The 57,671-nt window shown below is 68.2% G+C and carries 54 protein-coding genes and 1 riboswitch (2 of these 55 cut by a window edge); of the genes, 8 read left to right on the top strand and 46 right to left on the bottom strand.

All coding sequences use genetic code 11. From position 1 onward, the window contains the following. Positions 1-822 carry the 5' portion of a 23S rRNA (adenine(2503)-C(2))-methyltransferase RlmN gene (gene rlmN, locus OG405_RS04845; protein ID WP_327150431.1) on the bottom strand. 288 nt of this gene lie to the left of the window's left edge, so the window shows 822 of its 1,110 coding nt (coding positions 1-822); its start codon is at positions 820-822; its stop codon lies beyond the left edge, outside the window. 134 nt (positions 823-956) lie between these two features. Here rlmN and OG405_RS04840 point away from each other — a divergent pair, with 134 nt between their 5' ends. Beyond that, entirely contained in the window at positions 957-1,349 is a 393-nt protein-coding gene (locus tag OG405_RS04840; RefSeq protein ID WP_327150430.1) for a LapA family protein, read from the top strand. A gap of 2 nt (positions 1,350-1,351) precedes the next feature. On the opposite strand, the gene OG405_RS04835 is transcribed toward OG405_RS04840, so the two are convergent. The 6 genes from OG405_RS04835 to OG405_RS04810 all read right to left on the bottom strand — a co-directional run bounded on the left by OG405_RS04835 (position 1,352) and on the right by OG405_RS04810 (position 7,652). Continuing rightward, the gene (locus OG405_RS04835) at positions 1,352-2,362 is read right to left on the bottom strand and encodes a phosphatidate cytidylyltransferase (protein WP_327150429.1); all 1,011 of its coding nucleotides are present in this window, start codon (positions 2,360-2,362) and stop codon (positions 1,352-1,354) included. Positions 2,363-2,554: 192 nt separating this feature from the next. Then, positions 2,555-3,112, bottom strand: coding sequence for a ribosome recycling factor (gene frr, locus OG405_RS04830; protein WP_327150428.1), 558 nt, complete (start codon positions 3,110-3,112; stop codon positions 2,555-2,557). Between the two features lie 51 nt (positions 3,113-3,163). Next, positions 3,164-3,892 (bottom strand): UMP kinase, encoded by a 729-nt coding sequence (gene pyrH / locus OG405_RS04825; RefSeq protein WP_062996251.1) that lies wholly within the window; start codon positions 3,890-3,892, stop codon positions 3,164-3,166. 295 nt (positions 3,893-4,187) lie between these two features. Continuing rightward, complete coding sequence (gene tsf, locus OG405_RS04820) at positions 4,188-5,012, bottom strand: translation elongation factor Ts (RefSeq protein ID WP_327150427.1); 825 nt, start codon at positions 5,010-5,012, stop codon at positions 4,188-4,190. 149 nt (positions 5,013-5,161) lie between these two features. Then, positions 5,162-6,037 carry a 30S ribosomal protein S2 gene (rpsB, locus tag OG405_RS04815; RefSeq protein ID WP_327150426.1) on the bottom strand — a complete coding sequence of 292 codons (876 nt, stop codon included), beginning with the start codon at positions 6,035-6,037 and terminating at the stop codon, positions 5,162-5,164. A 1,069-nt stretch (positions 6,038-7,106) separates the two neighbouring features. Then, positions 7,107-7,652: a hypothetical protein gene (locus OG405_RS04810; RefSeq protein ID WP_327150425.1), complete on the bottom strand. Its 546-nt coding sequence runs from the start codon at positions 7,650-7,652 to the stop codon at positions 7,107-7,109. A gap of 197 nt (positions 7,653-7,849) precedes the next feature. Here OG405_RS04810 and OG405_RS04805 point away from each other — a divergent pair, with 197 nt between their 5' ends. Beyond that, complete coding sequence (locus tag OG405_RS04805) at positions 7,850-8,350, top strand: M23 family metallopeptidase (RefSeq protein WP_442790722.1); 501 nt, start codon at positions 7,850-7,852, stop codon at positions 8,348-8,350. 17 nt (positions 8,351-8,367) lie between these two features. Here the strand turns inward: OG405_RS04805 and OG405_RS04800 are convergent, their stop codons facing one another. From OG405_RS04800 to OG405_RS04735, 14 genes are all read right to left on the bottom strand, one after another. Further along, complete coding sequence (locus OG405_RS04800; protein WP_327150424.1) at positions 8,368-8,739, bottom strand: hypothetical protein; 372 nt, start codon at positions 8,737-8,739, stop codon at positions 8,368-8,370. Positions 8,740-8,786: 47 nt separating this feature from the next. Continuing rightward, positions 8,787-9,110 carry a DUF202 domain-containing protein gene (locus tag OG405_RS04795; protein WP_327150423.1) on the bottom strand — a complete coding sequence of 108 codons (324 nt, stop codon included), beginning with the start codon at positions 9,108-9,110 and terminating at the stop codon, positions 8,787-8,789. Between the two features lie 10 nt (positions 9,111-9,120). Next, positions 9,121-9,474, bottom strand: coding sequence for a YidH family protein (locus tag OG405_RS04790; RefSeq protein ID WP_327150422.1), 354 nt, complete (start codon positions 9,472-9,474; stop codon positions 9,121-9,123). 444 nt (positions 9,475-9,918) lie between these two features. Beyond that, on the bottom strand, positions 9,919-10,842 hold the full coding sequence (locus OG405_RS04785; RefSeq protein WP_327150421.1) for a tyrosine recombinase XerC: 924 nt from the start codon (positions 10,840-10,842) through the stop codon (positions 9,919-9,921). A 197-nt stretch (positions 10,843-11,039) separates the two neighbouring features. Beyond that, complete coding sequence (gene dprA / locus OG405_RS04780) at positions 11,040-12,230, bottom strand: DNA-processing protein DprA (RefSeq protein ID WP_442790660.1); 1,191 nt, start codon at positions 12,228-12,230, stop codon at positions 11,040-11,042. After that, complete coding sequence (locus tag OG405_RS04775; protein WP_327150420.1) at positions 12,227-13,738, bottom strand: YifB family Mg chelatase-like AAA ATPase; 1,512 nt, start codon at positions 13,736-13,738, stop codon at positions 12,227-12,229. The genes dprA and OG405_RS04775 overlap by 4 nt, the downstream gene beginning before the upstream one ends. Next, positions 13,738-14,094 (bottom strand): YraN family protein, encoded by a 357-nt coding sequence (locus OG405_RS04770; RefSeq protein WP_327150419.1) that lies wholly within the window; start codon positions 14,092-14,094, stop codon positions 13,738-13,740. The genes OG405_RS04775 and OG405_RS04770 overlap by 1 nt, the downstream gene beginning before the upstream one ends. A 128-nt stretch (positions 14,095-14,222) precedes the next feature. After that, positions 14,223-14,528: a DUF2469 domain-containing protein gene (locus OG405_RS04765; protein ID WP_011210678.1), complete on the bottom strand. Its 306-nt coding sequence runs from the start codon at positions 14,526-14,528 to the stop codon at positions 14,223-14,225. 138 nt (positions 14,529-14,666) lie between these two features. Next, a complete protein-coding gene (locus OG405_RS04760; RefSeq protein WP_327150418.1) occupies positions 14,667-15,410 on the bottom strand; it encodes a ribonuclease HII in 744 nt (247 codons plus the stop codon). Between the two features lie 149 nt (positions 15,411-15,559). Continuing rightward, positions 15,560-16,342 (bottom strand): signal peptidase I, encoded by a 783-nt coding sequence (gene lepB / locus OG405_RS04755; protein ID WP_327150417.1) that lies wholly within the window; start codon positions 16,340-16,342, stop codon positions 15,560-15,562. Positions 16,343-16,455: 113 nt separating this feature from the next. Beyond that, complete coding sequence (gene rplS / locus OG405_RS04750; RefSeq protein WP_030521783.1) at positions 16,456-16,797, bottom strand: 50S ribosomal protein L19; 342 nt, start codon at positions 16,795-16,797, stop codon at positions 16,456-16,458. A 122-nt stretch (positions 16,798-16,919) separates the two neighbouring features. Further along, positions 16,920-17,852, bottom strand: coding sequence for a hypothetical protein (locus OG405_RS04745; RefSeq protein WP_327150416.1), 933 nt, complete (start codon positions 17,850-17,852; stop codon positions 16,920-16,922). 24 nt (positions 17,853-17,876) lie between these two features. Continuing rightward, positions 17,877-20,411, bottom strand: coding sequence for a Tex family protein (locus OG405_RS04740; RefSeq protein ID WP_327152207.1), 2,535 nt, complete (start codon positions 20,409-20,411; stop codon positions 17,877-17,879). Between the two features lie 121 nt (positions 20,412-20,532). Then, the gene (locus OG405_RS04735; RefSeq protein ID WP_327150415.1) at positions 20,533-22,158 is read right to left on the bottom strand and encodes an AMP-binding protein; all 1,626 of its coding nucleotides are present in this window, start codon (positions 22,156-22,158) and stop codon (positions 20,533-20,535) included. An 89-nt stretch (positions 22,159-22,247) separates the two neighbouring features. On the opposite strand from OG405_RS04735, the gene OG405_RS04730 reads away from it, so the two are divergent. Together OG405_RS04730 and OG405_RS04725 are read left to right on the top strand one after the other, a co-directional pair. Then, complete coding sequence (locus OG405_RS04730) at positions 22,248-23,102, top strand: helix-turn-helix transcriptional regulator (RefSeq protein ID WP_327150414.1); 855 nt, start codon at positions 22,248-22,250, stop codon at positions 23,100-23,102. Positions 23,103-23,125: 23 nt separating this feature from the next. Next, positions 23,126-23,278, top strand: coding sequence for a hypothetical protein (locus tag OG405_RS04725; RefSeq protein WP_327150413.1), 153 nt, complete (start codon positions 23,126-23,128; stop codon positions 23,276-23,278). Here the strand turns inward: OG405_RS04725 and trmD are convergent. Genes trmD through rpsP form a run of 4 tightly spaced genes read right to left on the bottom strand, consistent with a single transcriptional unit; the run spans position 23,275 to position 25,197 of the window. Then, the gene (trmD, locus tag OG405_RS04720) at positions 23,275-23,967 is read right to left on the bottom strand and encodes a tRNA (guanosine(37)-N1)-methyltransferase TrmD (RefSeq protein WP_327150412.1); all 693 of its coding nucleotides are present in this window, start codon (positions 23,965-23,967) and stop codon (positions 23,275-23,277) included. The genes OG405_RS04725 and trmD overlap by 4 nt on opposite strands. Positions 23,968-23,980: 13 nt before the next feature. Next, positions 23,981-24,511, bottom strand: coding sequence for a ribosome maturation factor RimM (gene rimM / locus OG405_RS04715; protein ID WP_327150411.1), 531 nt, complete (start codon positions 24,509-24,511; stop codon positions 23,981-23,983). Further along, positions 24,512-24,754, bottom strand: a complete 243-nt coding sequence (locus OG405_RS04710; RefSeq protein ID WP_327150410.1) for an RNA-binding protein — start codon at positions 24,752-24,754, stop codon at positions 24,512-24,514. It abuts the gene before it with no gap. Further along, complete coding sequence (gene rpsP / locus OG405_RS04705; protein WP_327150409.1) at positions 24,754-25,197, bottom strand: 30S ribosomal protein S16; 444 nt, start codon at positions 25,195-25,197, stop codon at positions 24,754-24,756. The genes OG405_RS04710 and rpsP overlap by 1 nt, the downstream gene beginning before the upstream one ends. Before the next feature lie 459 nt (positions 25,198-25,656). On the opposite strand from rpsP, the gene OG405_RS04700 reads away from it, so the two are divergent. Continuing rightward, positions 25,657-27,522 carry a vWA domain-containing protein gene (locus OG405_RS04700; RefSeq protein ID WP_327150408.1) on the top strand — a complete coding sequence of 622 codons (1,866 nt, stop codon included), beginning with the start codon at positions 25,657-25,659 and terminating at the stop codon, positions 27,520-27,522. Positions 27,523-27,633: 111 nt separating this feature from the next. Here the strand turns inward: OG405_RS04700 and ffh are convergent, their stop codons facing one another. From ffh to ftsY, 6 genes are all read right to left on the bottom strand, one after another. Further along, on the bottom strand, positions 27,634-29,193 hold the full coding sequence (ffh, locus tag OG405_RS04695; protein ID WP_327150407.1) for a signal recognition particle protein: 1,560 nt from the start codon (positions 29,191-29,193) through the stop codon (positions 27,634-27,636). A gap of 456 nt (positions 29,194-29,649) precedes the next feature. Next, the gene (locus OG405_RS04690) at positions 29,650-29,982 is read right to left on the bottom strand and encodes a hypothetical protein (RefSeq protein WP_327150406.1); all 333 of its coding nucleotides are present in this window, start codon (positions 29,980-29,982) and stop codon (positions 29,650-29,652) included. 126 nt (positions 29,983-30,108) lie between these two features. Beyond that, positions 30,109-32,502 (bottom strand): [protein-PII] uridylyltransferase, encoded by a 2,394-nt coding sequence (locus OG405_RS04685; RefSeq protein WP_327152206.1) that lies wholly within the window; start codon positions 32,500-32,502, stop codon positions 30,109-30,111. A 178-nt stretch (positions 32,503-32,680) separates the two neighbouring features. Further along, complete coding sequence (locus OG405_RS04680) at positions 32,681-33,019, bottom strand: P-II family nitrogen regulator (RefSeq protein WP_327152205.1); 339 nt, start codon at positions 33,017-33,019, stop codon at positions 32,681-32,683. A gap of 5 nt (positions 33,020-33,024) precedes the next feature. Then, positions 33,025-34,314: an ammonium transporter gene (locus OG405_RS04675; RefSeq protein WP_327152204.1), complete on the bottom strand. Its 1,290-nt coding sequence runs from the start codon at positions 34,312-34,314 to the stop codon at positions 33,025-33,027. Between the two features lie 211 nt (positions 34,315-34,525). Then, positions 34,526-36,106, bottom strand: a complete 1,581-nt coding sequence (gene ftsY, locus OG405_RS04670) for a signal recognition particle-docking protein FtsY (protein ID WP_327150405.1) — start codon at positions 36,104-36,106, stop codon at positions 34,526-34,528. 176 nt (positions 36,107-36,282) lie between these two features. On the opposite strand from ftsY, the gene OG405_RS04665 reads away from it, so the two are divergent. Continuing rightward, the gene (locus tag OG405_RS04665) at positions 36,283-36,672 is read left to right on the top strand and encodes a DUF2237 family protein (protein ID WP_327150404.1); all 390 of its coding nucleotides are present in this window, start codon (positions 36,283-36,285) and stop codon (positions 36,670-36,672) included. Positions 36,673-36,735: 63 nt separating this feature from the next. On the opposite strand, the gene smc is transcribed toward OG405_RS04665, so the two are convergent. From smc to OG405_RS04610, 11 genes are all read right to left on the bottom strand, one after another. Beyond that, positions 36,736-40,359: a chromosome segregation protein SMC gene (smc, locus tag OG405_RS04660; protein WP_327150403.1), complete on the bottom strand. Its 3,624-nt coding sequence runs from the start codon at positions 40,357-40,359 to the stop codon at positions 36,736-36,738. Between the two features lie 181 nt (positions 40,360-40,540). After that, positions 40,541-40,960, bottom strand: coding sequence for a DUF1707 SHOCT-like domain-containing protein (locus OG405_RS04655; RefSeq protein WP_327150402.1), 420 nt, complete (start codon positions 40,958-40,960; stop codon positions 40,541-40,543). Positions 40,961-41,075: 115 nt separating this feature from the next. Next, complete coding sequence (locus OG405_RS04650; RefSeq protein WP_327150401.1) at positions 41,076-41,369, bottom strand: acylphosphatase; 294 nt, start codon at positions 41,367-41,369, stop codon at positions 41,076-41,078. Positions 41,370-41,371: 2 nt separating this feature from the next. Beyond that, the gene (locus OG405_RS04645; RefSeq protein ID WP_327150400.1) at positions 41,372-41,857 is read right to left on the bottom strand and encodes an OsmC family protein; all 486 of its coding nucleotides are present in this window, start codon (positions 41,855-41,857) and stop codon (positions 41,372-41,374) included. A gap of 174 nt (positions 41,858-42,031) precedes the next feature. After that, a complete protein-coding gene (locus OG405_RS04640) occupies positions 42,032-43,138 on the bottom strand; it encodes a PHP domain-containing protein (protein WP_327150399.1) in 1,107 nt (368 codons plus the stop codon). Between the two features lie 3 nt (positions 43,139-43,141). Next, positions 43,142-43,723: a dihydrofolate reductase family protein gene (locus OG405_RS04635; RefSeq protein WP_327150398.1), complete on the bottom strand. Its 582-nt coding sequence runs from the start codon at positions 43,721-43,723 to the stop codon at positions 43,142-43,144. Between the two features lie 81 nt (positions 43,724-43,804). Continuing rightward, entirely contained in the window at positions 43,805-44,692 is an 888-nt protein-coding gene (gene mutM, locus OG405_RS04630) for a bifunctional DNA-formamidopyrimidine glycosylase/DNA-(apurinic or apyrimidinic site) lyase (protein ID WP_327150397.1), read from the bottom strand. Position 44,693: 1 nt separating this feature from the next. Beyond that, complete coding sequence (rnc, locus tag OG405_RS04625; protein ID WP_327152203.1) at positions 44,694-45,416, bottom strand: ribonuclease III; 723 nt, start codon at positions 45,414-45,416, stop codon at positions 44,694-44,696. Positions 45,417-45,430: 14 nt separating this feature from the next. Beyond that, on the bottom strand, positions 45,431-45,613 hold the full coding sequence (rpmF, locus tag OG405_RS04620) for a 50S ribosomal protein L32 (protein ID WP_083884195.1): 183 nt from the start codon (positions 45,611-45,613) through the stop codon (positions 45,431-45,433). Positions 45,614-45,615: 2 nt separating this feature from the next. Next, on the bottom strand, positions 45,616-46,275 hold the full coding sequence (locus OG405_RS04615; protein ID WP_327150396.1) for a YceD family protein: 660 nt from the start codon (positions 46,273-46,275) through the stop codon (positions 45,616-45,618). Positions 46,276-47,150: 875 nt separating this feature from the next. Further along, positions 47,151-47,897: a DivIVA domain-containing protein gene (locus OG405_RS04610; RefSeq protein WP_327152202.1), complete on the bottom strand. Its 747-nt coding sequence runs from the start codon at positions 47,895-47,897 to the stop codon at positions 47,151-47,153. 227 nt (positions 47,898-48,124) lie between these two features. Between OG405_RS04610 and OG405_RS04605 the strand changes: the two genes are divergently transcribed. Continuing rightward, positions 48,125-48,703: a GtrA family protein gene (locus OG405_RS04605; RefSeq protein WP_327150395.1), complete on the top strand. Its 579-nt coding sequence runs from the start codon at positions 48,125-48,127 to the stop codon at positions 48,701-48,703. On the opposite strand, the gene coaD is transcribed toward OG405_RS04605, so the two are convergent. The 3 genes from coaD to OG405_RS04590 are packed head-to-tail and all read right to left on the bottom strand — an operon-like array spanning position 48,671 to position 53,148. After that, positions 48,671-49,156, bottom strand: a complete 486-nt coding sequence (gene coaD / locus OG405_RS04600; RefSeq protein WP_327150394.1) for a pantetheine-phosphate adenylyltransferase — start codon at positions 49,154-49,156, stop codon at positions 48,671-48,673. The genes OG405_RS04605 and coaD overlap by 33 nt on opposite strands. Positions 49,157-49,159: 3 nt before the next feature. After that, positions 49,160-49,753: a 16S rRNA (guanine(966)-N(2))-methyltransferase RsmD gene (gene rsmD, locus OG405_RS04595; protein WP_327150393.1), complete on the bottom strand. Its 594-nt coding sequence runs from the start codon at positions 49,751-49,753 to the stop codon at positions 49,160-49,162. Beyond that, positions 49,750-53,148 (bottom strand): pyruvate carboxylase, encoded by a 3,399-nt coding sequence (locus tag OG405_RS04590; RefSeq protein WP_327150392.1) that lies wholly within the window; start codon positions 53,146-53,148, stop codon positions 49,750-49,752. The genes rsmD and OG405_RS04590 overlap by 4 nt, the downstream gene beginning before the upstream one ends. Before the next feature lie 309 nt (positions 53,149-53,457). Next, positions 53,458-53,661, top strand: a riboswitch (cobalamin riboswitch). A 149-nt stretch (positions 53,662-53,810) separates the two neighbouring features. Between OG405_RS04590 and metE the strand changes: the two genes are divergently transcribed. Continuing rightward, positions 53,811-56,078: a 5-methyltetrahydropteroyltriglutamate--homocysteine S-methyltransferase gene (gene metE, locus OG405_RS04585; RefSeq protein ID WP_327150391.1), complete on the top strand. Its 2,268-nt coding sequence runs from the start codon at positions 53,811-53,813 to the stop codon at positions 56,076-56,078. Between the two features lie 366 nt (positions 56,079-56,444). Here the strand turns inward: metE and recG are convergent, their stop codons facing one another. Further along, on the bottom strand, positions 56,445-57,671 hold the 3' portion of the coding sequence (gene recG, locus OG405_RS04580) for an ATP-dependent DNA helicase RecG (protein WP_327150390.1). The gene runs 1,038 nt beyond the window's last position; the window shows 1,227 of its 2,265 coding nt (coding positions 1,039-2,265); the start codon falls outside the window, past its right edge; its stop codon occupies positions 56,445-56,447.

The raw sequence follows: 57,671 nt of genomic DNA, 5'->3' as shown, positions 1-57,671 counted from the left end.
CTTGTCGGCGTAGTACCGGGCGGCATCGAGGACCTCGGCCACCGGCCAGCGGTTGTTCACCGGGACCAGGGTGTCCCGGAGTTCGTCGTCGGGGGTGTGCAGGGACACCGCCAGAGTCACCGAGAGATCCTCGTCGGCGAGTTTGCGGATCGCGGGAGCCAAGCCCACGGTCGAGACCACCACATTGCGCTGGGAGATCCCGAGACCGTCCGGAGCGGGCGCGGTGATGCGGCGTACCGCGTTCACCACCCGTTTGTAGTTCGCCAGCGGCTCACCCATCCCCATGAACACGATATTCGACAGGCGCCCGGGACCGCCGGAGACAGCACCGTCGCGCAGATCGGCCGCGGCGGAGCGGACCTGGTCGACGATCTCGGCGGTGGAGAGGTTGCGGTTGAGTCCGCCCTGCCCGGTCGCGCAGAACGGGCAGGCCATGCCGCAGCCGGCCTGACTGGAAATGCACAGCGTGGCTCGGTCGGGGTAGCGCATCAGCACGCTTTCCAGCAAAGTCCCGTCACCGGCTCGCCACAACGTCTTGCGAGTCTCCCCGGCATCGCAGGCGATCTGCCGGACCGGGGTGAGCAGCGGCGGAAACAGCGCCTCCGCCACTTTCTCACGGACCGCGGCCGGGAGATCGGTCATCTGCTCGGCATCGGCCTGCAGCCGCCCGTAGTACTGCCGCGCGACCTGATCGGCGCGGAACTTCGGCAGGCCGAGCTCGGCCATCGCGGCCCGGAGGCCGTCGGCGTCGAGGTCGGCCAGATGACGGGGCGGCATACCACGGCGCGGCGCGTCGAAAACCAGGGGCAAGGAGACGGTCATAGTTCTACCAGTGTGTCATCTCGGTGAATGTGATCCGTGCCGAGCCGCCTCACAGGGCGAGCGACCCCGGACCGATACCGACCGGCGGGCCCGAAATCCGTGCGCAGCCGATAGCTGTCGGCAATCATCGACATATGGCGACCTCTGACGACCGAACACCCGAGACCCGCGCGCTGCCGAAGGATCCCCCGTCCACCGGACCCCTGGGCGCACCCGGTGAGCACGAACCGGCACCCGATCTCACCGGCGGAAAGCCCACGGGCAAGACCCGGCGGCGCAAGGGGGTGGAGAAGTCCCGCGTCGGCAACGCCTGGATCGCACTGATCGTGGCGGCGCTGCTCGGTATCGTCCTGCTGATCTTCATCTTGCAGAACTCCGAGAGCGCCGACGTCGAAATGCTGTTCTGGAACTTCTCGCTACCGCTCGGGGTGACGATCCTGCTGTCGGTGATAGCCGGCGCACTGGTGATGGCCCTGGTAGGCGGGGTCCGCATCGTCCAGCTGCGGCGTGCCGCGCACCGCGGCTGACCTCAGATCAGGGTGCTGAGCACCAGCCAGGACACGAAGGCCGAGGGCAGCATCGAATCGAGCCGGTCCATGATGCCGCCGTGCCCGGGCAGCATGGTGCCCATATCCTTGATGCCCAGCTCACGTTTGATCTGCGATTCGACCAGGTCACCGAGGGTAGCAACCACCACCAGGCCGATCCCGAGGACGACGCCGATCATCGAATTGGCGTCGAGCAGCAGCGTGACGGTGAGCAACCCGCCGATGATCGCGAAAACCAGCGAACCCCCGAAGCCCTCCCAGGATTTCTTCGGGCTGATCGAGGGCACCATCGGATGACGGCCGAACAGCACTCCGGCGACATAGCCGCCGACGTCCGAACACACCACCAGGATCATGAAGGTGAGCACCCGTAGATTGCCGTCGGGTTCTTCCAGCAGGAGCAGGACCGCGAACGACGCGAGCAGTGGAATCCAGGCCAGGGTGAACACGGTGATGGCGGTATCGCGCAAGAAATTGCGCGGGGCAGTACTCAGGCCGTGGTCGAACAACCGCCACACCATGCAGACCAGCGCCGTCGCCGCGAACGCACCGGTGACACCGCCCGGGCCGAGCGGCCAGCCCAGCCAGAACACCGCCTGACCACCGACGATCAACGGGGTACGGGGTACCAGCACATCGGCTTCACGCAGCCGCTTGGCGACCTCCCAGGTGGCGATACCGATCGCGACGCCCGCGACGCCGATGAACACCTTCGGTACGAAGATCAGGACGGCGATGCACAACATCCCGAGCGTCAGTCCGACCGCCAGGGCCGCGGGTAAGTTCCGGCCCGCGCGTGAGCGCCTGGGCTCGGCGCCCGCAGACGCGCCGGTCGATGCCGGTGTCGGTTCGGATATGCCCTCGGCCGGCGGCTGCGGTCGGGCCGCACCGGTCGCGGCGGCTTTCTCGGCCACGATTGTCCCGTCGCTCAACTCGTCGTCGTTCCGTTCGTTCCCACCCGAAGCGGGCGTCGCTCGCTCCGCTGTTCCCATTGTGCGGCAGTCCACCGGCCAGGGTGCCGGGTCGACCGCCGATCCGATGCCCGCTCACTACGGACACCGCGTTCCGCGCGACACCTACCGCTCGCGCCGCTCTCGGACGATCCTGTGCGCCGGGCGCGCGCCCGGCACGCCTGCGCAAGGTACCACCGCGAATCCGGCGGGCCGATAGGCCCGTCTCCTCGCTCAGACCTCTAGCAGTTCGGATTCCTTGTGCTTCACCAGTTCGTCGATCTGGCCGACATATTTGGCGGTGGTCTTGTCCAGTTCCTTCTCGGCGCGCCCGACCTCGTCCTCGCCGGCTTCGCCGTCCTTCTGGATCCGACCGAGCTCTTCCATGGACTTACGGCGCACGTTGCGGATCGCGACCTTGGCGTCCTCGCCCTTCTGCTTGGCCTGTTTGGCCAGTTCCCGGCGCCGTTCCTCGGTGAGCTGCGGAATACTGATCCGCAGGATGTCACCGTTGTTGGTCGGGTTCACACCGAGGTCGGAGTTACGGATCGCGGTTTCGATCGGACCCAGCTGCGCCTGTTCATAGGGTTTGACCACCACCATCCGCGGTTCCGGCACGGTGATACTCGACATCTGGGTGATCGGGGTCGGCGATCCGTAGTAGTCGACCACGACCCGGGAGAACATGCCCGGATTCGCGCGCCCGGTACGGATTCTGCCGAGATCGTCCTTCGCCACCGAGACGGCCTTCTCCATCTTCTCCTCGGCGTCGAAGAGCGCTTCTTCAATCACGACCGTTTCCTCCACTGCGTCGTCATCGTCATGACCCGCGGGCCCGCGGTATCAGGATCGAACCAATGTGCCGATCTTCTCACCGGCCACCGCTCGGGCGATATTGCCCTTGGTCAACAAATTGAACACCAGCATCGGCATCTGGTTGTCCATACACAAACTGAACGCCGTCGCGTCGGCGACCTTCAGATCGCGTTCGATCACTTCCTTGTGCGTGATCTCGTGGTACATGGTGGCATCGGGATCCAGCCGCGGATCAGCGTTGAACACACCGTCGACCGCCTTGGCCATGAGCACCACCTCGGCGCCGATCTCCAGCGCCCGCTGAGCCGCCGTGGTATCGGTCGAGAAGTACGGCATACCCATCCCGGCACCGAAGATCACAACGCGACCTTTTTCCAGGTGCCGCTTGGCACGCAGCGGCAGATACGGCTCAGCCACCTGCCCCATGGTGATGGCGGTCTGCACCCTGGTGTCCACACCCTGCTGCTGCAGGAAATCCTGGAGCGCCAGGCTGTTCATCACGGTCCCGAGCATGCCCATATAGTCGGATCGGGCGCGTTCCATGCCGCGTTCCTCGAGTTCGGCGCCGCGGAAGAAGTTCCCGCCGCCGATCACCACCGCGACCTGCACTCCGGAACCGACGATCTCGGCGATCTGCTCCGCCACGGTCTCCACCACGTCGGGATCCAGACCCACCGCACCGCCACCGAACATCTCACCGCCGAGTTTCAGCAGTACCCGGCGATATCCTGGGCGGTCGGTCCCCGGGTGTGTCATCGGTTGGCGTCTCCTTCGGCAATCGGTGTGTTCTTCGGTGATCGTGCTCGTGGTGATGGCGAACGCGCGGTGGTCGCCGGGGTCCGGATACCGTCCGTCGCCTTCGCCGACCGGGTCCGGGCGCGAAGGTGGCACGCCGGTTTCGGCACCAACAGAAAGCGGCCTCTATCCTGCCCTACTCCGCCGCGCGCCCCTGTACTAGGTCCCATCGCGGGACGAGTTCACAGCCGATCTCAGAACGAAACCCCCGTCGCGGTGGACGCGGCGGGGGTTTCCTTCTGAGCCGAGGATCGGATCAGGCCTGTCCGACCTCGAAGCGGGCGAATGCGGTGATGGTGACACCGGCTTCGTCCAGCAGCGCCTTCACTGTTTTCTTGTTGTCGGTGACCGACGGCTGCTCCAGCAGGACGACGTCCTTGAAGAAACCGTTGACGCGGCCCTCGGTGATCTTCGGGAGAGCGCCCTCGGGCTTACCTTCTTCGCGGGCGGTCTGCTCGGCGATACGACGCTCGTTCTCGACGATATCGGCGGGAACCTCGTCGCGGGTGACGTACTTGGCCTTGAGCGCGGCGACCTGCATGGCGGCGGCACGAGCGGCTTCGGCGGCCGCGTCACCGGAACCGGTGTACTCGACCAGCACACCGACGGCCGGCGGCAGATCCGACGCACGCTTGTGCAGATAGGTGGCGACCGGACCGTCCAGGGAGACGACGCGACGCAGTTCCAGCTTCTCGCCGATCTTGGCGGCCAGCGCCTGCAGCGCCTCATCGACGGTCTGACCGTCAAGGGCCACGACCTTGAGCGCGTCCACATCGGCCGGCTTGGCGACCGCGGCGGCGGCGACGATCTTGTCGGCCAGCTCCTGGAACTCCGCGTTCTTGGCGACGAAGTCGGTCTCGGAGTTGATCTCGACCATCACGCCGTCTTTGGCGATGACCAGGCCCTCGGCGGTGGTGCGCTCGGCCCGCTTGCCGACATCCTTGGCGCCCTTGATGCGCAGCAGCTCCACGGCCTTGTCGAAATCGCCGCCGGTCTCGACCAGTGCGTTCTTACAATCCATCATTCCGGAGCCGGTGAGCTCCCGCAGCCGCTTCACGTCAGCGGCGGTGTAGTTCGCCATCGGGGGCGAGCCTCCTTCGAGAAAGTCTGGTACCGGGCAGTGGTGGTCACGGCTCGGCGAGCCGTGACCACCACTGTGGGAAGTTCGGTTCGGCGGCGCCCACCACGGCAGTAGCCGGTGAGCGCCCGCCGAACGCGAGGTTACGCGACTCAGGCGTCGGCCGGGGTCTCCGCAGGAGCCTCAGCAGAGGCCTCGGCGGGCGTTTCGGCCGGGGCCTCTGCCGGCGTTTCGGCCGGGGCCTCGGTGCTCGGGGCGGCCTGAGCCAGCAGTTCCTGCTCCCACTCCGGCAGCGGTTCCGCAGCGGTCGCCTCGGGCTTGTCGTCGCCGCCGGAACGGCCGGCCCGGGCCTGCACGCCCTCGGCCACCGCGGACGCGACGACCTTGGTGAGCAGCGCGGCCGAGCGGATCGCGTCGTCGTTACCCGGGATCGGGTAGTCGACCAGGTCGGGATCGCAGTTGGTGTCCAGGATCGCGATGACCGGGATGTTCAGCTTGCGCGCCTCGCCGACGGCGATGTGCTCCTTGTTGGTGTCGACGACCCAGATGGCCGACGGCACCTTCTGCATATCCCGGATACCACCGAGGGTGCGGTCCAGTTTGTTCATCTCACGCGTGAGCATGAGAATTTCCTTCTTGGTGCGACCCTCGAAACCACCGGTCTGCTCCATGGCCTCGAGTTCCTTGAGGCGCTGCAGACGCTTGTGAACGGTGGAGAAGTTGGTGAGCATGCCACCCAGCCAGCGCTGGTTCACATACGGCATACCGACCCGGGTGGCCTCGGCCGCGATGGACTCCTGCGCCTGCTTCTTGGTGCCGACGAAAAGGACGGTGCCGCCGTGCGCGACGGTCTCCTTGACGAATTCGTAGGCCTTATCGATGTAGGTCAGCGTCTGCTGCAGATCGATGATGTAGATGCCGTTGCGGTCGGTGAAGATGAACCGCTTCATCTTCGGGTTCCAGCGACGGGTCTGGTGCCCGAAATGCGCGCCGCTGTCGAGCAGCTGCTTCATTGTTACGACAGCCATAGCTCCCGTATCTCTCTTTCGTTGCCGGTTGACGCAGCGGGCCGGCGGCCTGCTGCCCTGGCACCACAGAACGCTCGGACCCGATCCGTGGATCGGGACCAGCCGAGACATTCCCCTGTTCCGGAATTGCGCTGACCTTCACCGGCTCCGACAGGAGTTCGGTGGGGCAGCGCCGTATGAACAAGCACGGTGGTGCGCGAAGTCGGTCGGTGCGAACACGGACCGCTCGGCCAGTTTACGGCGTGGGCTGCGCGAACTGGAAATCGCCCGGTCGGATCACCTGCGGGGCGGTCATCCGAGGGCACGAATGAAACATTCATTATTCACAGCGGGCGAGTTGTCCACAGGTAGCGGAATTGCGGGTTCCGGGCCGGTCCCGCCGCGGGCAGGCTGAGCATATGACCTGCGAAACCACTATCACCGGCGCCGATGCGGCGACCGCGGCGGACCTGGATCTCCCACCCGCGCCACGGAGCTGGCCCCATATCGCGCGCCGCGAGCGGACACCGGATACGGGCGAGCACCCGACCCGTCCCCTGCCGGTATGGCCGCGGCGAACCACCGAGCAACCAACCGGACGGCGCGATATCTATCGCGGTCGTGGTGCCCGGCGCTGCACCGGCCGGGCGGGCAACGCGGACGCTGCATCGGCGACCATCTCACCCGGGCACTCCGCTCATCCGACCGGGGAGCGGTCGACGGGCCGGCACCGAGCCGTATCCACGGCTCGGTCCGCGGAGCGCGCGGTGTCCGCTCCTTCCTACCCTGCGGGGCCGAGCGACCTGGAACGGCGAGCAAGGCGATACGAGCGCCGGATGACCAACCGGGTGGACGCGTGCCCTCGGAGCGACCGTGCGCCGGGTTCGCCGGATCCAGGACCGGCCCGGTGCTCGCAGCGAACCACCCCGGCACGCCCGACCCGATTTCCCGCCGTACAACCCGGCCGGCCAGCATTTCCCGGGACGACGCCGGTACGACACGCGCCCGACCGGCACCTCCGGCGTTCCCCGGGGAGGAATCCGATTCGGCGGCCCGAAGTGGACAACCGCCGGGTTTCCGGAACCGGCCTTCAGCGCCGGGCAGGCCGCCAGGGCGCAGCGGTGGCGCGACGGAGACTGGATACGTTGATCGGAACGGCGCTGACCACGGCGCTCATCGCTATCCCGCTCGGTCCGGGGAGCACAGCTGCCGCCTCTACCGGGGAATCCGCCGCGTGGGCAGCACACTCCGGATCGGAGATCGGCCGGGCGGCCCGCGCGATCTCTGTCCCGGCCCGTGCCCGCACGGCCCACGCCGAATCGGCCGTAAGCGGATCATCTCTCGACCGCGTGCCCGGCCCGAAATCGACGACCGGCGCAATCGCCGGCGTGAGTACACCGGATACAGCCGTGGCCGATCCGGCTGTCCCTTCGGTCGAGGCCTCATCCGGTCCGCCGGACAGCGGCACAACCGCGACCGCCGGCGAATCCTCTTCGACCGATGTGGTGGTCGGTTCACCGACCGGGTCGAGCCGGGGAGGTGGTTGCGGGACCGGCTCGAATTCGGGTTCGGTGACCGGGTCGGGGCCGCTGTGCCGGGAGATCCCACTGCTGCGGAATCTGGTGCGCGAGCTCATGCGGCTCGCGCCGCGGCCCATACCACCGTGTCCGTGCCCCGGCCGTGCGCGATGACCCGGATTCCCGACCGTTCGGTGTGGTACCCGCCCGGCGCCCGGATCGGTGGAGAGCGAGCCGTAATCGCCACCAGCGAGCCGGCCAGACAGCGGGGAACCACCCGGCCTTCGGGTCGGTTCGCCTCGCGACAGCGGCGGTTCTGTCGGCCACCGCACTGATCTCTCCAGGGTTCGCGGCGGCCGGCCCGGATACCCGGTTCGACTGGCCGTTGCGTCCACATCCGGTGGTCGGGCGGCCGTTCGATCCACCCGAGCAGGACTGGCTGCCGGGCCATCGCGGCGTGGACCTTGCCGGTACCCGTGGGCAGGCGGTCTACGCGGCCGGTCCTGGGACCGTGGTCTTCGCTGGGAAGGTGGCCGGAAAACCAGTGGTGGCGATACTTCACGCGGGTGGTTTGCGAACCACATACGAACCGGTCGAGGGCGAGGTGCGGGTGGGCAGACGGGTCACCCGCGACACTCGGATCGGCGAACTGGCCGCCGGTCATGGGGGATGCGCCGCACCGGCCTGTCTGCATTGGGGTCTGCGCCGGGAGAGCACCGCGCACGCATCCCGGGAATACCTCGACCCACTCGGTCTGCTCCGCAGAACCCCGATCAGGCTGAAACCGGTGGAACCGGACCGGCCGGGCGGCAACTGAGAGTCTCGCCCGAACCGTCAGACGAACGACGCGAGAGTGGCGGCTTCGGCGCGCAAGACCGCGGCCCGGTCGGAACAGCCCGCGGCCTCGTAGCCGGAAGCGGCGGACACACGGTCGGCGATCTCGGCGCGCACGATCTCGGCGATCGCATTCTCATCGAGGTCGCGGCGCTCCACCTCGGCCGAACCCGGTCCGATCGGGGCTGCCTCCACTGCGCCGCCGCGGTGATCGCCGATATCGACCGCTTCCGCGTTGTCGATGGCGGCGAGCACGGCGCGGAGCACCGAAACCGTCTGTCGGTCGCGGGCCTTCATCGCGCCGGTGAGCGCTGAGCGGAGCTGGACACGCAGTAAGGACCCACCTGCTGTTCCAGGCTCTCCGGTCGTCATGGTGGCAACCTATGCGTCGAGGCCGGAGACTGTCCACCGTCATCTTTTCACCCCGGCGGTCCGGGGTGCACCATCACATATCCGGCGACGACCAGCCCCACGATCGTCACTGCGGCGGCCACCGATCGGATCGTCACCACCGCCGAACCAGCGGCTCCGAGATGAAGACGGCGATTACGCCGGTATCCCGATGCGGCGACGAACAGCAGGACCAGACAGGCAACGCCGGGCAAGAGCGCGGCCGGATCCCACCCCTCCTCGAAAACTGTGCGTAGGAGCAGAAGGGCGACCGCCACGCATCCCAGACAGGTACGCCGCCAGGACAACGCTGTTCGTTCCGCGGCCAGCCGGATCTCGATCGAATTCGTCACGGCGCTGTCCTCAGTGCAGAAGTACGGCTATGCAGGCGAGCACCGCCACGAAGGCTGTCCCGGCGGACAGCACCGGTACCAGCACTGTGCCCGGCAGTGGCCGCCCCTGATCCATCGCTACCCGGATCCGCCTCCAATGCAGATACGCACCGACCGCGACGACCAGCGAAAGCGCCAGGCAACTCACGGCCAGCGCGGTGCGGAAATCGGTACTCCACTGCTCTTGCACGACCGCGTGCACCGCCACCCCGCCGGCCAGCAGACCGAGCGCCGTGCGGATCCAGGACAGGAATGTGCGTTCGTTGGCGAGCGTGAACCTGTAGTCGACTGCCGGGCCCCCGGTTTCCTCGCGAGCCGGACTCATCCGGCGATCGCGCTGATAGTGTTCTGCACGCTCACCTCCCGCTGTACCGGTCGGCCGCAGTTGGACGGCTCCGCAGGACAGCGTAAGCGCCGTGCTACGACGCGTCCAACGACCGCCTCCGGTCATTGCGTATCACGTGATCCGTTCGTATCTCTGCGGGTGCGGCTCCCGGCACCGTGACGTATCGAGCGAGGGCACTGCACGCACGCACGAGTCGGCTGGGGATATCAGGGGCATCCACGCGGGCACCTGACGGACTGCGCGGATCGAGCCACCCGGCGCCCATTCCTCGACGGGGCCGTGAACCGGGTCCGGGGTCATCGAGGGCACGCTGCCGCCGAGTATTCGTCCGAGAACACCTTCCCGGTTCCTGAATGGTTGCGATCAGTACGCCGTCGACTGCACCCCGCGGTTGTGGTGAGACGGTCACGGCACTCTGGATATTCAGGCCCGGGGGTGGGCCTGGTCATGAACCTTTCGCAGCCGGTCGATGGAGACATGGGTATACAGCTGCGTGGTGGCGAGGCTGGCGTGCCCGAGAAGCTCTTGGACGACTCGCAGATCGGCGCCGCCTTCGAGGAGATGAGTGGCCGCGGTGTGCCGGAGACCGTGGGGGCCCAGATCGGCGGTGCCCGGAACCGCGGAGACCACCGCGTGCACCACCGTTCGAGCCTGCCGTTGGTCGAGTCGGCGACCGCGGCGGCCCAGCAGAAGTGCGCGACCGGAATCCGGTGCGGCCAGCGGAGGCCTTCCGTAGCGCAACCATTCGCCGAGGGCGTGGTCGGCGGGGCCTCCGAACGGTGTGGAGCGCTCCCGGTTGCCTTTGCCCAGAACACGCACCAACCGCCGCTCTCGGTCGATATCGTCGATATCGAGCCCGCACAGTTCACCGACCCGGATCCCGGTGGCGTACAACAACTCCACGATGAGCCGGTCCCGCAGCGCCATCGGATCGTGTTGCTCGGCACCCGATTCGGCAGCATTCATCACGCGCCCCGCCTGCTCCTGTCCGAGAACGGCGGGCAGGCTGCGATGGGCTTTCGGCGCCGCGAGCCGGAGGCCGGGGTCCACGGCCAGCCGGCCGGTCCGGGTGAGCCACGCGGTGAACGCCCGGGCGGCCGAGGCCCGCCGCGCCATACTGGTGCGGGCGGCGCCGCGATCCGCGTGCGCCGCCAGCCACGATCGCATGGCCGGCAGATCCAGCTCCCGCACCGAGGCATCGGCGGCACAGTCGACCAGATGCCCCAGCAGCGATCGGACATCACCGAGGTAGGCGCGCACCGTATGCGCCGACCGGTTACGACCGAGCAGCAGATGTCGCCCGTATTCGGTCAGTAGGGCTTCGAGATCCTCGGGCAACTCGCGCACCGTCTTACCGTTACCCCCGCGCCCCCGAAGCGCAAGCCCACGCGCCGATATCCTCGCGCGCCCCGCATCCCCACGGACGCGGCCCGCGGGGCGTGCTTCCGATCAGCGGTCCCACCTGGGCAACCCCTGTCCGAGTTCGGAGCCCCTGTTCCGGCGACGATTCGGGTCAGCGGCGCAGTACCGGGTGACTTCCGGGTTCATTCTCCTCCTTTCTCCGCCCGGTCCGATCGGAACCAGCCCGCGTCGCTACGGGCGGCCACTCCCGCAAGATCGAGTGCTACGAGGGCGGCCCGTACCTCCGCCGACTCCATTCCGGTCGCGGCGGCAATCTCGTGCGGCCACCTACCACCGGTGTCGGGAAGGGCCGCAAGGATCTGTGCTGCGACACCGCTGGGACGACCGTCTCCGGACGACTCGGACCCGGCGGTGCACGGCAGATGCAGGGGTGCGACTTCGGCCAGTACGTCCGCCGTACCGGTGACGAGCACCGCTTCCCCATCGCGGATCATCCGATGGCAGCCCGCGGAGGCTGCCGAATCCACCGATCCCGGCACGGCGAGCGCGGGTCGCCCGATCCGGCGAGCCCATTTCACGGTGTTACGGGCCCCGCTGCGCATTCCCGCCTCGACGACCAGCACACCGTCGGCAAGAGAGCCGATCAGCCGGTTCCTGGCCAGGAAATGGTGTTTGCGGGCGGGCGTACCGGGCGGGTATTCGCTCACCACCAGACCGGCTTCGGCGATCCGGGCGATGAGGCGATCGTGGCCGGCAGGATAGGGCCGGTCGGCGCCGCAGGCCAGGACTGCGATGGTGGCCCCACCGACAGTCAGAGCAGCCCGGTGCGCGATGCCGTCGATGCCGAAGGCCGCGCCCGAGACGATGGTCCAGCCGCGGGCCGCCAGTTCCCCGGCGATCTCACCGGCGATCCGATCGCCGTATCCGGTGCTGCATCGGGCTCCGACCACCGCCAGCGCGCGCTCGGTGAACTCGCTCAGATTCCGTTCGCCACGGACCCAGAGCACCAGCGGTACCGCACCGTCGGGGTCGCGGCCCGGGAGCAGCTGGGCGAGCCCGAGCAGTCGCCAGGCCGGCCATTCGGCGTCATCCGGGGTTACCAGCCGACCACCACGGGCATGGATCGTCTCCAGATCCCGTGCGGCCGTGTCGACATCCCGCCGCCGCGCGGTCGCGTCACGCAGAACCTGCGGCAGCGCGTGTTCGCGCACCGCCCGCGCCGCCTCCCGCACCCCCACCGAGTCGATCAGCGCAGTGAGTGCCGGGCACGGCCCCAGCACCACCCGGGACAGGTATGCCCAGGCCAGCTGCCGCTCCTCGCGCTCACCCACGTCCACCCGCACCGGCGGCGAGCCGGTACCGGCGGCGTTCACCGGGGACTCCGCTGCCGGAAGTCGAGCGCTTGCATCACATCGTGCGCGGTGGGCCTGTCGGCGCCCCGCAGATCGCAGACCGTCCACGCGACCCGGAGCGCCCGGTCGGCGCCACGCGCCGAAATCCTGCCGAGCCGCAGCGCCGCTTCCACCGGCGCCGTCGCCTCGGCGGGCAACGGAAACCGCCGACGCAAGGCATACCCCGGAACTTCTGCGTTGGTGCGCCACCCGTCGTCATGCCATCGAGCGACGGCGGCGGCCCGGGCGGCGATCACCCGGCCACGGACGGTCGCGCTGTCTTCGGATTCCGCTGCCGCGAGACCGGCACCCGATACCGGATGCATCTGCAGCCAGATATCGATGCGGTCCATCAGCGGACCGGACAGCTTGCCCAGGTAGCGGCGGCGAGCGAGCGGAGCGCAGATGCAGTCGACGTCGCGGGCGGGGGCACAGGGGCACGGATTCGCGGCCAGTATCAGCTGGAATCGTGCCGGGTACCGCGCCACTCCGTCGCGACGCGCGATCCGCACCTCACCCTCCTCCAGCGGAGTTCGCATCGCCTCGAGCACTTTGGCGCCGATCTCGGCACATTCGTCCAGGAACAGCACGCCCCTGTGGGCCCGGCTGACCGCGCCGGGCCGCGCCTGCCCCGAGCCACCACCCACCATGGCGCTCACCGAGGTCGAATGGTGCGGCGCGACGAAGGGCGGGACGGTGATCAGCGGTTGTTCGTCCGAGAGAGTGCCTGCCACCGAATGGATGGCGGTGACCTCGAGCGCTTCGTTCTCCGACAGGGGCGGCAGCACCCCGGGCAGCCGCTGCGCCAGCATGGTCTTCCCGATACCGGGCGCTCCGGTGAGCAGCAGGTGATGTCCGCCGGCGGCAGCGACCTCGAGCGCCCAGCGGGCCTCGTGTTGTCCGGCGACATCGCGGAGGTCCCCCGTCGGGGCGGGCAGTGGCGTCAGGAGGGTCCCCGAGGATTCCTCGAGACCTCCGTCTCCACGCAACCAATCGATCGCGGCGCGCAGATTGGGCGCACCCAGCACCCGGACCCCGGCGACCAGGCCCGCTTCCGGCAAGGCTTCCTCCGGGACCACTACGGTCTTCCGACCCGCCCGGCGGGCCGCCAGTACTGCGGGCAGGATTCCGCGTACCCGGCGCAACCGCCCGTCGAGCGCGAGTTCACCCAGCAGCACTGTGCCCGCGAGCCGCTCCGAGGGCACGATATCGGCGGCGTCGAGTACTGCGGCCGCCAGCGCGAGATCGTAGACGGAGCCGACCTTGGGCAGCGTCGCCGGCGACAGCGCCAGGATCACCCGGCCATCCGGCCATTTCTCGCCGGTATTGGCTACGGCCGCTCGGACCCGGTCCCGGGATTCCTGCAGCGAGGTATCCGGCAGACCGACCAGATGCACCGACGGCAGGCCCTGGCCGATATCGGCCTCGATCTCCACGACCTGCCCGTCGATCCCACGCACCGCGATCGAGCAAGCCCGGCCGAGGGGCATCAGAACACCGCCCGGAGGTGATCGATAACGGGGTCGGCGCTGCGTGAGAGCACGATCGCGACCACGTCGAACCGGATCCGCTGCCACGGCCCGTCCTGTTCGGTGAGCCAGAGCAGCGCCAGGCGGCGGATCCGCCGGCGTTTGTCGTAGGTGACGGCCTCGGCCGGGGTTCCGTAGCCGAGCCCCGATCTGGTTTTCACCTCGACGAACGCGGTTACCCCCGCATCGCGGACCACCAGGTCCAGTTCGCCGTATCTGCACCGCCAGTTACGGCAGACGATCTCCATCCCGGCGGCCTGCAGATACCTGGCCGCCAGTTCCTCCCCTTGTGCGCCGAGCGCCGCGTTGTGTCCCACCGGCACAGCATCCGCGGTGACTCCGCGGCCGATCCAGCGGCGAACTGCGGAAACAGCAGATCTGTGGACAACTCGGGACCTGTGGACAGGTCACCCGGCGAGCCCCGCGCGCCATCCGGCGCGGCGGCTCATTCCGGCAGGCGCAGGTCGGGTTTCTCCAGCTCTTCGATGTTCACGTCCTTGAAGGTGATCACCCGGACGTGTTTGACGAAGCGCGCGGGCCGGTACATATCCCACACCCACGCATCGCTCATCCGAACTTCGAAGTACACCTCACCGTCGGCGTTCTGCGGTCGTAGCTCCACCGAGTTGGCCAGATAGAAGCGGCGTTCGGTTTCCACCACGTACGAGAACTGACCGACGATGTCCTTGTACTCCCGGTAGAGCGAGAGCTCCATCTCGGTTTCGTATTTCTCGAGGTCCTCGGCACTCATCGGGTGGAACGTCCTCCTTCTCGCCGCCTTGCGTCTGCAGCTATCATCGCTCATCGTCCCAGGGCATGTCACCGTGGGCCGGGCCGCACTGCGCCGGTGCGCTGCGCGACGGGCCGTGACCGGCCGCGCAGGCCCCGGTCAGGCGGCGCCGCCGGTATCGGCGGTGGCGAATGCCAGGGATTCGGCCCCCGCGGGTACGGGCGCGCCGCATTCGCGCACCGTACGCCACGACCGGCGATGTTCCGGGCACGGGCCGAGCCGGCGCAGCGCTTCGAGGTGCTGTGTGGTGTTGTAGCCCTTGTGCTCGGCGAATCCGTAGCCCGGCCGGCGCTGATCGAGTTCGACCATCATCCGGTCCCGGGTGACCTTGGCCAGCACACTGGCCGCCGCTATACAGGCGGCGCTGGCGTCGCCACCGATCACCGGCAGCGACGGCACCGCCAGCCCCGGCACCCGGAAACCGTCGGTGAGCACATAACCCGGCGAACAATCCAGGCCCGCGACCGCGCGGCGCATACCTTCGATGTTGGCGACGTGGATTCCGATGGCGTCGATCTCCGCGGCCGGGATCACCACCACCTTCCAGGCCAGAGCCAGCCGCTTGATCACCGGGAACAGTGATTCACGGGCCGACTCGGTCAACTTCTTGGAGTCGTTGAGTCCGGCCAGCGCAGTCGACGCTTTCGGCGCGAGCACGCACGCGGCGACCACCAGGGGCCCGGCACTCGGGCCGCGCCCTGCCTCGTCCACACCGGCGACCGGCCCCAGGCCGCTGCGGATCAGCGCCGAATCCAGCGTCCGCAGACCGGCGGCCCTGCGTACCACGACACGTGGCGGCCAACTGCCGACTCGCCCCGAGCCGGCTCGGTTACTTCGTGTCACTGGCCACCTCGCGACAGATGATCGGAACCACGGCCCGATTATCGCGCACCGGGTCGAACGCAGTACCGGTAGGGGCCGATCGAACGGCTTGTCCGGCAAGGCGATCGGCGGCGCGGGAAACCGGGTGCCGACGTGCGACCACGGCTCGACTATTGCGGATCCTGCGAGGTGACCGGACCGATACGGCCGGGCGGCCAGATCTTGAAGACGGCTTTACCGCGAACATTCTCGATGGGGACGGTGCCCTGCAGATCATCGCCGACATGAGCGCGGGAATCGCGGGATTCATTGCGGTTGTCACCCATCACCCACAGATGACCCGGCGGAACCAGTACCGGTCCGAAGACCCGGCCGACCGGATAGGCGGCGTTCTGCTGACCCTGCACCCACGGGTAGTCGTCGGCGACGTAGGGCTCGTCCAGCGGTTTACCGTCCACCATGACCCGGCCCTGGTCATCGCAGCACTCCACGGTCTGTCCACCGACCGCGATCACCCGCTTCACCAGGTCGTTCTCATCCGGTGGTACGAGGCCGAAGAAGGCGAAGAAGTTCTGGATTCCGCGGACCGCGGGATTCTCCGACCGGATGGAGACGTAGTGATCGTTCCAGGACGGCGGTCCCACGAACACGACGACATCACCGGGTTTCGGATCACTCCAGTAATAGCTCACCTTCTGCACGTAGATCCGGTCGCCGGTACAGCCGGCGCAGCCGTGCAGGGTGGGTTCCATGGACTGGGAGGGGATGACATAGGGACGGCCGACGAAGGTGACCATGAGAGCGGCGATGATCGCCGCGATGACGAGCAGGATGGGAAGTTCCTGCCAGAACGGGCGCTGCCGCTTCGCTTTTACCTGCTTTCGCGCACGACGCCTTCTCGGCGGTTCGTCCCTGGATCCGGATCCGGAAACCGACCAACTCTCATCTGCCACGCGAACAGCGTAGCCCGGTGCCACAACGGAATCGTGGCACCGGGCTACATATGCCGTTCGCCGAGGTCACCGGCGCGCACCGGGGTGCACGGGCGTCGGCGGTCAGCGAAGGGTCAGCGCTTTTCCTTGATCTTGGCGGCCTTACCGCGGAGCTCCCGCAGGTAGTACAGCTTGGCGCGGCGGACATCACCGCGGGTCACCACATCGATGTGATCGATGGTGGGGCTGTGCACCGGAAAGGTGCGCTCCACACCGACACCGAACGACACCTTGCGCACGGTGAAGGTCTCGCGGATACCGCCGCCCTGGCGTCGGATGACGACGCCCTTGAAGACCTGGATGCGTTCTTTGGAGCCCTCGATGACCTTCACGTGCACATTGAGGGTGTCGCCCGGCCGGAAGTCGGGGACGTCGCTGCGCAGCGAGCTCTCGTCGACGAAATCAAGGGTGTTCATGATCATCCTTCTGATGGTCGCGCGAACAGAGGAACCTGGCGGCGCGGATGCTCGACCGGTTCGTGTTCCGAATGTGGGATGCGCCCGGGACGTACCCAGGGCAACCTGTGCATTGTGCCAGATCAGGGGTCGCTTTCGGAAACCGGCCCCGATCGGCTCGCCGCCTCGGCGGTCGACTCGGGCCGGTCGTGCGGCCACAGGTGCAATTCCTCCAACAGCGGGTGGTGCCGCACCGGCGGTGGTGGAGCCGGTTTCACCTTACGCGTCAGCTCCGCTTCGGCCGCAGATCGCACGTGGTCGACGTCCGGACTCCCGGCGATCAGGTCCTGGACGAAGATCTTGGCCCGGATCACCGGGCGGCGGTATCGGCGTTCCCGCACGATGGCGCGGTACATGAGGCGCCGGCGGCTGCCGTAGCGCCAGCGCGCCCACGGCGCACCCGGACGGCTGAGCCGCAGCGCGCCGACCACCAGCAGCGGCAGGAAGAACATGCCGAACAACCCGGTCCAGATCTTGCCCTTGGCGATCACCACGGCGGCCAGCCCCAGATTCACCACCGCGAACCCGGCGACCAGCACCCGCGTCCCTATCCCGGGCTGATGCCGCACACCGTTGATCTCCAGCAGCCACAGCGGGTGGAATCCGAGCAGCAGCAGGCCGGTGACCGCCAGGGCGACGAACACAGCGTCGACCGAGGTCCGGCCCTGCTTTTCCCAGTACACATCGCGCAGGTAGTACAGGAGCGCGAACTCGTCGAGCACGAGGGCGGCCCCGACTCCGAAGGTGGCGGCCAGCACCGCGGCCGTCGCGGTGCTGTTGTCGACGCCCACGGCGATCATCCCTATTCCGGAGATCAGCACCAGCACCACGCCGAACACCATGTGGTGGATGTGCACACCGCCGGATTTCAGGTTGCCGGGCCACCAGCGCACCTGTGCCCGGATCAGCCGGACGCTGACCCGGATGACCAGGAATCCGACGATGAAGCCGAACAGGAAACACAGCAGCGGGAGCCGGCCCGCGGCGATCACGTCCTCGGACAGCCACTGCCGCATACCGGCCCCCGAATCAGCTGTTGGTCACTTCCGGAAACCCGCCCGCCGCAACGCGTCGGCCATGGCACCGTTCACCGGAGCATTATCGCGCCGGCCGTCCCGGCTCTGCCCGCGATTTCGTTCCTGACCGCTACCGGCGCCACGATTACCACCATTGCCCTGGCCCTGGCCTTGACCACCGGCCTGACCACCGCGGTTCTTGTCGTTGCGACCTCGAGTCCGGCCGCCCCAGTCACCACCACCGCCGCCCCGTTCGCTACCGCCGCCTCGTTCGCTGCCGCCGGCGCCACCACCGCGGGCGCCGCCGTCACGACCGCCCTGGCCGCGGCCGCGGTCTCCGGGGCCCTGGGCCCGTTCGGGTTTACCTGTGCCCGGTTCGTCGTCGAGCCGTAGCGACAATCCGATCCGCTGGCGCGCGATATCGACCTCGAGCACCTTGACCTTGACCACGTCGCCGGATTTGACCACTTCGCGGGGGTCGCGCACGAAATTGCGGGACATGGCGGAGACATGCACCAGGCCGTCCTGATGGACACCGACGTCGACGAAGGCACCGAACGCGGCGACGTTGGTGACGACTCCCTCCAGCACCATCCCCGGTTCCAGATCGGCGACCTTCTCGATGCCCGCCGCGAATTCCGCGGTCTTGAACTCCGGACGCGGGTCGCGGCCGGGCTTCTCCAATTCGCTGATGATGTCGGTGACGGTGGGGACACCGAATTTCTCATCGGTGAAATCGGCCGGGCGCAACGTGCGCAGGACCGTGCCGTTGCCGATCACCTCGGCGATCCCGCTGCCGGTGGTCTCGAGGATCCGGCGCACTACCGGATAGGCCTCCGGGTGCACCGCCGAAGTGTCGAGCGGATCCTCGCCGCCACGGATCCGCAGGAAGCCCGCGCACTGTTCGAACGCCTTCGGGCCCAGTCGAGGCACGTCCAGCAGCGCGGTCCGGCTGCGGAAGGGCCCGTTCTGATCCCGGTGCGCGACAATGCTCTCCGCGACCGATCCGGTAACACCGGAGACCCGCGACAGCAGCGGTACGGAGGCGGTGTTCACATCGACGCCGACCGCGTTCACGGCGTCCTCCACCACCGCGCCCAGAGATCGGGCCAGCAGTGTCTCCGAGACATCGTGCTGATACTGACCGACGCCGATCGATTTCGGTTCGATCTTGACCAGTTCGGCCAGCGGATCCTGCAACCGGCGCGCGATCGAGACCGCACCGCGCAGCGAAACGTCCATATCGGGCAATTCTTGCGAGGCGTACGCCGAGGCCGAGTACACCGAGGCTCCCGCCTCGGAGACCACGATCTTGGTCGGTTTGTTCTCCGGGATCCGTTCGATGAGTTGCGCGGCGAGCGCGTCGGTCTCCCGGGACGCCGTCCCGTTGCCGATGGCGATGAGCTCGACACCGAACCGTGCGACCAGGGCGCCGAGCACGGCCAGCGATTTCTCGGTCTGGTTCTGCGGTTTGTGTGGGTACACCACCTCGGTCGCCACCGCCTTTCCGGTGCCGTCCACCACCGCGACCTTGACACCGGTTCGGTAGCCCGGGTCCAGACCCATGGTGGTGCGGGTTCCGGCAGGGGCTGCCAGCAGCAGATCGCGCAGGTTGGTGGCGAATACGTCGACCGCGTCGCGTTCGGCGGCCTGACGCAGGCGCATCCGGGTGTCGATGCCCAGGCTCACCTGGAGCTTGGTCCGCCAGGCCCAGCGCACCGCATCGAGCAACCAGCCGTCGGCGGCGCGCCCGGCGTCGGCGATCGAGAAGCGCTGTGCGATCCGGGCTTCGTAGAGACTGCGTTCGCCGGGCGCGAGTTCGGAATCGGCGGGTTCGGGGTCGAGGTGCAGGCTGAGCACCTCTTCCTTCTCACCTCGCAGCAGCGCCAGAATGCGATGGGAGGGCAGGCTCGCGAACTCTTCGCCGAATTCGAAGTAATCGGCGAACTTCGCTCCGGTTTCTTCCTTACCGGCACGCACGGTCGCGGTGACACGTCCCCGGTTCCACATGAGTTCGCGGAGTTCGCCCACCAGATCGGCGTCTTCGGCGAAGCGCTCGACCAGGATGGCCCGTGCGCCCTCGAGTTGTTCGGCGGAGTACCCGGCCGGATCGGTATCCGGGTCGCCGAGCAGGGCGGCCGCGACGGGCTCGTGTCCTGCTTCACGCGCGATCTGAGCCTTGGTGCGGCGCTTGGGTTTATAGGGCAGGTAAATGTCCTCGAGCCGTGCCTTGGTCTCGGCCAGCACCAATTGCCGGTGCAGTGCCTCGTCGAGTTTGCCCTGGCCACGGATGGATTCGATGATGGTGTCGCGACGTTCGTCGAGTTCGCGCAGATAGTGCAGGCGTTCCTCGAGCGTGCGCAGTTGCGCGTCGTCCAAACCACCGGTGACCTCTTTGCGGTACCGCGCGATGAACGGGACGGTCGAACCGGCGTCCAATAGTTCGACGGCAGCCCGGACCTGGTTCTCCCGCACCGAGAGTTCGTCGGCGATACGCCGGCTGACGGGACCGGACACCACCGGGCCGGTACCGGGGTCTCGAGGAGAGTCGGTGGGGATGGTCTCGGGGTCCGAGGTCTCTGGCACTGTCGTCACCTCCCGCACACTACAGTCGCTCGGCGACAGCCGGCCCACGCCCAGGCCCGGGCTCGCCCCCCGGCCGGGCCCGGTCGAGCCGTGCCTATCCGGCGTCGCGGCCCTGCTGCCGCAGCAGGAACCGTTGGACCTTGCCGCTGGGGGTCTTGGGGAGCGCGGCGACGAAATGCACCCGGCGCGGATAAGCGTGCGCGGCGAACTTCTCCTTCACGAGAGTTTGCAGTTCGGCTTCCAGTTCACCGGTCCCGGCCACCTCACCACGCAGCACCACGAACGCCTCCAGGACTTCGCCGCGCAACGTGTCCGGAAGACCGACGACCGCCGCTTCGGCGACATCGTCGTGCAGTACCAGCACGCTCTCGACATCGAAGGGGCCGATCCGGTACCCGGCCATGATGATCACATCGTCGTCGCGGGCCGAGAAGTGGAAATACCCGTCGGCATCGCGCGAACCGGCATCGCCGGTGAGATACCAGCGGCCGTCGGCGGTATAGCGCCGCGCGGTCTGCTCCGGTGCGTCCAGATAGCCGAGGAACCACAGCAGGGCGCTGCGCTCGGCGTCGACGGCGATGCGGCCCAATTCCCCGACCGGTGCTTCGGTATCCGAGTCGTCGGACAGGACAGTGCACTCCCATCCGGGGAGTGACCGGCCCATGGAACCCGCGGGGGCGGCGATATCCAGGTCGTCGTGCCAGGCGTTGCAGATGACCATGCCGTGTTCGGTCTGCCCGTAATGATCTCGGACGGCGACACCGAGATGTTCCCGGGACCAGGCCACCACCTCGGGGGTCAGCGGCTCCCCCGCCGAGGATGCGCGGCGCAGCCGTACCGGATTGCCCGGCGCGGCTGCGCGCAGTGCTCGGTAGACGGTGGGGGCGGCCGCGAAGTTGGTGACACCGAACCGTTCCAGGACCTGCCAGGTCAGTGCCGGGGAGAACCCGGCGTGCAGCAGCAAGCTGCGGGTGCCGGAGGCCAACGGACCGAGAATCGCGTAGTAGAGACCGTAGGCCCAGCCGGGATCTGCGGCGTTCCAGAAGACGTCGCCGGGGCGGACGTCGAGCGCGAACTCCTGATAGGCGTGGAACGAGGCCAGGGCCCGGACCGGGATCGGTACCCCTTTCGGGGTGCCGGTGGTACCACTAGTGAACAGCTGCACGAGTAGTCCGTCGCCGCCCACCGCGACCGGCGGTTCGGTATCGGTTCCGTCTACCACCAGTTCGTCCATCCGCAACGCGCCCCGGACGTCGGTTTCACCGGTGACGATGATGCGCCAGGGCGGGTCGGCAGGCATATCCGCGCCCGGGGTCAGCTTGCCGGCCTGGTCCGGATCGGCGACCACGATCGACGCTCCGGACGCATGCAACCGGAAGGCGATGGCAGGGGCGGCGAACGCCGTGAACAGAGGGACGTGCACAGCACCGCGCCGCCAGATCCCGAGCAGTACGACCACCAGGTCCACCGATTTCGCCATCAATGTCGCGACCTGATCGCCGGAGCCCACCCCGAGCCCGGCCAGCCCGGCGGCGAAGCGTTCGGACCGCGCGCGCAGTTCGCCGTAGGTGAGGTCGACCGCCGACAGATCGCTGTCGATCACGCTGAACGCCACCGCATCGGCTGGATGTCGGTCGCACAGCAACTCCGCCGCGCAGGCGTCGAAGCGGTCGTAGGTGTCCAGCAGTTCGCGCACCCGCACGTTGGGGTCTGCACCCATCTCGCATCTCCTCGGTCGTCCGGCCGGTATTGCCATAGGATGTAGGTCACACCAGGTCCGGCACTACCCCCGAAAAGGGGTGATAATCCATGCCCGCTCCCCCATCGCTGTTACGCCCCCGCGACGGTGACGCGTTACGCGCCGAGATCCGCCGGCTGGCGGGTACTGCCGGAGCGCCGGTGGTGTTCGGCGGTGAAGTCGACGCCGATACGCTGCGGTTGACCGAGTTCTCCGGCGTACGCACCAACGGCCTGCGTGGGCTGTCGGTGACGCGGGCGTCGGGGCTGGGTGGCCGGGTCGTCGATTCATGCCGACCCGCCTCGGTCTCCGACTACGGCAACGCGCTCTCGATCACCCACCACTACGACGGGCCGGTGCTCGGCGAAGGGATCAGGTCGGTCGTCGCGGTACCCGTGGTGGTGTCCGGTCGTTCACGTGCTGTGCTCTACGCGGCGACCCGAGGCGGCGGTCCCATCGGCGATCGCACCGCCGACGCGCTGGTACAGGCCGGGCGCCGGTTGGCCGCCGAGATCGGAGTCCGCGACGAGGTGGACCGGCGACTTCTCCTACTGGAAGCGGCCGCACCCACGCCCGCTATCGACGGTGCTGTGGCCGAGGAGGTGTGCGCGGTCCAGGCGGAACTGCGCGCCATCGCGGACGCGGCCGGCGACGAACGGATGCGGGACAGGTTGCGGGAGGTGGGTGAACGGCTGGACCGCGCCCTGGTCGGGAAACCCGCCGAGGGCGCACCCCGGCTGGCACCCCGGGAGATCGACGTACTGCTACAGGTAGCGCTGGGTTGTTCCAATCAGGAAGCGGCGCGACGGCTTTCACTGGGCCCCGAAACGGTCAAGAGCTATCTGCGCAGTGCGATGCGCAAACTCGACGTGCGTTCCCGGTACGAAGCCGTGGCCACCGCCCGCCGTCTCGGTGTGATTCCTTGACTCGCCGTATATCGCCGGTCCGGATGCCCGCGCTGCCCCTGGGCTCCGCCGATCCCGAAATCCCCGCCCGGTTCCACCTCGACCTGCTCGGCGGGAAAACTTTGTGGCGCAAGGAGAGCGGACGAGCCGCGTTCGGCCGCGTCACCACTGTGCCGCTCCCGGACCAGCAGACCTAAGGCCGATCCGCGTCGGGAAGCAGATCCGGGCGCCGTTCGCGGGTACGGATCAAGGACTGTTCCCGCCGCCAAGCCGCGATCCGGGCATGATCACCGGACAGCAGGATCGGCGGGACGTCGAGCCCCCGCCAGTTCACCGGGCGGGTGTAGCTGGGTCCTTCGAGCAACCCGTCGGAGAAAGAATCCTGTTCGTGAGATTGCCGGTTGCCGAGCACACCGGGGATCAACCGGACGATCGCCTCGGTCATCACGAGCACGGCCGCCTCGCCGCCGATCAGCACATAGTCGCCGATGCTGACCTCTTCGACGCGAACCCGGCGCGCCGCATCGTCGAACACGCGCTGATCGACGCCTTCGTAGCGGCCGCAGGCGAACACCAGGTGTTCTTCCCCGGCCCACCGCTGCGCGGTTTCCTGGGTGAAAGGCACACCGGCCGGGGTGGGCACCACGAGCAGAGCGTCGCCCGGACACACCTCGTCGAGCGCGTCACCCCACACCGCGGGTTTCATCACCATGCCGGGTCCACCACCGTAGGGCGAATCGTCGACGGATTTGTGTACATCATGGGTCCAACGCCGGAGATCGTGGACATCCACCGAGACGATGCCCTTGTCGATGGCTTTGCCCAGCAGCGCGGTGCGCAGCGGCTCCAGGTACTCCGGGAAGATGGTGACCACGTCGATCCTCATGACGCCGGCCACCTCATTCCGGATCCAGCAGGCCTTCGGGCGGGTCGATCACGATCAGCCGATCGGCGATCGAAACCGTGGGAACCATAGCGGTGACGAACGGCACGAGGATATCCCGTCCGTCCTCGGCGGCCCGGACCGAGAGCAGTTCACCGGCCGCCGAATGCAGCACCTCGGTGACGGTACCGACCACGGTCCCGTCGGTGAGCTGTACCCGCAGCCCCTCGAGTTCGTGGTCGTAGTACTCGTCCGGGTCCTCCGACGGCCCGAGGTCCGCACTGTCCACCAGGAACAGCGTGCCCCGCAGCGCATCGGCGGCGCTTCGGTCGGTCACCCCCGCCAGTTGCACCAGGAGCCGGCCCGAATGTTCCCGGGCCGACTCCACCGTGAAATCGCGGACCTCCGAGGACGATGCGCGTGCGGCGCGCCCGCGCAGGACAGCGCCGGGCGCGAAACGCGCCTCCGGTTCATCGGTGCGTACCTCGACGACCAGTTCGCCCCGCACACCGTGCGAGCGGGCGACCCGGCCCACGACGAGTTCCATCTACTGGTCGGTGTCGACCACGTCGACCCGGATACCCCGGCCGCCGATGCCGGCGACGAGGGTGCGCAGGGCGGTCGCGGTGCGGCCGCCCCGGCCGATGACCTTACCCAGATCATCGGGGTGGACGTGCACCTCGACGGTGCGCCCGCGGCGACCGGTGATCAGCTCGACACGGACGTCATCGGGATTGGCGACGATACCGCGAACCAGATGTTCCACGGCATCGGCGACGAGGACACTCATTACTCGGCGGCCTCAGCGGACTCGGTCGCCTCGGCGGCGTCCTCTTCCTTGTCCTTCTTGGCCTTCTTCTTGGGAGTCACGGCTTCGGCGGTCGGCTCGTTGTCGGCGGCGGCCAGCGCGGCGTTGAACAGGTCGAGCTTGGACGGCTTGGGCGCGGCGACCTTCAGGGTGCCCTCGGTGCCCGGCAGGCCCTTGAACTTCTGCCAGTCGCCGGTGATCTCCAGGAGCCGCTGTACCGGTTCGGTCGGCTGCGCGCCGACACCCAGCCAGTACTGCGCCCGCTCCGAGTCGATCTCGATCAGCGAGGGCTCTTCCTTGGGGTGGTACTTGCCGATGGACTCGATGGCCCGGCCGTCACGGCGGGTCCGGGCGTCCGCGACGACGACGCGGTACTGCGGGTTGCGGATCTTGCCCATACGGGTGAGCTTGATGCGAACAGCCATCTGCTGATCTGCCTTTCATAGTGGTCACGGCGCAATTCAGCGACTCACGCGGTATCGCGAGCCCGGTTTTGCGAATGAAGTGTGTGACCGCCGCGCGGTACGTGACCGGAGACGGGCTGACACTGTCCAGAAGGACGGTCGATCATTCTGCCAGACGCCGCGCCCGGCTCGGTAATCGCCTCCGGTCGAGCGGGTACATGTCCGTGCCTGCGCTGGCCCAGCAACTCCCGGGGCAGCAGAATCCCGAGCACGCCCGTCCACCCGCACCATCGCAGCGGGCTGCCGCTGAACCGGGGCGAACCCGTGCGGCTCGCTCGGGCCGGAACATCCGCACCTAGGCCTCGCCAGCCCGAAACCGGGCATCCCCGGCATCGGATGGCACCCACCCGGTCTGCTGCGTAGAGTCCCGCAGGATCGTGCCCATTCGTGTGGGACAGCAGTGAACGGGAGGCCCACCGCGTGCAGTTTTCGAGCCGAGCCCTCGGGGCGATAGCCGCGGCGGTGATCGGCCTTGTACCGGCCGCAGCGCCCGCGGTCGCGCAGCAATCGCCACAGCAGGGAACCGAGTACGCGCCGACGATGCTGGTGCTGGACGCGTCGGGGTCGATGCTGGCGCCCGACCCCAGCGGCGGCACCAAGATGGACGCGGCGAAGAACGCCGTCCGCAGTTTCGTCGCCGCGGCGCCGAGCACGGCGGAGGTCGGCCTCACGGCGTACGGAACGGCCACCGGGTCCTCGGACGCGGAGCAGGCCGCGGGCTGCCAGGACGTCAACGTGCTGCACCCGGCTCGGACCATCGACAAACCGGCGTTGACCGCGGCGACGGATGGGATCGTGCCACGCGGCTACACCCCCATCGGCACCTCGTTGCGAGCCGCGGCCGCGGCGCTGCCGCAGGAAGGTCCACGCTCGATCGTGCTGGTCTCCGACGGACTCGACACCTGCGCGCCACCGGACCCCTGTGATGTCGCGCGCGAGCTCAGCGCACAGGGCGCCGAGCTCGTCGTGCACGCGATCGGGTTCGGCGTCGACGATCCGTCCCGGGCACAGTTGACCTGTATCGCCCAGAGCACCGGCGGCACCTATACCGACGCTGTGGACGGTAAGACCCTCGAACAGGTACTGCCCCGGGTCAGCGCCGCAGCCCTGCGCACCTACGCCGCGGTCGGTACCCCGATCACGGGCACACCGGGGTACCAGGAGGCGCCGGTGGCCGCCCCCGGGCAGTACCTGGATGTGCTCGAGCGGAAGAACCCGCAGTACTACGCCGTCGACGTACCCGAGGGTGCGACCGCGTATTTCACCGGGACGGTCTCGTTCCCACGTCACGACGATTCCGTCACCTCTGTCGACAGGCTCGATCTCCGGGTCTACGGCGCCGACGGCCAGGATTGCCACAGCGAAGAGAGTCAGTTGGCCACCAGGACCGGCGACGGAGTCGCACTGACGGTCGGAAGTGTCTGGAATGGCGCGGCGAAGCCGAGTTCCGGTGGCGCGGACGCCGACGCGTGCACGGGTGGTGGCCGCTACTATTTCGCGCTGGAATGGGGCGAGGCCTCGGACAAGGCACCGGCACAGCTACCGGTCGAGCTGTCGGTGGGTGTGGAGCAGGCGGTCACCGATCCCGGTCCCACTGCCGCGCCCGCGGTGGAGTTCACCGCACCCGGCAGCACCACCGTGCCGATCGTCGGCGGCGGATCGTTCAATGTCGCCGCCGAGCTGCCCGGGACCGGACGCTACACCGACACCATGCAACGCGGTGAGTACGTGTTCTACCGGGTGAAACTCGACTGGGGCCAGGGCCTGGCCTACCGGGTACGGTTCGGCGCGACCCCGGAGCGCGGCAGCGAATACACCTCGAATATCGCCACCAAGCTCTACAACCCGTACCGGGCCGAAATCGACTCCGACACCATGGCCTATACCGGCAGCGAACAAACGCTGCCGTCCGACGACTCGGCGCTCGCGACCGCCCCGATCCGGTATCTCAACCGGGAAGCCGCCGACGCCGGGGTCGCCGGGCAGGCCGTGGCGGGCTGGTACTCCATCGCGGTCAAGCTGAGTCCGACGGAAAAGGTCGCGCCGGTGCCCATCGAACTGGAAGTCGATATCGTCGGCACACCGGAGTCCGGACCGCGTTACACAAATGATTCCGCGAGCGACGCGACCTTCGGCGAGAATTCCCACCCCCTTGCCTCCGAGGAGGCGAGCGATCAGTCCGACGGCATTTCGACGGTCGTCGGGATCGCCGTGGGGATCATCGCCGTCGTCCTCGTCGTCGCGGTGACGACGGTTGTCCTCGTGAGCCGCCGCCGCAGGCGCTGACCTCGCGCACGCGGTGAGTCCGGGCGCCGACACCCCCACAACCCACGGGAGTCGGCGTCCGGACTGTGTACGGACAGAGCGCGATATGACAGGTTCGGGACTATCGGCCGATTACTTGTCCGGGAACTTGAACTTGGAGAGATCGAAACCCTCCAGGCCCGGGGGCAACTGATCGAGGCCGGGCGGCATATTCGACAGATCGGGCATCCCACCACCGGGCAGGCCCGGCATCCCGGGGAAACCGCCCCGCATCTTCGGCTGAGTGGGTCCGCGACCGCCCTTTTTGCCCTTCTTGCCCTTCTGCTTCTTGTTGCGGCGGTTGGCGCCGGGCATCCCCATCTGACGGCCCATCATCGTCATCATCTTGCGGGCCTCGAAGAACCGGTCGACCAACTGGTTGACATCGGAGACCTGGACACCCGAGCCGTTGGCGATACGCAGCCGACGGGAGGCGTTGATGATCTTCGGATTATCCCGCTCGGCGGGGGTCATACCGCGGATGATCGCCTGCACCCGGTCGAGCTGCTTATCGTCGACCTGGGCGAGCACATCCTTCATCTGGCCGGCGCCCGGCAGCATCCCGAGTAGGTTCCCGATGGGACCCATCTTGCGAATGGCCAGCATCTGGTCGAGAAAATCCTCGAGGGTCAGCTCACCGCTGCCGATCTTGCGCGCCGCCTCCTCTGCCTGCTCCGCGTCGTAGACCTGTTCGGCCTGTTCGATGAGGGTGAGCACATCGCCCATACCGAGGATGCGGCTGGCCATCCGGTCGGGATGGAAGACATCGAAGTCCTCGAGCTTCTCCCCGGTGGAGGCGAACATGATCGGGGCGCCGGTGACATTACGGACGCTGAGCGCCGCGCCACCGCGGGCGTCGCCGTCGAGTTTGGTGAGCACCACGCCGGTGAAGCCGACACCGTCACGGAACGCCTCAGCGGTGGAGACCGCGTCCTGGCCGATCATGGCGTCGAGCACGAACAGGGTCTCGTCGGGTTTCACCGCATCGCGGATACCAGCCGCCTGCGCCATGAGTTCGGCGTCGATACCGAGCCGACCGGCGGTATCGACGATCACGACGTCGTACTGTTTGGCCCGCGCCTCGGCGATACCGGATTCGGCCACGACGACCGGATCGGCCGCGGTGATACCGAGCGCGTTCGCGCCGCCGCCGATCGAGGTGCCCGGATGCGGCGCGAAGACCGGGACACCGGCGCGCTCACCGACCACCTGCAGCTGGGTCACCGCACCGGGACGCTGCAGATCGCAGGCCACCAGCAACGGCTGATGCCCCTGGTCGCGTAGCCATTTGGCGAGCTTGCCGGCCAGTGTGGTCTTACCGGCGCCCTGCAGACCGGCGAGCATGATCACCGTCGGCGGAGTCTTCGCCAGCGTCAGCCGCCGGGTCTCCCCCCCGAGGATCCCCACGAGTTCCTCGTTGACGATCTTGACGACCTGCTGGGCCGGGTTGAGTGCGGCGGAGACCTCCGCGCCCTTGGCCCGCTCCTTGATCCGGGCAATGAAACCGCGGACCACCGGTAGCGCGACATCGGCTTCCAGCAGCGCCAGGCGGATCTCCCGGCAGGTGGCGTCGATATCGGCCGGCGACAGGCGTCCCTTACCGCGAAGATCCTTGAGGGCACCGGTCAACCGGTCGGATAGGGATTCGAACACCTGGTGCGCTCCTGATCTCGAGTGACGTCACTGAGTCCCAGGGTAATGGGCGTCCCAGAGTAGCGGGCCGCCCGGCGGGGCCGGGGCCCGCACCGGACTGCTCGCACACATCACCGGATACCGCAGCCGCGCAGCCGGCCCCTGAGCCGGGGCTCGCCCCTCGGTTCCGGAGCGTCGTAGCGACGAAACGCAGCAACCGACTGCGCGCCGCCGGCCATACAGAGAACGGCGACCACCGAACACTTACCGCCCCGCGCACCTACTCGGGCCGGTCGAGATGCGCGTCCGCACACACCTCACCTCGACTCCAGCTGGTCACCCGCCGAAGTCGGGGCCCGCCCCGATTCTGGAGCGACCAGAGGCAGAGGAAGGGAGCGCAGCGACCGACCGCCGGAGGCGACGCAATCGAACACAGTCACGACCCCGCGGCGCCGGAGGCAACGCAATCGAACACAGTCACGAGGGCTCCGACCCCGCGGTGTCGCCGATGAACTCAGCGGAGAACCCGCGGCGGTAATCGTGCTGTTCCACAGCAACCAGATAGGCCGCCTCACGCCCGGTCAGGCCGAGTTCGCGGGCGAGGGTGTCCAGCCGCGACCAGTCGTCGTCGGGCGGTAGCCCGTTGGTCGCTACGGCGGCGGCCACGGTCATCGCGGCCATCGCCTGGGGTTCGGTGAGTGTGCGCCCCGGTAACCAGGACACCACCCAATAGGCGTCACCTACACATCGGGCGATGTGCGGTGTCATATCGCTGGTCATGATCGACGAGGTCACCACTTGGATTGCCACCGACCTGCTCCCCTCATGAGCGCGACAGCTGACCACCCGAATGGTAGGGGCCCGATCCCCTACCGCCACCAACCCGCTGGCAAACGGTGAGCAATCGACGCGCAACGGTGACCTTGGTCTCGAGCGCTAGTTCTGCTCCGGCTCCAGCGGTTTGCGCGGAGCCGGTCGCGGAACCACCGCGAGGATCGCCGATTCGATCTCCGCGCGCCGGTCCGGACCGGTTCGCGCGCCCAGATCCACACAGAACACGTCCACCACGAACGACCCTCTCGTCACGACCTTCGCCCAGCGCACATCGGCACCCGCGGCCGCCAGCACCGCGGCCGAGCGGCAGAGCAGACCGATCCGGTCCTCGGCCCGCAACTGCAGGATCAGCTGTCCGGGCGTCGCGGTCTCGGCCCACAGCAGACGGGGCTCGGCCTGGGCATATCGCGCGGCGCCGAGCGTATCTCGCTCCCGCGCATCCAGGGCCGCCCGGACATCCAGGTCTCCGGCAGCGGCGCGTTTGATCTCCTGCCGCAGCAGACCCGCGTCCGGCGGACCGCCGAACGTGGGTGTGACGACGAAGGTGTTGACCGCCGACTCCCCCGCCCCGCCGACCGACGCCGACAGCACCCGCAGCGAATGCAAGGCCAGGACGCCCGCGGTATTCGACAGCAGCCCCGGCGTGTCCGGCGCGATCACGGTGACGATATGGGTGTATTTGCCCTCCCCCGGCACCAGTTCGACGTGTACACCGCCGACAATCGCGCGGGCCAGCAGTTCCTCGGGGATGGGCTCGGGTTCGGGGAGCTCCTCGCCCGCCATCACCGTACGGCAGCGCCGTACCAGTTCCCCGATCAGCGTGGACTTCCAATCACCCCATACCCCGGGCCCGGTGGCCAGCGAATCCGCCTCGGCCAGCGCGTGTAGCAGTTCCAGCCGCCGCGGATCGTTGTCCAGCGCAGCGACGACGTACTGCACGGTGTCGGGGTCCTCGATATCGCGGTGCGTGGCGACATCGGGCAACAGCAGATGATGGCGCACCATGGCGCTGAGGATGTCCACATCCGAGGGCCACAAGCCCATCCGGCGGCCGATCTGGGTGGCCAGTTCCGCGCCCACCGCGCAATGGTCCTCGACCCGGCCTTTGCCGATATCGTGCAGCAGCGCACCGAGCGCCAGCAGGTCCGGGCGGGCCACCCGGGTACTCAGGGCGCCGGCGTGAGCGACCGTCTCCACCGAATGCCGGTCCACGGTCCACACGTGTACCGCGTCCCGCGGCGGCAGATCCCGGACCGCGCCCCATTCCGGAAGCAGCCTGCCCCACAGACCGGTGCGATCCAATGCCTCTACCGCGTCGATCACCCCGCGACCCGCGCCGAGCAGCACCAGCAGATCGTTCAACGCGTCCTTGGGCCACGGTTCGCGTAGTTCCGGTGCGTCCTCGGACAGGCGGTTCAGGGTCGTCGCCGACATCGGCAGCCCGGTCTGGGCGGAAGCGGCGGCGACCCGCAGCACCAGCCCGGGGTCGCGCTGGGGCCGGGCGTCCCTGGCCAGCACCACTTCTCCGGCATGCTCGACCACACCTTCGTCCAGCGGCCGCCGCACCGGCATCCGCCGCAGCCGGGCCAGACCGCGGCGCGGCAGCGTGTTACCCGCGGTGCGCAGGCCCACATCCACCGAATACCCGACGGTGCGCGCCGCATCGCTGAGGGTGCGGGCCAGGTCGAATCGGTCGCCGATCCGCAGCGCGGCCCCGATCTCGTCGGCGTCCTGGGCGCGCAACTGGTCTCGGGCCCGGCCGGCGACCCGGTGCAGTTCGGTGCGCACATCCAGCAGCCGCCGATGGGCCTGGTCCAGACCGCCGCCCGGCGTGTCCGGGCCCAGCCCGGGCACGGCGTCGGTGAGTTGGGCGATGGCGAGCGCGTCCAGCAGCTGGATATCGCGCAGTCCCCCACGGCCGTTCTTCAGATCCGGTTCGCTCCGATGAGCGACCTGGCCGCTGCGTTCCCACCGCGCGCGGACACCGGTGACCAATTCGTCGAACCGGCCCCGGATCCCGCTGCGCCAGTCCTTGCGGATCCCGGTGACGACCCGGTCGCTGAGATCGGAGTTGCCGACGATGTGGCGCGCGTCGAGCATTCCGAGCGCGGCCACCAGATCGCCGGAGGCCACTTTCAGCGCATGCGGAACCGTGCGCACACTGTGGTCCAGTTTGATGTGGGCGTCCCACAGCGGATACCAGAGCCGATCGGCGATCTCGGCGACTCGCCGGGGGTCCATATCCTCGTGCAGCAGCACCAGATCCAGATCGGAGTACGGCAGCATTTCACGGCGGCCGAGCCCACCGACGGCCATGATCGCCAGACCGCTGTCCGGGGTGATCCCGACTTCGGCGCCCTTGCTGGTTAGCCACAGCTCGTATAGATCCACCAGGGCCGCGCGCAGCGATTCGGCGTCCAGCCGCGGATGCCGGGGCGCACCCCCGCCCAGCAGTTGATCCCGTGCCCGGACCAGCTCCGCGGCCCCCTGCGACAGGGCGGCCGGCTTCCGGGGCCGCTTACCGTGAGCCCGCCCGGGATCTCGATCCTGCCGGTTGTCTCCCAACGAAACCACCACCCGTTCACGCAGGCGACCCCGCCCCGACCGGAAACCGGTGGGAGCGGGGCCGCGTCATCGTTGTGCACCCGCTGTCGCGCTCGATGCGCGCCGGGGTCTATAGCGCGTCGGTGCCGCGTTCCCCGGTCCGGACCCGGACGATCGTTTCGACCGGGGTCACCCAGACCTTGCCGTCGCCGATTTTGCCGGTCCGCGACGCCTCGACGATCAGGTCCACGACCCGATCCGCGGTGGCGTCGTCGACCACGACCTCGACCCGGACCTTCGGTACGAAATCGACCGAGTACTCCGCACCGCGGTAGACCTCGGTGTGGCCCTTCTGCCGTCCGTATCCCTGGACCTCGCTCACGGTCATACCGAATACGCCCGCCTGCTCCAGGCCGGTCTTGACGTCTTCGAGCGTGAACGGTTTGACGATTGCGGTGATCAGTTTCATGGGGTTCATGCCTCCTTGACGGCCGAACGAGCGGTTCCACCCAGTGCAGCGAAATCGTATGCCGTCTCCGCGTGTTCGGAATCGTCCATACCGGTGGATTCCGCTTCGGCGTCGGCGCGCAGGCCGATCGTGAACTTGATCGCGTACGCGATCACCAGGGCGATCACGAAGGAGTACACGAGAACGGCAACCGCACCGAGGGTCTGCCGGCCCAGCAACTCGAGGTCACCGCCGTAGAGCAGGCCTTCGGCACCGGCGGGAGCTTCGGGCGCGGCGAACAAGCCGATCAGCACCGTGCCGAGGATACCGCCGACCATGTGGATACCCACGACGTCGAGCGAATCGTCGTAACCGAGTTTGAACTTCAGGCTCACCGCCAGCGCGCAGACGGCACCGGCGATGGCACCGATGGCCAGGGCGCCCAGCACGTTCACCGAAGAACAGGACGGTGTGATGGCGACCAGACCGGCGACGATACCGGAGGCGGCACCCAGCGAGGTGGGTTTGCCGTCGCGGATCTTCTCCACCACCAGCCAGGCGATCATCGCCGCCGCCGTGGCGACCAGGGTCGTGATGAAGGTGGCGCCGGCAACTCCGTCGGCCGCGGCCGCCGAACCGGCATTGAAACCGAACCAGCCGAACCACAGCAAAGCGGCACCCAGCATGACGAACGGCAGGTTGTGCGGGCGAAAGGGAGTCTTCGGCCAGCCCGCGCGCTTACCCACCACGATGGCCAGCGCGAGCGCCGCGGCACCGGAGTTGATGTGGACGGCGGTACCACCGGCGAAGTCGATGGCCTCGACCTTCTCCATGATCCAGCCGCCACCCCAGACCCAGTGCGCGACCGGGAAGTACACCACGGTGGCCCAGACGGCGCTGAATACCAGCCAGGCGCTGAACTTCAGGCGGTCGGCCACCGCACCGGAGATCAGCGCGACGGTGATGATCGCGAACATCGCCTGGAACGCGACGAAAACGGTCGCCGGGAGGGTACCGATCAGCGGGACGCCCGCCGATTCGTCGCCGAATCCGGCGATCAGGGTCTTCAGGCCGAAGAACTGGCCGGGGTCGCCGATCAGCCCGCCTTTATCGGTACCGAACGCGACCGAGAAGCCGTACAGCACCCAGAGCACTGTGACAACAGCCATCGCGCTGATGCTCATCATGATCATGTTGAGCACGTTCTTCCCACGGACCATACCGCCGTAGAAGAACGCCAGCCCGGGTGTCATCAACAGGACGAGCGCCGCGCTCGTCAGTATCCATGCGGTGTCGCCGGCATTGGGCGTGCCGATCACGGTTTCCACCAGTTTCCTCCCTCATCCTCTGGCCCGCCGCTCGCGCGACATCGGGCCCGCTACTGAAGGGTCCTCATTCGGTGTTTCATCCGTGACGCCCGGGTGTTTCACCTAGGTGAATGGATCGGGGCGCGATGTTTCCAGCGTGTTGCACACGCTGTGCGGAGGTTTCCGGGGCAGCTGTGCGACACGCCGGAGCTGCGCGGATCTAGCCCAGGAGCGCGTCCACGAAGGCAGAGGGTTCGAACGGGGCCAGGTCGTCGGCGCCCTCGCCCAGGCCCACCAGTTTCACCGGCACCCCGAGTTCGTGCTGGATCTGGAAGACGATTCCGCCCTTGGCGGTGCCGTCGAGCTTCGTCAGAACCACGCCGCTGATATCGACGACCTCGGCGAAGATACGGGCCTGCGCGAGGCCGTTCTGGCCCACGGTCGCATCGAGCACGAGCAGTACCTCGTCCACCGACGCCTTCTTCTCGACCACTCGTTTGACCTTGCCGAGCTCGTCCATGAGCCCGGTCTTGGTGTGTAATCGGCCCGCGGTATCGATCAGCACCACGTCGACTCCTGCGTCGATCCCACTGGCTACAGCGTCGAACGCGACGGCGGCCGGATCGGCGCCCTCGCGCCCGCGCACAGTCTCCGCGCCGACCCGCTCGCCCCAGGTCTGCAACTGGTCGGCCGCGGCGGCCCGGAAGGTGTCCGCGGCGCCGAGCAGCACCCGGCGCCCGTCCGCCACCAGTACCCGGGCGAGCTTTCCGGTAGTGGTCGTTTTACCGGTACCGTTCACCCCGACCACCAGCAGGATCGACGGATGGTCGGCGTGCGGCAACGCGCGCACCGAACGGTTCAGTTCCGGGCGCAGCGATTCGATCAGTACCTCACGCAGTATCGATCGCGCGTCCTCGGTGGTACGGACACTGCGCGCGGCCATCTCTTCGCGCAACCGTTCCACGATGACGGTGGTGACCGCGGTACCGATATCGGCCAGGACCAGCGTGTCCTCGACCTCTTCCCAGGAATCCTCGTCCAGATCGCCGCCACCGAGCAGGCCCAGCAAGCTCTTGCCGACTGCGTTCTGGGACCGGGAAAGACGGCCGCGCAACCGGGTCAGCCGGCCGGAGGTCGGGGCGATCTCCTCGACTTCGGGAACCAGATGGGCTCCGGCGGCGGTATCGGGAGCGACCACCGCGGCGTCGGCGCTCGCCTCGGTAGGCGCACTCGCCGGCTCGGGCTTCGCGGCCTCGGGAGCGGCCTCGGTGTCAGGGCCTGCCGCCTCCTCGGCTGGAACGGCCTCCGGGGGCGCGGTCGGCGGCATCGTCTCGGGTGACGGCGGTTGCGCCGCCTCCGATGAGGCGATCCCGGTGCTTTCGGCGGCGGGCTCCGTTCCGGTGGTGGCCTTATCGGTGGTGGCCGTTTCGGAATCGACAGTGTCGGCTTCGGGCAGCGGAACGTCGGTGATACCGCGACGCGGCGCGTCCCGTGGGACGGCGGCGTCGTCTCCGATATGCGGCTGCCCCTCCACATCGGTCCGCTCAGTGGGACTCGGCGCCGACGGTTCGGCAGGGCTCGGTCCCGGCGGCGCGGGGGCGGCGGTCGCGCCCTGGCCACCCTGGCTGAAGGTGAATCCACCCGCCGCCCGATACCCGCCCGAGCGGTCGGTCAGCTCATCTTTCTCCGCCGGCGCCGTCAGCGATACCCGGCCACGCTTGTACCGGACGAAACCGGCCACGAGCGCGACCAGCAGTACGGCGGCGATCACTGCGATCAGAATCCAGGCTTGCGCACTCACGCCGCCCATCCTTGCAGAGCGGCTCCGGGCGGCAGGTCACCCGGCCCGGGGCCGCGCGGCGGGCAGTAGTCACCATCGCCGGCTATCCGGCGCATCCCCAGCTCAGCCCGGCGAACACAGCCGTGAGATTTCTTGTCCTGCGGAACTTCTCGCCACAGGCCAATAGGATCGGCGATGTGACCGATCGAAACGTGCTTGGGGGTCCGCTACAAGAGTGCGGCACCGATCCTCTGACCGGGTTCTACCGGGACGGCTGCTGCAGCACCGGCCCGGAGGATCTCGGCAGCCACACCGTGTGCACGGTCGTCACAGCGGAGTTCCTCGAACATCAGGCGTCGATCGGAAACGATCTGAGCACGCCTCGTCCGGAGAACAACTTCCCCGGACTCCAGCCGGGGGACAGATGGTGTGTCGTGGCGGTGCGCTGGTTACACGCGCACGAGGACGGTGCCGCCGCACCCGTGGTGCTGGCGGCAACCCATGAGAATGCTCTGGAAGTGATAGCGATGGAAATCTTGCGCAAATACGCGGTCGACGTACCCGACGACGTCAGCGACCTGCTCTGACTGCGCCGCCGACGCACCACCCGGGCCGGCTGCTGTGGAAAACCGCTCGCCGCAGCGGTGGGGTCACCGGGCCGAATCGGCGGCGGCAAGATCCTGCCCCCGCAACCGCTGCGAGATGACCTGGGTGATGCCGTCGCCGCGCATACTCACCCCGTAGAGCGCGTCGGCGATCTCCATGGTCGGTTTCTGGTGGGTGATGACGATCAGCTGGCTCTTCTCCCGCAACTGCTCGAACAGTCCGATGAGCCGGCGCAGGTTGGTGTCGTCGAGCGCCGCCTCCACCTCGTCCATGACGTAGAAGGGTGAGGGGCGGGCGCGGAAGATGGCGACCAGCAGCGCCACAGCCGTCAGTGATTTCTCCCCACCGGAGAGCAGCGACAGCCGTTTGACCTTCTTACCGGGCGGCCGGGCCTCCACCTCGATACCGGTGGTGAGCATATCGGTGGGGTCGGTCAGCAGGAGCCGGCCGTCGCCGCCGGGGAACAGGGCCGCGAAGACCTGGACGAACTCCCGTTCCACATCGGCATAAGCATCGGTGAAGACCTGAAGAATCCGGGAATCCACCTCGGCGACCACGTCCAGCAGATCCTGGCGGGCCTTTTTGACATCCTCGAGCTGGGTGGCCAGGAAGTTGTAGCGCTCCTCGAGCGCCGCGAACTCCTCCAGTGCCAGCGGGTTGACCTTGCCGAGGGTCGTCAGATCCTTCTCGGCACGTTTGGCGCGCCGCTCCTGTGAGGCTCGATCGAAGGACATCGGCGCGGGTGCGGTGACCTGCTCACCTCGCTCCTTGGCCTGCTCGTATTCCCGAATCTCCAGCTCGCTGGGCGGTAGTGCGACCTGGGGACCGTATTCGGCGATCAGATCGTCGAGTGCGATTCCGAACTGTTCGGAGATGGTCGTCTCCAGTTGTTCGATCCGCAGCGCCGCCTGCGCCTTGGCGACCTCGTCTCGATGCACCGTGTCGGTGAGCTGTCCGAGCTGAGCGCTCAGTGCCCGCACCCGTTCTTTGATCCGGTCCACCTGACCGGCGCATTCGGTGCGCCGCCGGACCAGCTCGTCGCGGCGGCCGGCGGCGGCCGTCACCACCTTCTCGAGTTCGGCCGCCAGATCCGCACCGGATTCGGCGACCGCGGCGGCGACCTGAGCGGCTCGGCGGCGGGCGGCCTGGGCGCGTTCGGCCCGCGCCCGCGCCTCGCGTTCGGCGCGTGCCGTCCGGCGCAGCGAATCCGCTTTTCCGCGCACCGATTCGGCGCGTTCCTCGGCCGTTCGCACCGCCAGCCGCGCCTCTACTTCCAGGGCCCGGGCCTCGGCGAGCGCGGCGGCGGCTTCCTCCCGGGCGAGCGCGGCCGCCTCGGTCCCGGCGGCACCCTCGGTATCGCTGTCGGTATCGGCTTGTTCCCGCTCCGCGTGCCGCAGCCGGTCCTCGAGCCCGGCCAGCTCGGTGACTGCTTTCTCGTGCGCGGTCTCGGCGTCGGCGCGCTGTCCGGACAGCCGCTCCGATTCGGCGTCGGCCGCGCGGACCGCCGAGCCCAGCCGACCGAGCCGCTCGTAGACCGAGTTGAGGGCCTGATCGGATTCGTGCAGGGCCAGCAGCGTGTGGTCGACTGCTTCTTTGCGGTCGGTCTGCTCCTCGAGCGCGCCGGCCAGGCTCGCTTCCAGTCCCTCGGCCCGGCGGCGCTCGGCGACCAGATCGGCTTCGGCGGCGTCGATACCCGCCTGGATCTCCAGCCGGCTCGGGGACCGGTCCGAACCGCCGACCAGCCATCCCGTCCCGGCCAGATCACCGTCGCGGGTGACCACTCGCAGTTCCGGCCGTTCGCCGAGCAGCGCGGACGCCGCGTCCAGATCGTCGACAACCGCGACGCGATGGGTCAGTGCCACCACCGCGGCGCGCACCGGCCCGGGGCAGTCCACCACGTCGAGCAACCACTGTGCCGAACCGGGCAGAGCCTCGTCCGAATCGGCCCGCGTCTCCGCCGATCCCTCGTATACCAGTGCGGCACGGCCGCCGTCGGCTTTCCCGAGCGCCCGGAGGGCGCTGAGCGCGGTGTCGCCTGTATCGGCCACCACGGCCTCGGCCACCGGGCCGAGTACCGCCGCGACCGCGGATTCGAAACCGCTGTGCACACGCAACTGTTCCGACAGCGGACCCAGCAGCCCGGCCGGATGGTTCTCGGTGAGCCAAGCCGCGCCGTCGCGGCTGGCCAGGTTCATGCCGAGCGCTTCGATCCGCGCGGTCAGCGAGGCGACCGAGCGCCCGGCTTCCCTGTCCTCGGCGCGCAGTTCGGCGACCCGGCGGTCGGCCAGATCGAGGGCTTCCACAGCATGTTCGTGCTGGGCGTCGAGTCCGGCCTCTCCGGCGTCCAGTTCGGCCAGTTCGTCCTGGACGGTGTCGAATTCGGTCCGCGCCGCGGTACCCCGGGCCCGAGCCTCGGCGATCGCGGTGGACAACCGCGTGATCTCGGAGTTCATCGATTGCGCTCGAGTGCGCAGATTCTCGACCTGTCCGGACAGCCGGACCAGTCCTTCGCGCCGGTCGGCGATGGCCCGCACTGCGGCGAGATGCGCCTGTTCGGCGGCTTTGGCCGCGTGCTCCCGGTCCGCGAGACCGTCGCGTGCGGCCTCCAGCGTTTCGGTGGCCATCTCGACGACCTCGCGCAGTTCGGCTTCCTCGGCCTCCACCCGATCGGCTTCGGCTTCGAGCTGATCGGGGTCGCGGCCGGTGTTCGCGGGTGTGGAGGTATCCAGGTGGCGAGCGCGATCCGCGGCGATCCGGATGGTCGCGTTCACCCGTTCGGACAGCGCGGACAGTTGGAACCACAGCTGGCCGGCGGCCTCGGCGCCCGGGGTGAGTTGCGAGAGCTGGTACTCCTGCTGGGCGAGCGCGGCTGCGGCGGCATCGAGTTCGCTCTGCACGGTGATCTGCTGTTCGCGCGCGTAGGCCTCCTTGCTCTGTTGACTCTCCAGCTCGCTGCGCCGGGTGACCAGATCGTCGGCGGCCAGCCGCAGCCGGGCATCGCGCAGATCCGCCTGCACCGTCTGCGCCCGGCGCGCCACCTCCGCCTGCCGGCCCAGCGGTTTGAGCTGACGGCGGAGTTCGGTGGTGAGGTCGGTGAGCCGGGCCAGGTTGGCCTGCATCGCATCGAGTTTGCGAACGGCCTTTTCCTTGCGTTTGCGGTGTTTGAGTACCCCGGCGGCTTCCTCGATGAAGGAACGCCGGTCCTCGGGGCGCGATTCGAGGATGGCCGAGAGCTGCCCCTGCCCGACTATGACATGCATCTCCCGGCCGATACCGGAGTCGCTGAGCAGTTCCTGCACATCCATCAACCGGCAGGTGTTGCCGTTGATCTCGTATTCCCCGGCGCCGTCGCGGAACATCCTGCGGGTGATGGAGACCTCGGCGTAGTCGATGGGCAGCGCGCCGTCGGAGTTGTCGATGGTCAGCGTGACCTCGGCACGTCCCAGCGGTGCCCGGCCGGTGGTGCCGGCGAAGATGACATCCTGCATCTTGCCGCCGCGCAGCGCTTTTGCCCCTTGTTCACCCATCACCCAGGTGAGCGCGTCGACGACATTGGATTTACCGGAGCCGTTCGGACCCACCACGCAGGTGATTCCGGGTTCGAACCGCAGGGTCGTCGCGGACGCGAAGGATTTGAACCCCTTCAACGTCAAGCTTTTCAGGTGCAACGCCGACGACCCTTTCCGCCTCCGTGACTTGCCCGCCTCACCCAGACCGATCAGCCATGCTATCGGTCCGTGGCGCCGAGTCCCCGTCCGGCGCACCGGCCGTGGCCGATCGATTGCCGGGCGCTCCGGCCACCGCGGCCGCGCATGTGCACCGGCCGGACGTCACCGAGGCTACCGGGCGTTATATCTTCCGGCGATGGCGGTGGCCACCTTCGAGACCGGTTGCCGCCCGTACTGCCAGCACGGCACCCCACGGGCCGATGACCCATACCGGCCAGAAATAGGTGAACTCACCGACGCCCAGCGAGATCGCCGCCCAGATCACCAGTACCAGCACACTGACAGTGAGCCACGCGCTCGCCTCGATCCGCTGCCAGATCGGGAAGCGCGAGCGCGGTTTCTCCTGTCGTATCGGCGCCGGCGTGGGCAGATCGGCGAGCACTCCGGCGAGTTCCTCGCGGGTCGCGATGCGGTACACCTGTGCGACCCGCTGGTCGTATTCGGTCAGGTCGATCCGGCCGTCGCCGAGGTGCCTGCTCAGATCGCGCACGATCCGGTCGCGTTCGGCGTCCGAGGCCCGGGTGCCTGTCGTGATCTCCATTACCGCTCCCCTTATAGGTCAGACCACACTCCACAATGGAATACCCACCAGAGTGCATCTTCCACTGTGTAGTGTCAAGGGTTTCGCGGTGACCGCCCCGACGCTCGGGCACGCCCTACCGTTCGACGAAACCCCGCAGCCCGCCCCGCGCGGCGTCCCACGACTCCACCACCAGATCCACCCGCCCGGGGGCATCTCCCGAACGCAACAGCTCGAGCAGGCGCTCGGCCGCCGGTCGCGGCCCCTCGGCCACCACGTGCACGCGGCCGTCGGGGGCATTCGTGGCCTGCCCGGTAAGTCCGAGCTCCAGCGCCCGCGCCCGGGTCCACCACCGGAAACCGACACCCTGGACATACCCGTGCACCCAGGCGCTCAGCCGGACCGGGCCGGGCCCCTCCGCAGCCGCCACTGTCAGTCGACCGTATCGATATCGAACGACAGGGTCACCTTGCTGCCCGCCTTCAGCGTCCGGCCGACCGTGCACACCCTGTCGATCGCCCGCTGTACCGTCACCAGCAACCGGTCCCGGGCCGCGGGATCGAGTTCGCTCATATCGAGCTCGAAGACCTCGTCCAACTGCGGGTACACCTCGTTCTCCCGATCTGCGGCACCGGAGACCCGGATGGTGGCGTCGTACTCGTCGCCGAGCCGACGCGACAGCGGAAGGTCCGAACTCATCCCCGAACAGGCCGCCAGCGCGATCTTCAGGAGTTCCCCCGGAGTGAAAACCCCCGGCATACCCTCGGAACCGATCAGCACCTCGGCGCCGCGCGAACTGTGACCGGTGTAGCGGCGCGTACCCGTACGCTCCACCCACAGGGTGGCCGGCCCGCCTTCCGCCGCATGAGCCGGGTCGCCCGCCGCCGAGGCGGGGGTCGCAGTGCTGTCATCAACCATGGTCGCGATCCTGCCATCCGCCGTCGCGGCGCCGAGCACCCGTCCTCGGCCGGTCAGCGTCGGTGCAGCCGGTTCCGGTTGCACCACCGGTACCCACCACCCGCCGCCCGCCGCGCACGTCCAGGATCTCCGCGGTGGCCCGCAGCGGCAGATCCTTCCGCCGCGATACGGCGGCTATCCGCCTCGGCGATGATGCGGCGGCGGTCCTTGTAGCCGAGTGACCCCGCCGGGTGTACGCGTCCACTCCAGCAGTTCGTCCACCGGACGGGTGTTGACGATCCGTTCCGGTGGCACCTCGGCGGCCGCCGCGCGAGCGCAGCCGTACCCCTGCCAGTCCAGCTGACCGGGTGCGTGTGCGTCGGTATCGATCGTGAACTCACAGCCCATCTCGAGCGCGAGCCGGATCAGCCGCGACGGCGGATCCCGGCGTTCGGGTCGGCTGTTGATCTCGACCGCCGTACCGTAGCGCCGGCAGGCCTCGAAGACGATCCGCGCGTCGAAGTCCGATTCCGGCCGGGTACCACGCCCGCCCTCGACCAGTCGCCCGGTGCAGTGGCCGAGTACATCGACGTTCGGATCGGCCACCGCGTACACCATCCTCCGGGTCATGGTGTCGGCGTCGTCGCGCAATCGCGAATGCACGCTGGCGACCACGATATCGAGCTCGGCGAGCAGGTCCGGGTCCTGGTCGAGGGAACCGTCGTCGAGAATATCGACCTCGATCCCGGTCAGGACCCGCAGCGGTGCCAGTTCCGCAGCGAGTTCGGCCACCACGTCCAACTGGCGCCGCAAGCGTTCGGCGGAGAGCCCGTTGGCCACGGTGAGTCGAGGCGAGTGGTCGGTCAAGGCGCAGTACTCGTGCCCGACAGCGGCCGCGCAGGCCATCATCTCGGCGATGGGGCTGCCGCCGTCGGACCAGTCGGAATGGGTGTGCAGATCGCCGCGCAGTTTCTGGCGCAGCGACGCACCCCCGGAACCGATCGGCTTCGCGGCGGCGCGGAGTTCGGCGAGGTAGCGCGGCACCGCCCCCGAGTAGGCCTCCTCGACCACGGCCGCGGTTTTGGGACCGATTCCGGCCAGTTCCTGCCAGCTGCGGTCCCGGCGGTGCCGGTCGGCCGTCGCCTCGTCGAGTCCGGCGAGGATATCGGCGGCGCGGCGGTAGGCCTTGACCCGGTGTGTCTGCTCCCGGCCGCGTTCGAGCCAGAAACCGATCTCGCGTAGTGCCGCGATGGGCCCCGGGATGGTCTGCCCGGCCCCGTCCGGCTCCTCCGCCGGGCCCACCGGCTACCTCGCCCTGCCGTATTTCACAAAGGCGACGCCGTCCTCGAAGACCTGGCTGGTGATCACCCGGAAATTCGCCGGATCCGGAAGTTGCGGCCCGGTACCGAACAGTGGCCGTCCCCGGCCGAGCACGATCGGATACAGCTTCAGGAAGATCTGATCGATCTCCGGGAGCAGCGCCCGAGCCAGATCACCACCCCCGCACAACCAGATACCGAGGCCTCGCTGCCGTTTGAGCTCGGCGACCGCGGCGACGGGATCCGCCGTGATCAGTTCCACGGCCGGATCCGGACGGGCGGTGAGCGTAGTCGACACCACATACTGCCGCAGATGCGCGTACGGACTGGTGGTACCGGTCCGCACACCGAAATCATGGGTCCGGCGGCCCATCAGTACGGTGTCGAAATTCTCGTTGCGCTTGGTGATACCCAGCGATTCCCGTACCTGCGACGGTAGGGTCTCCGGGTACTGCGCCGTGATCGCGGGCCCGTGATCGCCGCCGACCGGGAAGAAATCCACCGAGCCGCCCTCGGTGGCGATGAACCCGTCGATGGTGGCCGCGACGTAGTAAGTGAGCTTTCGCATGGCCTGCCTTCCGGACGGACCGAGTCGATGATCTCGCCGAGGCCCACCGTAACCCGCGGCCGGATCCCGCGCGAGGGGTCGTCAGGAAGAGACGCGGCGCTCGCGCGGCGGGGGCTGGCAACGCGGGCAGGAAAAGGAGGAGCGGTTCATGAACTTCTCCCGGACGATCACCGCACCGCACCGGGCGCAGGGGCGGTCACCGCGTCCGTAGACTGCCAGCGCCCGTTCGAAGTAGCCGGATTCACCGTTCACATTCACATACAGGGCATCGAACGAGGTGCCGCCGGCGGCAAGAGCATCGGTCATCACCGCTCGCGCCTCGGCGAGCAGACCGCGCAGTACCGGGCGGGTGAGCGTCGAGGCGATCCGCCCGCCGTGCAGCTTCGCCCGCCACAGCGCCTCGTCGGCGTAGATATTGCCGATACCGGAGAGCACGGCCTGGTCCAGCAGCACCCGTTTGATCTCGGTGTTCTTGGTCCGCAGCACGCCGACCACCCGCTCGGTGTCGAAGTGGGGGTCCAGCGGATCCCGAGCGATATGGGCCAGCAGATCGGGGAGCAGATCGCCGTCCACCCGCACGAGAGGTGCCAGCACCCAGCCACCGAATGTGCGCTGATCGACGAACCGCAGTTCCCGGCCGTCGTCGAGGACCGCCCGAATATGGGCGTGCTTCTCCACCGGGGCACCGGCGGGCTGTACCAGCATCTGCCCGCTCATCCCCAGATGGACGACCAGCGCGGTATCGGCGGCGACGCCGTCGGCGTGGTCGAAAGTGAGCCACAGGTATTTCCCGCGTCGCTCGGCCGCGGCGACCGACAGTCCGGTGATCCGGGCCGCCATATCGGTGGCACCCGCCACATGCCGGCGCACGGATCGTGGATGGGTGACGGTCACCGACTCGATGGTCCGTCCGCACAGATGTTCGGTCAGGCCGCAGCGTACGACCTCGACCTCGGGGAGTTCGGGCACCTCAGGATTCGCCGGTCAACGCGCGGTAGGCCGCACCCGCCGCCTTCTGCTCGGCTTCCTTCTTCGACCGGCCGACCCCTCGACCGTAGGCGTTCCCGGCGATCACGGTGGTCGCGGTGAATTCCTTGTCGTGGTCAGGGCCGGTGGAGGTGATCTCGTAGCTGGGCACCCCGAGACCGCGTTCTGCGGTCAGCTCCTGCAGGCTGGTCTTGAAGTCCAGCCCCGCGCCCATCCGGGGTCCACGTTCGAGCAGGTCGGCGAACAGCCGCAGCACGACCTCCCGTGCCACGTCGATCCCGTGCTCGAGGTGGACCGCGCCGAGCAGCGATTCCATCCCGTCGGCGAGGATGCTGGGTTTGTCCCGGCCGCCGGTGAGTTCCTCACCCTTGCCGAGCAGCAGATGCACGCCCAGCCCGCCGTCGCCCAAATTCCGCGCGACCTCGGCCAGCGCATGCATGTTCACCACACTCGCGCGCAGCTTCGCCAGTTCGCCCTCGGATTTCTCCGGATGCTCGTGGTAGAGGCGTTCGGTGATGCTCAGCCCGAGGACCGAATCACCGAGGAACTCGAGCCGTTCGTTCGTCGGCAGTCCGCCGTTCTCGTACGCGTACGAGCGGTGTGTCAGCGCCAGGCGCAGCAACTCCGGCTGTACCCGCACGCCGAGCGCGGCGAGCAGATCAGCGTGACCACTCGGCTCGCCCGGTTCATCGTTACCCGTGGTCAAGGGTGGATCGGGGGTCAAACGGCCGAGGTGACCTGGCGGCCCTTGTAGGTACCGCAGGAGGGGCACGCGATATGCGGCAGGGTCTTCTCACCACAGGCCCGGTTCGGGCAGGTGATCAGGGTGGGGGCGGCGGCCTTCCACTGGCTGCGCCGCGACCGGGTATTGGAACGGGACATCCGGCGCTTGGGAACGGCCACGACTAGTTCTCCTCTGTACTGTTACGTGCTGTATCGGCGGAAGGTTCTCCGGTGGCCGCACCCTCGTCGGGGCTGCCGCTGCCGGGCGATCCGGGGGCGAATTTCGCCAGCCCGGCCCAGCGGGGATCAAGTATCTCATGCCCGTGATCGGATCCCGCAATCGCCATCCGAACACCGCACTCGGGGCACAGCCCCTGGCAGTCCGGCGAGCACAGCGGCTGCAGTGGCAGTTCCAGTCCCAACTGGTCCACCACCAGGGGTTCCAGGTCGATGAGGTCGTCGCTCATCCGATAGATCTCGTCATCACCGCTGGTCTGGTCGGTGACGCTGTCGGGGTAGACGAACAGCTCGGTCAGCGACAGTTGGACCGTATCGGTGAACTGTTCGAGACAGCGGGCGCATTCACCAACCACCGGCGCATCGAGCGTCCCGGTGACGAGTACTCCCTCCGACACCGATTGCAGCCGGAGATCCAGCTCGACCTCGGCACCGACGGGCACGCCGATCAGGTCGAGCCCGAACTGTTCGGTTGTGGTGACCGTCCGCCGCAGTTCGCGCATCGATCCCGGGGCGCGACCGAGGCTGCGGACATCCAGCACGAATCCCGCGCCGTGTGCACGTGGTGCACCGGAACGCGAGCGCGCGGTGGTATCGGCAGACATCGAAGAACACTCCACTGGATGGTTGGGGGCTGTTCGGTTTGCGCCGGAATCGGCGAGCAACCACACCACCGTACGCGAAGCGGGCACCCCCGCAAAACTCGATGGACTGAGCCCACCAGGCGCTGGTCCGGGCCGGCGCCGGATCGAAGATACAGCGTTCGATCGCGTACGCACACGGTCGTCCGTCCAGCGATCGGCGACCACCGAAGCGCCCACAGAGCGTCGTGCACCCCACCCAGATCTGTCGAGACATACGACCGCGCGCACCCGCTCCCCCACCCGGACAGGGGCGTCCGGGGCGTGCCCCACCCCCGTCCCGGATGCGATCGAGCGCACGACCGAGCGCGTGCGGACAGCCCGCTCACAGATCCGACCCCCGCGAACACTCACCGCGTGGACGTATCCGAACTGATGAGGTAGGCCTCCCCCACCCACTCCGAATCGCCAGCCTTCCATGGTCGGGGCCCGCCCCGGTTCTGGAGCGACGAAGCGAAGGAGCGCAGCGACTGAGCGTAGGAGTGAAGAACCGGGGTCACAAGGGCCCCGACCGCCCCGCCGCAGGCGGGGCAAACAACACAGTCGGGGCCCGCCCCGGTTCTGGAGCGACAGTAAGGATGGGTGTGGACCCGCAGCGCTTGGTCCTGACCCGTCGTAAGACAGAGCGAACGAGCGCAGCGACCGAGCGCCGGAGCGAACACCCGGGCTCACGAGGCCCCCGAAGCGACGCCGAAGGCGAGAACCATCCACGCAGTCGGGGCCCGCCCCGGTTCTGGAGCGACGAAGCGAAGGAGCGCAGCGACTGAGCGCAGGAGTGAAGAACCGGGGTTAATAGGGCCCCGACCCGCGGCGCCGAAGGCGCCGCAAATAAACACAGCTCAGCGGCGGAACTCTGCGGCGTAATCGGGTACACCTGCCCCGTTGCGCAACTGCTGACGGCCCCGGCCGACCGTACGCAGTGCGGCGCCGAGCGTTTCTTCGAATTCGGCGAGTTTGGTGTCGACATAGTGGTCGCAGTCGGCGCGCATCCGGTCGGCGTCCGCGTGTGCGGTATCGATGACGCGAGCCGATTCGGCGTGCGCGGCACGCACCACCTCGGTCTCTTCCACCAGCCGCCGCTGCTCGGCCTGCCCGTCGGCGACGGAGCGGTCGTGGGAAGCCTGCCCGGCCTCGATCGTCCGTTCGGCCTCGGCGCGGGCCCGGCCGGTGACCGTCTCGTACTCGGCCTTGGCGTCGGACACCAGGCGTTCGGCCTCGGCGGTGGCCGTATCGACCATCCGGTCGGCGTGCGCGGTCGCTTCGGCGACCATCCGGTCGGCGTGGGCCTTCGCCTCGGCGAGGATCCGGTCGGCTTCGGCACGGGCGTCGGTCACGGTGCCGGCGGCCTGTTCGTCGGCGGATCGGATGGTGTCCTCCGCGAGGCCGCGGGCATCGTCGACGATCTTGTCCCGGTGGTCGAGCACATCCTGGGCGTCGTCGATCTCGGTGGGCAGCGCGTCGCGGACGTCGTCCAGCAGGTCGAGTGTTTCCGGCCGCGGAACGATGCAGTTGCGCGTCGCGGGGATGCCGCGCGCCTCTTCGACTATGGCGACCAGTTCGTCGAGCGCCTCGAATACCCGGTACATGCTCACTGTCCTCCTGCTGACGATCGGCGACACATCACGCCGTTCCCAGTGTGCCCCGGGCCGGTGGATGCGCCGAGCCTGATTTCGGTGTGTCGCCCGTTCGACCCGATATCTGCAGACTCACACAATCAACTGGAGACCTATCCTCCGCTTGGTGCTAAATTCTTAAGGGAGTCCAACCGCCGCGCGGGCGGGCTTGCCCATCCCTTGCCCGATCGGAACCGCCCATGACCATCCTGCAGCTGCCTTCTTCCACGGCACTGACCTCTGGGGATCTGGATATCGATTGGCCGGAACCGTTCGCCCCCGCCGCCGCCCGGCAGCAGCGTCTCCTGCAGTATCTGCGCGGTGACCGGGCGTTCCCGCAGTTGATTCGTTTCGCGCTGGTCGGCGGATTGAGCAATATCTCCTATGTACTGCTGTTCCTGACCCTGACCGGTGCGGGGACGCTGCCGGCCAATGTGGCCGGGTCGGTGGTGAGCACCGTGCTGGCCAACGAATTGCACCGCAGGCTCACCTTCCATGCGGCCGAACGGGTCAGCTGGTTCACCGCGCAGTGGGAAGGCGGTGGATTGGCGCTGCTGGGCCTGGGGATCAGCACCGCGGCCCTCGCCTCGCTGGAAGTGCTGGCCCCCACTTTGGACGAACCCGCGCAGGCCGGCGCCGTACTCGCGATCAGCGCCGTGGTCGGCGGCCTGCGATTCCTGGCGCTGCGCGGCCTGGTGTTCCGGCCACTGCAACGGGCCCGGGAAGTGACAGCTCAGCGGTCCGGATCAGCCCGCGCGCTCGGCGAGCCGATCGAGTAACCGCTTGTGCACCAGCGGCGGCAGCATATCGCTGACGTCACCGCCGAACGCCGCCACTTCCTTGACCAGGGAGCTGGACAGATAGCTGAAGGTGGGATTGGTCGCGATGAAGAAGGTGTCGACCCCGGAGAGCTTCTTGTTCATCTGCGCCATCTGGAGTTCGTAGCCGAAATCACCGGCGTCGCGCAGTCCCTTGACGATGGCGGTGATGCCCTGTTCGCGGGCGAAATCGACCGTGAGGCCGTCCCAGGAGGCGACCCGTACGTTCGGCAGGTCCGCGGTGGCATCACGCAGCATTTCGATACGTTCGTCGATACCGAACATGCCCTGCTTCTTCTTGTTGATCATCACCGTGATGACGACCTCGTCGAACTGCTCGGCGGCCCGCCGGAACACATCGAGGTGGCCGTTGGTCACCGGGTCGAACGACCCCGGGCACAAAGCTCCTGCCATGGGTCAGACGCTAGCAGGTTCGCCCGGTCCGGCCGGGTCGGCGCCGAGGTACACCGCCGACTCGATCCGGGTCTCGCCGTAGCGCCGCGGGGCCCGGGCTTCGAACCCTGTGGGCCAGTCGATCTCGGCCGAGCGCGCGGAGCGTTCCACGAGCAGTAACGCCTCGTCGGACAACCAGCTGTGCACGGCCAGCGCCATGAGGTCGGCGTGCACGGATTCGGTGGGCAGATCGTAGGGCGGATCGGCGAAGACGAGGTCGTAGGTGTCCGCCCCGCCGTGCCCGAGCACCTGGGCCACCGTCCCGACCCGTACCTGCGCACCGCCGAATCCGAGTTCGGCGATATTGGCACGAAGCACCCCGGCGGCGCGCCGGTCGGATTCGACCAGTAGCGCGGCCGCGGCTCCCCGGGACAGCGCCTCCAACCCGAGCGCCCCCGATCCGGCGTACAGGTCGAGTACCCGCGTGCCCGCCAGGTCCATCCGGGCTTCGATCGAGGAGAACAGGGCCTCGCGTACCCGATCCGAGGTGGGCCTGGTCCCGGCGGGTGGCACTTTCAGGCGCCGCCCGCCGGCTGTTCCGGCGACGATCCGGGTCATTCGGATTCGCGCTCGCCCAACTCGACGAGCAGATCACCGCCTTCGACCTGCTGCACCTGCGCGATGGCCACCCGGCCCACAACACCACCGCGCGGGGCGGTGATGGCGGCCTCCATCTTCATGGCCTCGATGGTGCCGATGGTGTCGCCCGAGGCGACTGTTTCGCCTTCGGCCACGGTCAGCGTCACGACACCGGCGAAGGGCGCCGCGATGTGATGTGGATTGTTCTTGTCGGCCTTCTCCGCGGCCGGGACCTCGCTGGCGATGGAACGGTCACGCACCGACACCGGGCGCAGCTGGCCGTTGAGGATGCACATCACCGTGCGCATACCGCGCTCGTCGGGTTCGGCGATCGCTTCCAGGCCGATGAGCAAGATGACGCCCTTCTCCAGCTGGACGCGGTGTTCCTCGCCATGGCGCAGCCCGTAGAAGAACTGGTTGGCCGACAGGCCGGTGGTATCGCCGTACTTCTCCCGGTGTGCCAGGAATTCCGCGGTCGGGCCGGGGAACAGCAGCCGGTTCAGGGTCGCGCGCCGTTCGTCGGAGGTGCCCGCCAGACCCGCTTCGTCCGCGGCGGACAGCTCCACCACGGGTTTTGCGGCGCTACGCCCGGCGAGCGCCTTCTCACGGAACGGTTCGGGCCAGCCGCCGGCCGGGGTGCCGAGTTCGCCGCGCAGGAAACCGATCACCGAATCGGGGATATCGAACCGGCCCGGCTCGGCGGCGAAATCCTCGATTTCGATACCGGAACCCACCAGCGACAACGCCAGATCACCGACGACCTTGGAGGACGGGGTCACCTTGATCAGCCGGCCCAGCAAACGGTCCGCGGCCGCGTATTTCGCCTCGACCTCCTCGAACCGGTCGCCCAACCCCAACGCCATGGCCTGCTGGCGCAGATTCGACAGCTGCCCGCCCGGGATCTCATGGGTGTAGACACGGCCGGTCGGCGCGGGCAGCCCGGACTCGAACGGCGCGTACACCTTGCGCAACGCCTCCCAGTACGGCTCCAGATCACAGACATTGCGCAGGTTCAGCCCGGTGTCGTATTCACTGTGCGCGGCGGCGGCCACGATCGCCGACAGCGCCGGCTGGCTGGTGGTGCCCGCCATCGCCGCAGACGCACCGTCGACGGCATCCGCACCGGCCTGCCAGGCGGCGAGATAGGTGGCCAGCTGCCCACCGGGGGTGTCGTGAGTGTGCACATGGACCGGCAGATCGAAATTGCTACGCAGCGCGGACACCAGTTTCACCGCCGCCGGAGCGCGCAGCAATCCGGCCATATCCTTGATCGCCAGCACATGCGCGCCCGCGTCCACGATCTGCTCGGCCAGCTTCAGGTAGTAATCCAGCGTGTAGAGCTTCTCGTCCGGATCGGCGAGATCACCGGTATAGGACAGCGCCACTTCGGCGATCGCGGTACCGGTTTCGCGGACCGCGTCGATCGCCGGGCGCATCTGGTCGACATTGTTCAGGGCGTCGAAGATCCGGAAGATATCGATCCCGGTCTCGGTGGCCTCGGCCACGAAAGCCCGGGTCACCCGCTCCGGGTAAGGCGTGTATCCGACGGTGTTGCGGCCGCGCAGGAGCATCTGCAGGCAGATGTTCGGGATCGCCTCGCGCAGCGCCGCCAGCCGCTCCCACGGGTCTTCGTACAAGAATCGCAACGCCACATCGTAGGTCGCCCCACCCCATGCCTCGATCGACAACAGCTCCGGGGTCAGTCGCGCCACATGCCCGGCCACATCCAGCAATCCGTTGGTCCGCACCCGGGTCGCCAGCAGCGACTGATGGGCGTCCCGGAACGTGGTGTCGGTGACCCCGACCGCCTTCTGCTCCCGCAGTGCCCGGGCGAAACCTTCGGGGCCCAGCGTCAGCAACCTCTGCCGCGAACCGTCCGGCGGCGGCACCGACAGATCGATCGCGGGCAGTTTGTCGTGCGGATACACCGCGGTCGGCCGAGCACCGTGCGGTTTGTTCACGGTCACATCGGCGAGGTAGTTCAGGATCTTGGTGCCGCGGTCGGCCGGCTCACGCGTAGCCAGCAGTTCCGGCCGTTCGTCGATGAACGACGTGGTGATCCGGCCCGCGGTGAAATCCTCGTCGTCGAGGACAGCGAGCAGGAACGGGATATTGGTGGTGACGCCGCGGATACGGAACTCCATCAGCGCACGCCGCGCACGGGCCACCGCGGCCGGGAATTCCCGGCCCCGGCAGGTGAGTTTGACCAGCATGGAATCGAAGTAGGCCCCGATCTCGGCGCCGAGATTGGCGCCACCGTCGAGCCGGATCCCGGCGCCGCCGGGGGTGCGGTACGCGGTGATGCGGCCGGTATCGGGACGGAAACCGTTCGCCGGATCCTCGGTGGTGATCCGGCACTGCAGGGCCGCGCCCCGGATGGTGACCTTGTCCTGGCTCAACCCCAGATCCGCCAGACTCTCGCCGGCCGCGATCCGCAACTGGGACTGCACCAGGTCCACATCGGTGATCTCCTCGGTCACCGTATGTTCCACCTGGATCCGCGGGTTCATCTCGATGAACACGTGGTTGCCGCGCTCGTCGAGCAGGAATTCCACGGTGCCCGCGCAGCTGTACCCGATCTGCCGGGCGAAGGCCACCGCGTCCGCGCAGATCCGGTCCCGCAGTTCCGGGTCCAGGTTCGGCGCCGGGGCCAGCTCGATCACCTTCTGATGCCGCCGTTGCAGCGAACAGTCGCGCTCGAACAGATGCATGACATTGCCCTGGGTATCGGCCAGGATCTGCACCTCGATATGGCGCGGATTGACCACAGCCTGCTCCAGGAACACCGTCGGATCGCCGAATGCCGACTCCGCCTCGCGCGAAGCCGCCTCGATCGCCTCCCGCAGTCCGGACCGCTCGGCGACCCGGCGCATTCCGCGCCCGCCGCCACCGGCGACGGCCTTCACGAATATCGGGAACTCCATGGACTCCGACGCCGCGAGCAGCTCCGCCAGATCGGCCGAGGGCGCGCTCGAATTCAGCACCGGCAGCCCGGCCGCCTTCGCCGCGGCGATCGCGCGCGCCTTGTTACCGGCCAGTTCGAGGACTTCGGCGGAGGGGCCGATGAAGGTGATCCCCTCCCGCGCGCATGCCGCGGCCAGATCCGGATTCTCCGACAGGAACCCGTACCCCGGGTAGATCGCGTCGGCACCCGCTGTCTCGGCGGCCTCGATGATCGCCTCGACCGAGAGGTAGGCGCGGACCGGATGGCCTTCCTCCCCGATCTCGTATGCCTCGTCGGCCTTCAGGCGGTGGACCGAATTGCGGTCTTCGTGCGGGAAGACGGCAACCGTCCCGACACCGAGCTCGTATGCCGCGCGGAAGGCTCGGATGGCGATTTCGCCGCGGTTGGCAACCAAGACTTTCGAGAACATTGAACCAACGTACCCGGCGCCGCATCCAGGATCGACAGCGAAGTCCACTTGGCAGGATCTTCACAAGCGCGTATGGCAACGCTGCGAAGTCTTGTTCATAGCACCGTCATATCTCACCGACAACGACCCAGGCCTGTACGTATCCTCCGCCGCCGCGATATCCCGCCAGTCCAGGGCGCTCGGCCGATCTTGCGAAGGTATGCGAAGCCGAATGCGACCGGGCACCGTCCGGACCGCCCTGGGCAGCTCGGCGCGTCCACGTTATTGTGGTCCACGCAGCTGGTCCGCCGGCCGGACGACGAGGAGCCCCGAACGTCCGCCCCCGGCGCCGAAGCCCGCAATACGCGGGTGAGAGGGAATCCGGTGGGAATCCGGAACTGTCCCGCAGCGGTGAGCAGGAACGACCGCCGTCATCAGCACTGGGCCGTACAGCCTGGGAAGCGACGGCCAGTAGGTCGGCCGTAACGGCCGGTGCCCGCGAGTCCGAAGACCTGCCGGTTGTACCGGGTACGCCGTATCCGGTGGCCACCGCCTCGTGGATCAGGCGCCGCCACCAGTGCTGACATTTCGACCTGCCCTTGCGGCCGGGTCGTCCGGGGTCTCATCGGTGCCGTGCGTCCGTGAACGGCGATGGCCGTCGAACTTCAGCACTGGAGAACACCGTGACTGTTATTTCGCAGAGCCCGTTCACCGCAACGGTTCTCGGACTTCCCCGGGTGGGCCCGCGCCGGGAGCTCAAACGCGCGATCGAGTCCTACTGGAACGGGCGCATCGACGCGGCGCAGCTGCACGAGACCGGGCGCGCATTGCGCCGCGATCAGTACGCCGAGCTGGCTGCCGCCGGCCTGGATTCGATCCCCGTCGGCACCTTCTCCTACTACGACCAGATGCTCGATACGGCCGCCCTACTGGGCGCCCTGCCGACCCGGGTGGCCGATATCGAGAATCCGCTGGACCGCTATTTCGCGGCCGCCCGCGGCAACGAATCGGTGGAACCGCTGGAGATGACCAAGTGGTTCGATACGAACTACCACTATCTGGTCCCCGAACTCGGTCCGGAGACGACCTTCACTCTGCATCCCGGCGATCTGCTGGAGCAGGTGGCGGAGGCGATCGAATCGGGCGTCGCGGCACGGCCCGTGGTCATCGGGCCGGTCACCTTCCTGAAACTCGCCAAGGCCACCGGCGGGGCGGCCCTGGACCGCGTCGGGGAACTGATCCCGCTGTACCGGGAGCTGCTGCGGCTGCTGGCCGAAGCGGGGGCGAAGTGGGTGCAGCTCGACGAGCCCGCTCTGGTCACCGATCTCACCGAGGCCGAGATAGCGACACTGCGTCACGTCTACACGGAACTGACGGAATCGGAGAACCGCCCGGCCATCCTGGTCGCCACCTACTTCGGCCATCCGGGGCCGGCGCTGGATGCTCTGGCCGGGACCGATATCGAAGGTATCGCGGTCGATCTGGTCGCGGGTGCCGATATCGCCGCGGTCGCGGCGATTCCCGCACTGGCACACAAACTGCTCGTCGCGGGTGTGGTCGACGGCCGCAACGTGTGGCGCACCGATCTGGACGCCGCGCTGTCGACACTGGCCGCACTGCTGGGCAGTGTGCGGTCTCTGGCGGTCTCCACCTCGTGCTCACTGCTGCACGTCCCCTACTCGCTGGCGGTGGAGGCCCGGCTCGACGACGCGCTGCGTTCCTGGCTCGCCTTCGGTGCCGAGAAGACCGCCGAGGTGCGGGTGCTGGCCAGTGGTCTGAATTCCGGGACCGAGGCCGTCGCAGCGGAACTGGCGGCTGCTCGCGCCGCCGCGGCGAGCCGCCGAGACGATCCGCGGATCGGCAACGCGCAGGTACGCGCGCGGCTGGCGGCACTGGGCCCGGATGCTGTTCGGCGGGCGCCCGCCGAACAGCGCCGGTCCCTGCAACAGGATCGGCTGCGGCTCCCCGCCCTGCCCACCACCACTATCGGCTCCTACCCACAGACCTCGGCGATCCGGCTGGCCCGCGCGGCACTGCGCTCCGGCGAGATCGACCGAGCCGAGTATGTGCGGCGGATGCGGGCGGAGATCAGCGAGGTCATCGCGCTCCAGGAGAAGCTGGAGCTCGATGTACTGGTACACGGCGAACCGGAACGCAACGATATGGTGCAGTACTTCGCCGAACAGCTCGACGGATTCGCGGCCACGGAACTGGGCTGGGTGCAGTCCTACGGCACTCGCTGCGTACGCCCGCCGATCCTGTTCGGCGATGTCTCCCGCCCCGCCGCGATGACGGTGGACTGGATCACCTACGCGCAGTCGCTCACCGATAAACCGGTCAAGGGCATGCTCACCGGTCCGGTCACTATCCTGGCCTGGTCCTTCGTCCGCGACGACCAGCCCCTGGCGGACTCGGCTCGGCAGGTTGCCCTGGCCATCCGGGACGAGACGGTGGATCTGCAGAGCGCCGGTATCCGGATCGTCCAGGTCGACGAACCGGCCCTGCGTGAACTGCTACCACTGCGCACCGCCGATCAGCGGGCGTACCTGGACTGGTCGGTGGACGCGTTCCGGTTGGCGACCTCCGGGGTGGCCGACTCCGTGCAGATCCACACGCACCTGTGCTATTCGGAATTCGGCGAGGTGATCGAGGCGATCGCCGGACTGGACGCCGACGTGACCTCGATCGAGGCCGCCCGATCACATATGGAGGTTCTGGACGATCTGAACGCGTCGGGCTTCGACGCCGGGGTGGGGCCCGGTGTCTACGATATCCACTCGCCCCGGGTCCCCGGCGTCGAAGAAATTACCGCGTCCCTGCGCGCGGCGCTGAAAGCGGTTCCGGCCGAACGCCTCTGGGTCAATCCCGACTGCGGTCTGAAAACCCGCGGCCCCGCCGAGGTGGAAGCCTCCCTGCGCAATATGGTGGCCGCTGCCCGTAGCGTGCGGTGAATCTCCGGCCCGGGTCGCGTCACACGGCGCGACCCGGGCCGTTCAGCTCTCCAGTTCCCCCGCCCCCGGTTCCCGGCGTTTCGTCCGCCGCGCCACACACTGCGGACAGGTCTGCGTCATCCGCAGCACCGGCCGCAATCGCGCCGGCGCGGACAGCGACCGCCGCACCGCCCGGCATCTCTGCCTTTCCTCCATGGCCCCGGCCCCTTTCCCCTCGGCTATACCGTTGCCAGGTTTGACGCCGGGCCGTCCGGCACGGTTCCCCGGCGAGATCGAGGATCCCGCGGGACTCCGGTGCCGGGTGGCACCTCGTCGAGCCCGACCGGCGCGACTGCCGGGTCGAGCTCGTGCGGCAGGGCCGGTCGATCAGGATTTGGCCAGGTACTCCAGGCGTTCGGAGTCGACGGCCGCGTGCATCATCGCCGCCAGGCCCGGATTCCCGGTCAGCCCGGGATCCTGTTCGACCAGCGCGCGCGCCAGTTCCTGGGCCGCGGCGATGACTTCGAGATCGTCGAGCAACGAGAGCAGTCGCAGGGACCGCGTCGTCCCCGACTGTGCCGCACCGAGCACATCGCCCTCCCGCCGCTGCCGCAGGTCGAGCACCGAGAGCTCGAATCCGTCGGTGGTGGCGGCGACGGCCTCCAGCCTGGTCATCGCCGGACCACCGGGCGCGGCATCGGTGACGAGCAGGCACAGCCCGGCATGCGCACCGCGGCCGATCCGGCCGCGCAACTGATGCAGCTGGCTCACCCCGAACCGGTCGGCGTCCACGATCACCATCACCGTCGCGTTCGGTACGTCCACGCCGACTTCGACGACCGTCGTACAGACCAGTACATCGATTTCGCCGGCATTGAAGTCGCGCATCACCTGGTCTTTTTCATCCGACGGCAGCCGTCCGTGCAGCAGTCCGATCCGCAGCCGTGCCAGCGGCCCGGTGCGCAGGCGGTCGAAGACGTCGACCACGGCCTGGGTGGACGGAGGTTCCTTGCCCGTGTCGGCGGCCTTTCCGCCGCGCCCCCGAGCGGGATCGTCCTCGTCCTCGCCGATCCGCGAGCACACGACATAGGCTTGCCGGCCCGCGCCGACCTCCTCGGTGATCCGCTCCCAGGCCCGGTCCACCCAGTTGGGATGCACCCGGCGCGGCACCACCTTCGACTGGATCGGTGAACGCCCCCGGGGCAGTTCGGTGAGCGTCGAGGTCTCCAGATCACCGAGGGTGGTCATCGCGATGGTGCGCGGGATCGGGGTCGCGGTCATCACCAGCAGATGGGGTGAGAAACCCGACTTGGCCTTGGCGCGCAGGGCATCGCGCTGCTCCACCCCGAACCGATGCTGTTCGTCCACGATCACCAGACCCAGATCGAAGAATTCGACCGCGTCCTGGATCAGGGCATGGGTTCCTATCACGATCCCGGCGTCCCCGTTCATCGCGGCCAGCAGCGCGGCACGTTTGGTGGCGGTGGGCATGGAACCGGTCACCAATGTCACCTGTGTCGCGGTCTCGGCAGCGCCGAGTTCGCCGGCCTGCCCGAGATCGCCCAGCATCGCGGACAGCGACCGATAGTGCTGGGCGGCGAGCACTTCGGTGGG

It is taken from the genome of Nocardia sp. NBC_01329 (genome assembly GCF_035956715.1).
In the GTDB taxonomy this organism is placed as follows: domain Bacteria; phylum Actinomycetota; class Actinomycetes; order Mycobacteriales; family Mycobacteriaceae; genus Nocardia.
Note: the sequence above shows the minus strand (reverse complement) of the source record. Positions and strands in the feature narration are given on the sequence as shown.

What these genes read in the sequence shown, in the direction of transcription:
- OG405_RS04840 (WP_327150430.1), top strand. Translation starts at nt 957, where the DNA reads ATGGCGACCTCTGACGACCGAACACCCGAGACCCGCGCGCTGCCGAAG.
- OG405_RS04835 (WP_327150429.1), bottom strand. Translation starts at nt 2,362, where the DNA reads ATGGGAACAGCGGAGCGAGCGACGCCCGCTTCGGGTGGGAACGAACGG.
- pyrH (WP_062996251.1), bottom strand. Translation starts at nt 3,892, where the DNA reads ATGACACACCCGGGGACCGACCGCCCAGGATATCGCCGGGTACTGCTG.
- tsf (WP_327150427.1), bottom strand. Translation starts at nt 5,012, where the DNA reads ATGGCGAACTACACCGCCGCTGACGTGAAGCGGCTGCGGGAGCTCACC.
- rpsB (WP_327150426.1), bottom strand. Translation starts at nt 6,037, where the DNA reads ATGGCTGTCGTAACAATGAAGCAGCTGCTCGACAGCGGCGCGCATTTC.
- OG405_RS04810 (WP_327150425.1), bottom strand. Translation starts at nt 7,652, where the DNA reads ATGAGCTCGCGCACCAGATTCCGCAGCAGTGGGATCTCCCGGCACAGC.
- OG405_RS04800 (WP_327150424.1), bottom strand. Translation starts at nt 8,739, where the DNA reads ATGACGACCGGAGAGCCTGGAACAGCAGGTGGGTCCTTACTGCGTGTC.
- OG405_RS04790 (WP_327150422.1), bottom strand. Translation starts at nt 9,474, where the DNA reads ATGAGTCCGGCTCGCGAGGAAACCGGGGGCCCGGCAGTCGACTACAGG.
- OG405_RS04775 (WP_327150420.1), bottom strand. Translation starts at nt 13,738, where the DNA reads ATGCCCCTCGGCCGGGCTTGCTCGATCGCGGTGCGTGGGATCGACGGG.
- OG405_RS04765 (WP_011210678.1), bottom strand. Translation starts at nt 14,528, where the DNA reads ATGAGTGCCGAGGACCTCGAGAAATACGAAACCGAGATGGAGCTCTCG.
- rplS (WP_030521783.1), bottom strand. Translation starts at nt 16,797, where the DNA reads ATGAACACCCTTGATTTCGTCGACGAGAGCTCGCTGCGCAGCGACGTC.
- OG405_RS04745 (WP_327150416.1), bottom strand. Translation starts at nt 17,852, where the DNA reads ATGCGGCAGTGGCTGTCCGAGGACGTGATCGCCGCGGGCCGGCTCCCG.
- OG405_RS04735 (WP_327150415.1), bottom strand. Translation starts at nt 22,158, where the DNA reads ATGGGTGCAGACCCCAACGTGCGGGTGCGCGAACTGCTGGACACCTAC.
- OG405_RS04730 (WP_327150414.1), top strand. Translation starts at nt 22,248, where the DNA reads ATGCCCGCTCCCCCATCGCTGTTACGCCCCCGCGACGGTGACGCGTTA.
- OG405_RS04725 (WP_327150413.1), top strand. Translation starts at nt 23,126, where the DNA reads ATGCCCGCGCTGCCCCTGGGCTCCGCCGATCCCGAAATCCCCGCCCGG.
- trmD (WP_327150412.1), bottom strand. Translation starts at nt 23,967, where the DNA reads ATGAGGATCGACGTGGTCACCATCTTCCCGGAGTACCTGGAGCCGCTG.
- rimM (WP_327150411.1), bottom strand. Translation starts at nt 24,511, where the DNA reads ATGGAACTCGTCGTGGGCCGGGTCGCCCGCTCGCACGGTGTGCGGGGC.
- OG405_RS04710 (WP_327150410.1), bottom strand. Translation starts at nt 24,754, where the DNA reads ATGAGTGTCCTCGTCGCCGATGCCGTGGAACATCTGGTTCGCGGTATC.
- rpsP (WP_327150409.1), bottom strand. Translation starts at nt 25,197, where the DNA reads ATGGCTGTTCGCATCAAGCTCACCCGTATGGGCAAGATCCGCAACCCG.
- OG405_RS04680 (WP_327152205.1), bottom strand. Translation starts at nt 33,019, where the DNA reads ATGAAACTGATCACCGCAATCGTCAAACCGTTCACGCTCGAAGACGTC.
- OG405_RS04655 (WP_327150402.1), bottom strand. Translation starts at nt 40,960, where the DNA reads ATGGAGATCACGACAGGCACCCGGGCCTCGGACGCCGAACGCGACCGG.
- OG405_RS04645 (WP_327150400.1), bottom strand. Translation starts at nt 41,857, where the DNA reads ATGGTTGATGACAGCACTGCGACCCCCGCCTCGGCGGCGGGCGACCCG.
- OG405_RS04635 (WP_327150398.1), bottom strand. Translation starts at nt 43,723, where the DNA reads ATGCGAAAGCTCACTTACTACGTCGCGGCCACCATCGACGGGTTCATC.
- OG405_RS04615 (WP_327150396.1), bottom strand. Translation starts at nt 46,275, where the DNA reads ATGTCTGCCGATACCACCGCGCGCTCGCGTTCCGGTGCACCACGTGCA.
- OG405_RS04610 (WP_327152202.1), bottom strand. Translation starts at nt 47,897, where the DNA reads ATGTACCGGGTATTCGAGGCGCTCGACGAACTGGTCGCCATAGTCGAA.
- OG405_RS04605 (WP_327150395.1), top strand. Translation starts at nt 48,125, where the DNA reads ATGACCATCCTGCAGCTGCCTTCTTCCACGGCACTGACCTCTGGGGAT.
- coaD (WP_327150394.1), bottom strand. Translation starts at nt 49,156, where the DNA reads ATGGCAGGAGCTTTGTGCCCGGGGTCGTTCGACCCGGTGACCAACGGC.
- rsmD (WP_327150393.1), bottom strand. Translation starts at nt 49,753, where the DNA reads ATGACCCGGATCGTCGCCGGAACAGCCGGCGGGCGGCGCCTGAAAGTG.
- OG405_RS04590 (WP_327150392.1), bottom strand. Translation starts at nt 53,148, where the DNA reads ATGTTCTCGAAAGTCTTGGTTGCCAACCGCGGCGAAATCGCCATCCGA.